The 47,599-nt window shown below is 57.1% G+C and carries 37 protein-coding genes; 25 read left to right on the forward strand and 12 right to left on the reverse strand.

Going from position 1 to position 47,599, the window contains the following annotated elements; genetic code table 11:
• Window positions 1–31: 31 nt before the first annotated feature.
• The gene (locus tag ABLV08_RS22950) at window positions 32–1,261 is read right to left on the reverse strand and encodes an amino acid permease (protein WP_015369902.1); all 1,230 of its coding nucleotides are present in this window, start codon (window positions 1,259–1,261) and stop codon (window positions 32–34) included.
• Between the two features lie 139 nt (window positions 1,262–1,400).
• Window positions 1,401–1,862, reverse strand: a complete 462-nt coding sequence (locus tag ABLV08_RS22955; protein WP_020078027.1) for a multidrug/biocide efflux PACE transporter — start codon at window positions 1,860–1,862, stop codon at window positions 1,401–1,403.
• 102 nt (window positions 1,863–1,964) lie between these two features.
• On the opposite strand from ABLV08_RS22955, the gene ABLV08_RS22960 reads away from it, so the two are divergent.
• From ABLV08_RS22960 to ABLV08_RS22975, 4 genes are all read left to right on the forward strand, one after another.
• Complete coding sequence (locus ABLV08_RS22960; protein WP_015369904.1) at window positions 1,965–2,840, forward strand: LysR family transcriptional regulator; 876 nt, start codon at window positions 1,965–1,967, stop codon at window positions 2,838–2,840.
• A gap of 111 nt (window positions 2,841–2,951) precedes the next feature.
• On the forward strand, window positions 2,952–4,130 hold the full coding sequence (locus ABLV08_RS22965) for an acetyl-CoA C-acetyltransferase (RefSeq protein WP_015369905.1): 1,179 nt from the start codon (window positions 2,952–2,954) through the stop codon (window positions 4,128–4,130).
• Between the two features lie 366 nt (window positions 4,131–4,496).
• Window positions 4,497–5,258 (forward strand): 2-dehydro-3-deoxy-D-gluconate 5-dehydrogenase KduD, encoded by a 762-nt coding sequence (gene kduD / locus ABLV08_RS22970; protein WP_015703339.1) that lies wholly within the window; start codon window positions 4,497–4,499, stop codon window positions 5,256–5,258.
• Between the two features lie 294 nt (window positions 5,259–5,552).
• Window positions 5,553–6,971 (forward strand): sugar porter family MFS transporter, encoded by a 1,419-nt coding sequence (locus ABLV08_RS22975; RefSeq protein WP_015369908.1) that lies wholly within the window; start codon window positions 5,553–5,555, stop codon window positions 6,969–6,971.
• Here ABLV08_RS22975 and ABLV08_RS22980 read toward each other — a convergent pair whose 3' ends face one another.
• The gene (locus ABLV08_RS22980; RefSeq protein ID WP_042897666.1) at window positions 6,972–7,967 is read right to left on the reverse strand and encodes a LacI family DNA-binding transcriptional regulator; all 996 of its coding nucleotides are present in this window, start codon (window positions 7,965–7,967) and stop codon (window positions 6,972–6,974) included.
• Window positions 7,968–8,190: 223 nt separating this feature from the next.
• On the opposite strand from ABLV08_RS22980, the gene ABLV08_RS22985 reads away from it, so the two are divergent.
• The 4 genes from ABLV08_RS22985 (at window position 8,191) to ABLV08_RS23000 (ending at window position 13,118) form a co-directional block, all read left to right on the forward strand.
• Window positions 8,191–9,432 carry an MFS transporter gene (locus ABLV08_RS22985; RefSeq protein ID WP_015703337.1) on the forward strand — a complete coding sequence of 414 codons (1,242 nt, stop codon included), beginning with the start codon at window positions 8,191–8,193 and terminating at the stop codon, window positions 9,430–9,432.
• 18 nt (window positions 9,433–9,450) lie between these two features.
• Window positions 9,451–10,881: a glycoside hydrolase family 32 protein gene (locus tag ABLV08_RS22990; protein ID WP_045387450.1), complete on the forward strand. Its 1,431-nt coding sequence runs from the start codon at window positions 9,451–9,453 to the stop codon at window positions 10,879–10,881.
• A 109-nt stretch (window positions 10,882–10,990) separates the two neighbouring features.
• Complete coding sequence (locus ABLV08_RS22995; RefSeq protein ID WP_020078031.1) at window positions 10,991–12,346, forward strand: carbohydrate porin; 1,356 nt, start codon at window positions 10,991–10,993, stop codon at window positions 12,344–12,346.
• Window positions 12,347–12,425: 79 nt separating this feature from the next.
• Window positions 12,426–13,118 (forward strand): aspartate/glutamate racemase, encoded by a 693-nt coding sequence (locus ABLV08_RS23000; RefSeq protein WP_348856292.1) that lies wholly within the window; start codon window positions 12,426–12,428, stop codon window positions 13,116–13,118.
• Here the strand turns inward: ABLV08_RS23000 and ABLV08_RS23005 are convergent.
• On the reverse strand, window positions 13,105–14,031 hold the full coding sequence (locus ABLV08_RS23005) for a LysR family transcriptional regulator (protein WP_015369914.1): 927 nt from the start codon (window positions 14,029–14,031) through the stop codon (window positions 13,105–13,107). The genes ABLV08_RS23000 and ABLV08_RS23005 overlap by 14 nt on opposite strands.
• Window positions 14,032–14,167: 136 nt before the next feature.
• On the opposite strand from ABLV08_RS23005, the gene lysA reads away from it, so the two are divergent.
• On the forward strand, window positions 14,168–15,430 hold the full coding sequence (gene lysA / locus ABLV08_RS23010; protein WP_015369915.1) for a diaminopimelate decarboxylase: 1,263 nt from the start codon (window positions 14,168–14,170) through the stop codon (window positions 15,428–15,430).
• On the opposite strand, the gene ABLV08_RS23015 is transcribed toward lysA, so the two are convergent.
• Window positions 15,423–16,424 (reverse strand): LacI family DNA-binding transcriptional regulator, encoded by a 1,002-nt coding sequence (locus ABLV08_RS23015; RefSeq protein ID WP_162870437.1) that lies wholly within the window; start codon window positions 16,422–16,424, stop codon window positions 15,423–15,425. The genes lysA and ABLV08_RS23015 overlap by 8 nt on opposite strands.
• 196 nt (window positions 16,425–16,620) lie before the next feature.
• Here ABLV08_RS23015 and ABLV08_RS23020 point away from each other — a divergent pair, with 196 nt between their 5' ends.
• Window positions 16,621–17,100: a GNAT family N-acetyltransferase gene (locus tag ABLV08_RS23020; protein WP_015703332.1), complete on the forward strand. Its 480-nt coding sequence runs from the start codon at window positions 16,621–16,623 to the stop codon at window positions 17,098–17,100.
• On the opposite strand, the gene galR is transcribed toward ABLV08_RS23020, so the two are convergent.
• Window positions 17,061–18,077 (reverse strand): HTH-type transcriptional regulator GalR, encoded by a 1,017-nt coding sequence (galR, locus tag ABLV08_RS23025; RefSeq protein WP_015703331.1) that lies wholly within the window; start codon window positions 18,075–18,077, stop codon window positions 17,061–17,063. The genes ABLV08_RS23020 and galR overlap by 40 nt on opposite strands.
• Window positions 18,078–18,697: 620 nt before the next feature.
• Here galR and aas point away from each other — a divergent pair.
• Both aas and lplT read left to right on the forward strand, forming a co-directional pair.
• On the forward strand, window positions 18,698–20,857 hold the full coding sequence (gene aas, locus ABLV08_RS23030) for a bifunctional acyl-ACP--phospholipid O-acyltransferase/long-chain-fatty-acid--ACP ligase (protein ID WP_015703330.1): 2,160 nt from the start codon (window positions 18,698–18,700) through the stop codon (window positions 20,855–20,857).
• Window positions 20,850–22,043: a lysophospholipid transporter LplT gene (gene lplT, locus ABLV08_RS23035; protein WP_020078036.1), complete on the forward strand. Its 1,194-nt coding sequence runs from the start codon at window positions 20,850–20,852 to the stop codon at window positions 22,041–22,043. Before aas ends, lplT begins: the two co-directional genes overlap by 8 nt.
• Before the next feature lie 85 nt (window positions 22,044–22,128).
• Here lplT and ABLV08_RS23040 read toward each other — a convergent pair whose 3' ends face one another.
• The 5 genes from ABLV08_RS23040 to ABLV08_RS23060 all read right to left on the reverse strand — a co-directional run bounded on the left by ABLV08_RS23040 (window position 22,129) and on the right by ABLV08_RS23060 (window position 25,465).
• Complete coding sequence (locus ABLV08_RS23040; RefSeq protein ID WP_015369921.1) at window positions 22,129–23,169, reverse strand: NADP(H)-dependent aldo-keto reductase; 1,041 nt, start codon at window positions 23,167–23,169, stop codon at window positions 22,129–22,131.
• Window positions 23,170–23,421: 252 nt separating this feature from the next.
• A complete protein-coding gene (locus tag ABLV08_RS23045) occupies window positions 23,422–23,640 on the reverse strand; it encodes a YgdI/YgdR family lipoprotein (protein WP_004867116.1) in 219 nt (72 codons plus the stop codon).
• A 123-nt stretch (window positions 23,641–23,763) separates the two neighbouring features.
• Complete coding sequence (locus ABLV08_RS23050; RefSeq protein ID WP_015369923.1) at window positions 23,764–24,477, reverse strand: TerC family protein; 714 nt, start codon at window positions 24,475–24,477, stop codon at window positions 23,764–23,766.
• 63 nt (window positions 24,478–24,540) lie between these two features.
• Window positions 24,541–25,236, reverse strand: coding sequence for a DNA mismatch repair endonuclease MutH (gene mutH, locus ABLV08_RS23055; protein WP_015369924.1), 696 nt, complete (start codon window positions 25,234–25,236; stop codon window positions 24,541–24,543).
• A 64-nt stretch (window positions 25,237–25,300) separates the two neighbouring features.
• Window positions 25,301–25,465 carry a hypothetical protein gene (locus ABLV08_RS23060; protein ID WP_348856294.1) on the reverse strand — a complete coding sequence of 55 codons (165 nt, stop codon included), beginning with the start codon at window positions 25,463–25,465 and terminating at the stop codon, window positions 25,301–25,303.
• 453 nt (window positions 25,466–25,918) lie between these two features.
• Here ABLV08_RS23060 and rppH point away from each other — a divergent pair, with 453 nt between their 5' ends.
• From rppH to recD, 12 genes are all read left to right on the forward strand, one after another.
• Window positions 25,919–26,449: an RNA pyrophosphohydrolase gene (gene rppH / locus ABLV08_RS23065; RefSeq protein ID WP_015703328.1), complete on the forward strand. Its 531-nt coding sequence runs from the start codon at window positions 25,919–25,921 to the stop codon at window positions 26,447–26,449.
• Window positions 26,450–26,461: 12 nt separating this feature from the next.
• Window positions 26,462–28,708, forward strand: coding sequence for a phosphoenolpyruvate--protein phosphotransferase (ptsP, locus tag ABLV08_RS23070; RefSeq protein WP_015369927.1), 2,247 nt, complete (start codon window positions 26,462–26,464; stop codon window positions 28,706–28,708).
• Window positions 28,709–29,136: 428 nt separating this feature from the next.
• Window positions 29,137–30,012 (forward strand): prolipoprotein diacylglyceryl transferase, encoded by an 876-nt coding sequence (gene lgt, locus ABLV08_RS23075; protein WP_015369928.1) that lies wholly within the window; start codon window positions 29,137–29,139, stop codon window positions 30,010–30,012.
• Between the two features lie 6 nt (window positions 30,013–30,018).
• A complete protein-coding gene (gene thyA / locus ABLV08_RS23080; RefSeq protein WP_348856296.1) occupies window positions 30,019–30,813 on the forward strand; it encodes a thymidylate synthase in 795 nt (264 codons plus the stop codon).
• A gap of 186 nt (window positions 30,814–30,999) precedes the next feature.
• The gene (locus ABLV08_RS23085; protein WP_348856298.1) at window positions 31,000–31,464 is read left to right on the forward strand and encodes a prepilin peptidase-dependent protein; all 465 of its coding nucleotides are present in this window, start codon (window positions 31,000–31,002) and stop codon (window positions 31,462–31,464) included.
• A complete protein-coding gene (locus tag ABLV08_RS23090; protein ID WP_015703326.1) occupies window positions 31,455–32,018 on the forward strand; it encodes a prepilin peptidase-dependent protein in 564 nt (187 codons plus the stop codon). The genes ABLV08_RS23085 and ABLV08_RS23090 overlap by 10 nt, the downstream gene beginning before the upstream one ends.
• Complete coding sequence (locus ABLV08_RS23095; protein ID WP_015703325.1) at window positions 32,015–32,422, forward strand: DUF2509 family protein; 408 nt, start codon at window positions 32,015–32,017, stop codon at window positions 32,420–32,422. Before ABLV08_RS23090 ends, ABLV08_RS23095 begins: the two co-directional genes overlap by 4 nt.
• Window positions 32,407–32,730: a prepilin-type N-terminal cleavage/methylation domain-containing protein gene (locus ABLV08_RS23100; RefSeq protein WP_348856300.1), complete on the forward strand. Its 324-nt coding sequence runs from the start codon at window positions 32,407–32,409 to the stop codon at window positions 32,728–32,730. The genes ABLV08_RS23095 and ABLV08_RS23100 overlap by 16 nt, the downstream gene beginning before the upstream one ends.
• Before the next feature lie 12 nt (window positions 32,731–32,742).
• Window positions 32,743–36,114: an exodeoxyribonuclease V subunit gamma gene (gene recC / locus ABLV08_RS23105; RefSeq protein WP_213191980.1), complete on the forward strand. Its 3,372-nt coding sequence runs from the start codon at window positions 32,743–32,745 to the stop codon at window positions 36,112–36,114.
• Between the two features lie 163 nt (window positions 36,115–36,277).
• Window positions 36,278–39,163 carry a pitrilysin gene (gene ptrA, locus ABLV08_RS23110; RefSeq protein ID WP_020078042.1) on the forward strand — a complete coding sequence of 962 codons (2,886 nt, stop codon included), beginning with the start codon at window positions 36,278–36,280 and terminating at the stop codon, window positions 39,161–39,163.
• Window positions 39,160–42,705 carry an exodeoxyribonuclease V subunit beta gene (recB, locus tag ABLV08_RS23115; protein ID WP_348856302.1) on the forward strand — a complete coding sequence of 1,182 codons (3,546 nt, stop codon included), beginning with the start codon at window positions 39,160–39,162 and terminating at the stop codon, window positions 42,703–42,705. The genes ptrA and recB overlap by 4 nt, the downstream gene beginning before the upstream one ends.
• Window positions 42,702–44,549 (forward strand): exodeoxyribonuclease V subunit alpha, encoded by a 1,848-nt coding sequence (recD, locus tag ABLV08_RS23120; protein WP_063444793.1) that lies wholly within the window; start codon window positions 42,702–42,704, stop codon window positions 44,547–44,549. Before recB ends, recD begins: the two co-directional genes overlap by 4 nt.
• Before the next feature lie 97 nt (window positions 44,550–44,646).
• Here the strand turns inward: recD and argA are convergent, their stop codons facing one another.
• Complete coding sequence (argA, locus tag ABLV08_RS23125; protein ID WP_015369939.1) at window positions 44,647–45,978, reverse strand: amino-acid N-acetyltransferase; 1,332 nt, start codon at window positions 45,976–45,978, stop codon at window positions 44,647–44,649.
• Window positions 45,979–46,204: 226 nt separating this feature from the next.
• Here argA and amiC point away from each other — a divergent pair, with 226 nt between their 5' ends.
• Window positions 46,205–47,458 (forward strand): N-acetylmuramoyl-L-alanine amidase AmiC, encoded by a 1,254-nt coding sequence (amiC, locus tag ABLV08_RS23130; protein WP_020078045.1) that lies wholly within the window; start codon window positions 46,205–46,207, stop codon window positions 47,456–47,458.
• Window positions 47,459–47,599 lie beyond the last annotated feature (141 nt).

Below are 47,599 nucleotides of genomic sequence, written 5' to 3' on the forward strand. Positions count from 1 at the left end.
GCGACGCTGAAGGCGTCGCCGCGAGAGCGATTTAACTGAAGAACATCACCGAGACGCAGAGCAGGCCGACGATTAAGGTAATGAGATTACCCAGCGAACGGTAGGGCTTGAGCGCCGGAATGATATACGTCGACAACGTCGGCATGATGAACAGAATCATGGCGATAAGCGGGCCGCTGATGGCGTAAATCATCGAGATGGCGTTCGGATTGATAAAGCAGACGATAAAGGTCAGCGCCGAGACCAGCATAATCGACATGGCGCGGTTAAAGGCGCGGCTCTTACGAATGCCGAGCTGGCCGAGCGAGGTTTTAACGATTTCGCTGGCGCCTTCGATCACCCCAAAATAGGTGCCGAGGAACGATTTCGACATCGCGACCACCGCGACGATAATGCCGGTCACTGCAAGCCAGCCCGGCGCGCCCGGCGCCATGGAGAGCGCAGAGAGAATCGTCACCCCTTCATTACGCGCGGCTTCGATGTACGGCAGCGGAATGGACAGCAGGCAACTGAAGACAAAAAACAGCACGCTGGCGCAGATGATGGTGTAGGCCACCTTCATGATTTTTTTGCATTTACCCATGGCCAGCTCACCATATTTCTCCTGCTGATCGATAGCGAAGGTCGAAATAATCGGCGTATGGCTAAAAGCGAAAACCATCACGGGAATCGAGATCCAGATTTGGTGCCAGGTCTTTGCGTTCAGCTGCATCTGACTGGTGAGGTGTTCCGGTTGCCAACTGCCAATCAGGTAGATGGAGAGGAACAGGAAACAGCCAATCAGCGGGAAGACGAGGAATCCCATCACTTTGATGGTCATATGACGCCCCATCAGGAAGATCAGATTCAGTACCAGCACCACGGCGAGGCTCAGCAGAGCGCGTACGCCAGGAGTCATCGCCACGTGTCTCGCCAGTTGTTCAGCCAGCGAATTAGTGATTGCCACGGCGTAGATCAGGATCACTACGAAGAAGGCGAGAAAGTACAGGCTGGTGATCAGATTGCCGACTTTTTTGCCGTAGTAATGATTGACCGCGCCGGTGATCCCTTCACCGGCCGCCACTTTGGCCGACAGGATGAATTGACACAGCGCTTTGTGCGGCCAGTAGGTTAACGGCCAGGCAACCAAAGCGGTAAGGAACAGCACGATGGCGCCGGCCGAACCGAGTTGAATCGGCAGGAATAGGGTGCCGGCGCCTACGGCAGTGCCATATAGAGCAAAACTCCATAGAGTTTCTTCTTTAGACCAAATTTTAGACATTATGCGAATTTATCAACCGTATAACCCAAAAAAAGGAGTGCAATTTACCACATTTATGAATCGTTTGCGGTGATAGTTTTCGGCGATAAATAAACCTGCGGATCGCCAAAGGGTTAGGCGATCCGCGCGATCGAGAACGTTAACTATTCGGCAGACTCTGCGGCTGGCGATACTTCAGGACGCGCACGCGCAGCGTATCCCACGCCCAGTTAAAGAACATGGTGTAGGGCAGGAAGAACAGCATAAAGCCGATTTCCAGCATAAATGCCTGCACCAGCGACACGCCAAGCACCAGCGCGACGACGGTGACGCCGATGATGATAAAGCCGCACTCAAAGCCGATGGCGTGCAGCGCGCGCACCCGCAGCGTGCGCGCCAGGCGTGAAACTGGCCACAGACGGTCGAAGGCGGCGTTATAGATCAGGTTCCAGACCATCGCCATGGTGGCGAGCAGAATGCTCAAGCCGCCCATTTCGACCACCGATCGCTGCATTAACCAGGCGGCGGTGGGGGCCAGAATTAACGTGGCGAGACCTTCAAAGCTCACCGCGTGGAGTACGCGTTCCAGCAGTGTCTTACGCTGCAGGTGATTGGTTTTCATTTTGGGATACCTCTTGTCAGTTCTGTCATCCAGATTTACCCGGCATTTTATGGAAAAATGTGATAAACAAAAGATAGATTCCATCGATAAAGTAGATAGGTTATGCACTATTCTCCCGAAGCTCTCACCGCCTTTGTAGAAGCCGCCGCCAGCGGTTCGTTCTCCGCCGCCGCCCGGCGGATGCGTAAAAGCCAGTCCACCATCAGTACCGCGATTTCGAATCTTGAAACCGACCTGGGGTTGACTCTCTTCGATCGTTCCACTCGCCAGCCGACGCTAACCGCGCAGGGCGAGCAGGTGCTGGGCTATGTGAAAGCAATACTGGCCGCCAGTTCGCGGCTGGATGAGCTCGCCAGTTCGTTATCCGGCAATACCGAACCGCGGCTGACCTTCGTCTTGTCGGATACCCTGCACCCGGATGTACTGGAGGATTTGCTGGAACAGTTCGATCGGCGTTTTCCGCATACCGAGTTTGAATGTCTGATTGGCGAAGATGAAGACGTGGTGGATCTGCTGCAAAAAGAGCGCGCTCAGGTGGGGCTTATCGAAGCCCGGGACAGCTATCCGATGGAGATCGGCAGCATGCGCCTGCCGTTGCAAACGGCGATGGGGATTTATGTTGCGCCGGGGCATCCGCTGGCCGGTCAGGGGCGGGTTTTCTGGGATGATCTGCACGGCTGGCGTGAACTGCGGCTTAGCACTTATCTTGAGAGCGCGCCGGACCCCTCGCGCGGCCAGGTATGGTCGGCGCCCAACTATTTGCTGCTGCTGAGTATGGCGGTGCAGGGCTTTGGCTGGTGTATTTTGCCCTGCGCGCTGGTGGAAGAGTTCGCCGGTAGCGGCAAGCTTAAAGCGTTGAATATCGCCGGCTGGCCGCGGTCGATCTCGGTGGATCTGCTATGGAACAAGCGTACGCCGCTGGGGGAAGCGGGCAGCTGGCTGCGCCAACACCTTGAAGGGCAAGGCCGCGAGTCGTGACGGCGAACTTTGTGAACCGCCTCACTTTTTTTAAACAATTGCGAAATTTTTTGATAACAATTCTCTACTATAACGGCATCTATTGATGGTTCTTTGCGCAGAAGGTAAAGGATGAAAGATGTCGTGATCGTCGGCGCGTTGCGTACGCCTATCGGCTGTTTTCAGGGAACGCTGGCGCGTCACTCGGCGGTGGAATTGGGCAGCGTGGTGGTGAAGGCGTTAGTCGAGCGGAGCGGAATCGATCCGCAGTGCATTGATGAAGTGATCCTCGGTCAGGTGCTGACTGCGGGCACCGGGCAGAATCCGGCGCGTCAGTCGGCGATCCGCGGCGGGCTGCCGAATACCGTCTCGGCGATCACCATCAACGACGTTTGTGGCTCCGGGCTGAAAGCGCTGCACCTGGCGACTCAGGCCATCCAATGCGGCGAAGCGGATGTAGTGATCGCCGGCGGTCAGGAAAACATGAGCCGCGCGCCGCATGTGCTTACCGACAGCCGAACCGGCGCGCAGCTGGGCAATAGCCAGCTTATCGACAGCCTGGTGCATGATGGGCTGTGGGACGCTTTCAATGACTACCATATGGGCGTAACGGCGGAAAATCTGGCGCGGGAGTATGGGATCAGCCGTGAACTACAGGACGCCTGGGCGCTTAGCTCGCAGCAAAAAGCGCGGCGGGCGATAGACTCCGGGCGGTTTCGCGATGAAATCGTGCCGGTCGCCACCGAGCATAACGGCAGTCAACGGCTGGTGGATACCGACGAGCAGCCGCGGATGGATGCCAGCGCTGAAGGGTTAGCCAGCCTGATGCCCACCTTCGACCAGCTTGGGTCGGTGACCGCGGGTAATGCATCGAGTATTAACGATGGCGCGGCGGCGGTAATGATGATGAGCGAATCAAAGGCCCAGGAGCTGGGGCTGCCGATTCTGGCGCGCATTCGCGCCTTCGCCAGCGTCGGCGTCGATCCGGCGCTAATGGGTATCGCGCCGGTACATGCCACCCGGCGCTGCCTTGAGCGCGCGGGCTGGCAGCTGGATGAGGTTGACTTAATCGAAGCTAATGAAGCTTTTGCCGCCCAGGCGATCTCCGTTGGCAGAGTGCTGGAGTGGGATGAACGGCGGGTTAACGTTAACGGCGGGGCTATCGCCCTGGGCCATCCGATTGGCGCGTCCGGTTGCCGTATTCTGGTGTCGCTGGTACATGAAATGATCAAGCGCGATGCGCGTAAAGGGCTCGCGACGCTGTGTATCGGCGGCGGTCAGGGCGTTGCGCTGGCGGTGGAGCGCGCATAATACGATCTCGCGCCGTCTTCGGCGCGATGTCCAACTTCCTCGCCGATCTTCTTTTCTTCGTTTTTCTCTCCGATTTTCTCTCTTCGCGGTTATTTTTCAAAGATAACCTAACTCACTGGATTTATAGCTTTTGTACAGGTTGCTAGCTCCTGGCGATGTGATCCGTTTTGCGTTTTTATCATTTTTAATCATAAAAAATGAAACGTTGTTTTAATTGTCGTTGAAAATGATTTTTCAGCGGTCTACTATGTGACCATCAGCAAAACGGAACTCTGTTTTATTTTTATGATGGGGATGCCCCAGGAGTTCTTCTTAGCCTCAGAACCTTGCCTGTGGTGAGCAGGCCGTGAAAGAAAGGAACCAGATATGATTCTTGATGCATTCTCTCTTCAGGGGAAAGTCGCGGTAGTGACCGGCTGCGACACCGGTTTAGGCCAGGGCATGGCGGTTGGGCTGGCGGAAGCGGGCTGCGATATCGTCGGTATTAATATCGTTGAGCCGACGGAAACCATCGAGCGCGTTACCGCGCTGGGGCGTCGTTTTTTGAGCCTCACCGCTGACCTGCGGCAGATAGATGGTATTCCGCAGTTGCTTGAGCGCGCGGTGGCGGAATTTGGCCACATCGATATTCTGGTCAATAACGCGGGGCTAATCCGCCGTCAGGATGCTATCGAATTCAGCGAGAAGGACTGGGATGACGTGATGAACCTGAACATCAAAAGCGTCTTTTTCATGTCTCAGGCCGCGGCGAAGCACTTCATCGCTCAGGGTAACGGCGGCAAGATCATCAATATTGCCTCCATGCTGTCGTTCCAGGGCGGGATCCGCGTGCCGTCCTACACCGCCTCGAAAAGCGGCGTCATGGGCGTAACTCGCCTGCTGGCCAATGAATGGGCAAAGCATAATATCAATGTTAACGCCATTGCCCCCGGCTACATGGCAACCAACAATACCCAGCAGTTACGCGCCGATGAACAGCGCAGCGCGGAAATTCTCGACCGTATCCCGGCCGGCCGCTGGGGCCTGCCGAGCGATTTAATGGGGCCGGTGGTGTTTCTCGCCTCCAGCGCATCCGATTACATCAACGGCTACACCGTGGCGGTAGATGGCGGTTGGCTGGCGCGCTAACAGACATAGTCGAACAACCCGCCAACCGGCGGGTTGTTTTCTGAACAATGATCGTCCATATCATGAGGTTTAAATAATCCATACTCGTTAGTAATGGAAAATAAAATACTCGCCATTCATCAGGGTTGTTTTGACGATCGGACAGCATTTTTTGCATAAGATAAAGTTTAATGTCCATCACAAAAACAATGCTGCCAGCCGTTTTATCCATATCTTCGCCATCTCCCGCCTGACACCTTAGCCCTGCGATCCCGTACTTTCACTGCACGCATACTCTGTTGAGGCAGGAAAAAAATGACTTCATTGACCACCGATCCGGGTTTACTCCCCAATGCGCAGCGCAACACCCGGCGCATGAACCAGTTTGTCTCCATTGCCGCCGCGGTGGCGGGTTTGTTATTCGGCCTTGATATCGGCGTGATTGCCGGGGCGCTACCTTTCATCACCGATCATTTCGTTTTATCCAGCCGTCTGCAGGAGTGGGTGGTCAGCAGTATGATGCTTGGCGCGGCGATCGGCGCGCTGTTCAACGGCTGGCTCTCTTTCCGTCTTGGCCGTAAATACAGTTTGATGGTTGGCGCGGTGCTATTTGTGGCGGGCTCTATCGGCTCGGCATTCGCCACCAGCGTCGAGATGCTGCTGGCTGCGCGTATTGTCCTTGGCGTCGCCGTCGGTATCGCCTCTTATACCGCGCCGCTCTATCTTTCTGAAATGGCAAGCGAAAACGTTCGCGGCAAGATGATCAGCATGTATCAGTTGATGGTCACGCTTGGCATCGTGCTGGCCTTCTTATCCGATACCGCCTTCAGCTACAGCGGCAACTGGCGGGCGATGCTTGGCGTGCTGGCGCTGCCGGCGGTATTGCTGATTATCCTGGTGGTGTTTCTGCCTAACAGTCCGCGCTGGCTGGCGGAAAAAGGCCGCCATATCGAGGCCGAAGAAGTGCTGCGCATGCTGCGCGATACCTCGGAAAAGGCGCGCGATGAGCTGAATGAAATCCGCGAAAGCCTGAAGCTCAAGCAGGGCGGCTGGGCGCTGTTCAAAGTGAACCGCAACGTGCGTCGGGCGGTATTCCTTGGCATGTTATTGCAGGCGATGCAGCAGTTTACCGGCATGAATATCATCATGTATTACGCGCCGCGGATCTTCAAAATGGCCGGCTTTACCACCACCGAGCAGCAGATGATCGCCACGCTGGTGGTCGGCCTGACCTTCATGTTCGCCACCTTTATCGCGGTGTTTACCGTTGATAAGGCCGGGCGTAAACCGGCATTGAAAATCGGCTTTAGCGTGATGGCGTTGGGCACCCTGGTGCTGGGCTACTGCCTGATGCAGTTTGATAACGGTACCGCCGGCAGCGGCCTCTCCTGGCTATCGGTGGGAATGACCATGATGTGTATTGCCGGATACGCGATGAGCGCCGCGCCGGTGGTGTGGATCCTCTGCTCTGAGATCCAGCCGCTAAAATGCCGCGACTTCGGCATCACCTGTTCGACCACCACCAACTGGGTGTCGAACATGATTATTGGCGCGACCTTCCTGACGCTGCTGGACGCGATTGGCGCGGCAGGCACGTTCTGGCTCTATACCGCGCTGAACGTGGCGTTTATCGGCGTGACCTTCTGGCTGATCCCGGAAACCAAAAACGTGACGCTTGAACATATCGAACGCAAGCTGATGTCCGGGGAAAAGCTGCGTAACATCGGCAACTGATCACACGGATTCGCGCGGCAGCCACGGGCTGGGAACCTTAATGGTATCCCGATGGCTGTCGCTGTTAATAATATGCAGGGCGCTCAGGCGGCCAATTTCATAATGCGGTAACTGCACCGTTGACAGCGGCGGCAGGAACAGATCGCCAATCCCCACCATGTTGTCATAACCCACCACCGCCACATCTTCAGGGATTCGCAAGCCCTGCGCCAGCAACGTCTGGTAGACCATAAAAGCGATACGATCGTTACCGCACACTACGGAATCAAACCGCGGTTTACCCTGATCAATATGGGCCAGCAGCTGGCCGGGAATATCGCGATAGTGTTCGTCACCGTAGGTCATATAGCAGTGATCGAGCGTATCCGGATCGACCTGCGCCTCGCGGCAGGCGCGTTCCATCCCCTGTCGGCGGCGTATCGTCGCCAGATGCCTGGCCGGAAGATGCAAACAGAGCGGGCGGCGATAGCCGGCGGCCAGCAGCGCTTTCACCGCGTCGTACTGGCCTTGCTCATCGTCCGGAATATAGCTGGCGACGTTCTCGTTCAGGCTTTCGCAGTTGGCCAGCACGCAGGGCAGCGTCAACAATTTCGCCGGTAGCGGAACCTGGCGTAGCCCCATGGTGGTGTAAATGATGCCGTCCGGGCGGTGGGAAAGCAGCAGGTCAAGGATGGCATCTGGATTGTCATCCGAGAACATGTTAACCACAAAGCTGTTCCAGCCGTGGGCCCGCGCCGTCTCTTCGATAGAGAGCGTTATCTCTACCGAGAATGGGGTGGTCACCGTGTCCAGCGCCAGTACGCCGATGGTGCTTGGGGTTGCCCGGGCGCCGCGAATTTTCTTCGCCGACAGGTCGGGGACGTAATTGGTCTGTTCGATAGCCGCCTGTACGCGGGCAAGCGTTTCCGCCTTCAGGCGCTCCGGGCTGTTCAGCGCGCGGGATACCGTCATCAGTGAGACGTTGGCTAGCTTCGCTACATCTTTCAGGGATGCCATGGTGATTACTCCGGTATACAACTAAGTCGCTGATGTAAAAGGATCATACGATAGTCTATCCCAGCCTGATGGTGAAGCATGGCGAGGAATAGTTGATCGCGATCTCATCTCCATTATGTTAACGTTAACTTTTGTGATTAACATCATGAATCGTCACAAAACCAGATGAGAGTTGTTTTTTGTTAACGTTACCATTTGCGCATTACTCCAACACGAGAATGTCATGATGAAGATGCATCACTCTCACAGCTACCCCTTACTCAGTGCCTTACTGTTTTTCTTTTTTGTTACCTGGTCTTCTTCCGGCTCGCTGCTTTCCATCTGGCTACATCAGGAAGTGGGGCTGAAAGCCGGGGATACCGGCATTATCTACGCGGTGCTGTCGGTCTCGGCGCTATTCGCCCAGATTTGCTACGGCTTTATCCAGGATAAACTGGGGCTGCGCAAAAATTTACTCTGGTATATCACCGTCTTACTGATCCTTTCCGGCCCGGCCTATCTGCTGTTTGGCTATCTGCTGAAAATCAACGTGCTGCTCGGCAGTATTTTTGGCGGCATCTATATCGGCCTGACCTTTAACGGCGGCATTGGCGTGCTGGAGTCCTATACCGAGCGCGTAGCGCGGCAAAGCCAGTTTGAATTCGGCAAAGCGCGGATGTGGGGATCGCTGGGCTGGGCGGTGGCGACCTTTTTCGCTGGGCTGCTGTTCAACATTAACCCACAACTGAACTTCGCCGTCGCCAGCTGTTCTGGTCTGGTTTTCTTCATGCTGCTGGCGCGGCTTAAGGTCTCTTCAGCGCCGCACGCCATGCAGGAGGCGGTCAGTGGCGGTAAAGTCACGTTGGAAGACGCGCTGCGCCTGCTGACGCTGCCGCGCTTTTGGGCGCTGGTGTTTTTCGTCGTTGGCACCTGTATTTACGGCGTTTACGACCAGCAGTTTCCGGTCTACTTCTCCTCGCAGTTCGCCACGCTCCATGAAGGGAACGCCATGTATGGCTATCTCAACTCCTTCCAGGTGTTCCTCGAAGCGGCGGGAATGTTCTGCGCCCCGTGGCTGGTCAATCGCATCGGCGCGAAAAACGGCCTGATCTTCGCCGGCATGGTGATGGCGATGCGCATGGTGGCCTCCGGGCTGGTGGAAGGCCCTGTACTGATCTCGATTACGAAACTGCTGCACGCCGTGGAATTGCCGGTGCTGCTGGTGTCCATCTTCAAATACAACAGCCTGAACTTTGATAAACGCCTTTCTTCCACCCTGTACCTGGTTGGTTTCGCCTGCACCAGTTCGGTCATCGCCACCGTACTGTCGCCGCTGGCGGGCTATAGCTACGAAAAATACGGCTTCGCCGACTCCTATTTGATCATGGGACTGCTGGTGTTCTGCACCACCTTCATCTCCATCTTCCTGCTGCGATCCAATAAGGCCTCTTCGGATTCGCTCATGTCGCAGCCATCCACTATCTGACTGAAAAGAGAAATGAATATGATCTATTCCATTAGTAACGCGGAGCGGGAACTGCAGGCGAAAAGCGTGGATCTCAACCCGCGCTGGTATCCGCGTTATCACCTGGCGGCCCGTGCCGGTTGGATCAACGACCCCAACGGGCTGGTATGGTTCGACGGCTGGTACCACGCGTTTTATCAGCACCACCCGTATTCAAACCAGTGGGGGCCGATGCACTGGGGCCACGCGCGCAGCAAGGACCTTGTGCAGTGGGAACACCTGCCGGTGGCGCTGGCGCCGGAAGGGCCGGAAGATAAAGACGGCTGTTTCTCCGGCTCGGCGGTGGTTGATGGCGATACGCTGGCACTCATCTACACCGGCCATAAATTTCATGGCGATCCCGCGGATGAAAATAACCTGTACCAGGTGCAGTGCCTGGCGACCAGCCGCGACGGCATCCATTTTGAGCGCCAGGGGATGATCATTGATACCCCGCCGGGGATGCACCATTTTCGTGACCCGAAAGTATGGCGTGAAGGTGAAAGCTGGTACATGGTGGTCGGCGCGCGGGTAGACGACGTCGGCCAGGTGCGGTTGTACCGTTCTGACGACCTGCGCCATTGGCAGGACGCCGGTATTCTTGCCCAGGCCGAAGCGGGGATGGGCTACATGTGGGAGTGCCCGGATTTCTTTGAACTCGATGGCAAGCGGGTGCTGATGTTCTCGCCGCAGGGGATGGCCGCGGACGGCTTTGTCCGGCGCAATTTATTCCAGAGCGGCTATCTGCTGGGGGACTGGCAGCCGGGGCAACCTTTTGTCCGCGAAGAGGCGTTTGTCGAACTCGACAGCGGTCACGATTTCTATGCGCCGCAAAGCTTCCTCACCCCCGATGGCCGACGAATCGTGATCGGCTGGCTGGATATGTGGGAGTCGCCGCTGCCGGAGCAGCAGGACGGTTGGGCCGGTATGCTCTCGCTGCCGCGCGAGTTAAGCCTCGGCGCGAATAATCGGTTACTGATGCGTCCGGCAAAAGAGGTGGAAGGCCTGCGCCGCGACTGGTTCCCGTGGCCGGTCAGTTCGTTGAAGAATCAGCAGCTGACGATGGTAGAGCGCTGCGAAACCATGGAGGTCAACCTGCATTGGGATATGGCCAATAGCGGCGCCGAGCAGTACGGTTTGAGCTTTGGCGAAGGGTTGAAGGTATATGTCGACAATCAGATGCAGCGGCTGGTACTGGAGCGCCGCTATCCGCAATATGGTTTGTGCGGCACCCGCAGCGTTCCGTTACCAGCCGGTTCGGCGCTGAAGCTGAGGTTATTTTTCGATAGCTCATCCGTTGAGGTTTTCGTCAATGACGGCGAAGCCTGCCTCAGCAGCCGTATTTATCCTGACGCGCAGCACAGAGAATTAGTTTTATTTTCCTGGAGCGGTAGCGCGGCATTAATTGATGGCGGAGCATGGAACCTCTAATTAAATAATCATTAACCTGAATAACCCGTAAGCAAACGCTGGCGGGTTATTTAATATTCACCAAAATAATAAAACAATACCTTTAATATATAATAAGCAGGGTCTAACGATGAATAAAATCTGGGTTGGATGTCTTATCTCGTCTTTATTTATTCCCGCTGCCGGCGCGCAGCAAACGCTTTCGCTTGAGGAGCGTCTGGCGCAGATGGAGCAGCGCTTAAAAGCCACCGAGCAGCGGGCGCAAAACGCCGAGGCGGAAATCCGCGAACTGAAGCAGCAGGAGCGCGCGACGGCTAAAAGCAGTGCACCTGCGCCCGCGACGGTTGCCGCGCCCGCGCTGGCGGTGAATAAAGATGTCGATTTAAAATTTTACGGTGATGTTGAATTTAATATGGATGGCGCCAGCCGAACCGGCAGCCTGACCTCGGTAAAAACCAGCGCGAATAAGAACTGGGCGCCGGGGGATAAAGAGCGCTGGGATATTAATGGGCGTATTTTGTTAGGGTTTGATGGCTTACGCAAAGGCGCTAATGGGAAATACTCCGGCTTTAGCGTACAACCGCTGGCGGATATGACCGGAAAAATGAATCTTGATGATGCCGTATTTTTCTTTGGTCAGGAAAATGACTGGAAAATAAAAATCGGGCGCTTTGAAGCTTACGATATGTTCCCGCTGAATCAGGATACGTTTATTGAATATTCTGGTAATACCGCCAACGATCTCTATAGCGACGGTTACGGTTATATCTACATGATGAAAGAGGGGCGCGGGCGTAGCAGCAGCGGCGGTAATTTCCTGCTGAGCAAATACCTCGATAACTGGTACTTTGAGCTCAACACGCTGGTGGAAGACGGTAGCTCGCTGTTTGTCGATCAAAACTACCACGGCAACGCGCTCGAAAATCATAAAAACGTGGTCTATGTGCGGCCGGTGGCGGCCTGGCAGTCCGGGCCGTGGTCAGTGGCGGCGGCGGTAGAGAGCAACCTGGTGAATAATGCCTATGGTTATCAAAACCAGAACGGACGCTGGGTCGATCAGTCCAGCCGTACCGGCTACGGTCTGACCATGAGCTGGAATACGCTGAAAACCGATGCCGAGGATGGCATGGTGGTGAATCTCAGCACCGCTTATCTGGACGCGGCGGATGAAGAGGATTTCAGCGCCGGTATCAACGCGCTGTGGCATCGCGTCGAGCTGGGATATATCTACGCGCACAACAAAATCGACCAGTTCAACATGGCGGGGGTCAGCGGCGAGTGCGATGGCGACTGCGCGATTCTGACGCCGGGCCGCTATGACATCCACACGATCCATGCCTCCTGGCAACTGCCGAATATCATGGATATGCCGAACTTTAATATTTATCTCGGCGCCTATGCCTCATGGCTGGATTCGTCGGCCCAGCAGAGCGGGAACGACGACGAACGCTACGGCGCGCGCGTGCGCTTTAAATATTTCTTCTGATGAGGTCGCCGCCCAACAGCAACAGTGGAAAGTTATCGGCAGGTTTGCTTCACTGGAGCAAACCATAAAGGAGCAGATAATGAAAACCATCGGCCTGCTGGGCGGCATGAGCTGGGAATCCACCATTCCCTATTACCGGTTAATTAATGAAGGCATTAAAGCGCGGCTCGGCGGCCTGCATTCCGCCAGCCTGTTGCTACATAGCGTTGATTTTCATGAGATTGAAGCCTGCCAGTCGGCAGGGGAGTGGGATCGCGCCGGCGAGATCCTCGCCGCGGCGGCGCTGGGGTTACAGCAGGCCGGCGCCGAGGGCATCGTGCTGTGCACCAACACCATGCATAAGGTGGCTGATGCGATTGAAGCCCGCTGCGAGGTGCCGTTCCTGCATATCGCCGACGCCACCGGGCGGGCTATCAGCGCTAAAGGCCAGCGTCGGGTCGCGCTATTGGGCACCCGCTACACCATGGAGCAGGATTTTTATCGCGGCCGTCTACAGCAGCAGTTTGCCATTGAGACGCTGATCCCGCAGGCCGAAGATCGGGCGCGCATCAATCAGATTATCTTTGATGAGCTCTGCCTCGGCACCTTTAGCGACGCCTCGCGCGACTATTATCTGCAGGTCATCGAGGCGCTGGTGGCACAGGGGGCGGAAGGCGTTATCTTCGGCTGCACCGAAATCGGCCTGCTGGTACCGGAAACGAGTAGTCCGCTGCCGGTATTTGATACCGCGGCGATCCATGCCGCCGACGCGGTGGAATTTATGCTCTCTTAAGTACCGCCGCCAGCGGCTGTTCGATACGCGGCAGGCTGGTTTGCAGATGCTGGACAAAGGCGTCGACCAGCGCGGAACCGGGGCGATGTAGCGGGCGGATTAGGCTGACGGTAAAGGGCACATCGACGCTGAAGCGCCGCACCACCACGCCGCTCTCAGCGTAGTCGAGGGCGGTGAGCGGGTTAACCACCGAAATGCCCGCTCCGGCGCGCACCAGCGCGCAGATCGACGCCGCGCTGTGGGTTTCAACCACCATCCGTCTTTTCACCTGGTGCTCCATAAATAGCGCATCAAGCAGCTGACGATAGCTGTCGGTGCGCGACAGGCTGATATAGTTTTCGCCGTGAAAGTCGGCGGGGGTGAGTTCGGTTTTCGCGGCCAGCGGGTGATTTTGTGGCAGCACGCAGACTTCATTTAAGGTCAGCAGCGGCGTGCGCTCGGTGCCGGCCGGCGTATGCAGCGTTTCCGTTAACCCCAAATCATGGCGCTGGGCGGACAGCCACTCCTCCAGCAGCGGCGACTCCTGCGGCACGATCTGCAGGCTGACGTCCGGATAGCGCGCCAGGAACGGCTGCAGCAGCAGCGGCAGAAATGACTGCGAAAAGACCGGCAGACAGGCTACCGACAGCTCCCCCTGGCGGAATTCGCGCAGGCTCTCCGCGGCGCTAACGATGCGATCCAACCCGTACCACGAGCGCTGTACTTCTTCAAACAGTCGCAGCCCCTGCACCGTCGGCTGCAGACGGCCGCGGGCGCGCTCAAACAGCTTTAAGCCCAGCACTTTCTCAAAACGCGCCAGTTCACGGCTGACCGTCGGCTGCGAGGTATGCAGCATCCGCGCCGCTTCGGTTAGGTTGCCGGTGGTCATCACCGCGTGGAAAATCTCAATATGGCGTAAGTTGACGGCAGGCATGGGCGGCTCCCGGTTAGCATCAGATAGCCATATCATTTTTGCATAGACTCGCGATAAAACGATATTTTTTATTCTCTTCCCGCTGTGGCGTAATCGGAAAAAACATCGACAAACACACGTACGCACCGGAGTCCTTATGCCACGCTCGCTGAACGCCACCGATACCGATCTGACCGCCGACAATCTACTGCGCCTGCCCGCTGAGTTCGGCTGCCCGGTATGGGTCTATGACGCGCAGATTATCCGCCGCCAGATTGCCCAACTTAGCCAGTTTGACGTGGTGCGTTTTGCGCAGAAGGCCTGCTCCAATATTCATATTCTGCGTCTGATGCGCGAGCAGGGCGTGAAGGTGGATTCGGTGTCGCTTGGCGAGATCGAACGCGCGCTGGCGGCAGGTTACGATCCCGTGCAGCACCCGGACGATATCGTCTTTACCGCCGATCTGATCGATCGTGCGACCCTTGAGCGGGTGAAAGCATTACAGATCCCAGTGAATGCCGGATCCGTGGATATGCTTAGCCAACTGGGCGAAGTCTCGCCGGGTCACCGCGTCTGGCTACGGGTCAACCCGGGATTTGGTCATGGCCACAGCCAGAAGACCAATACCGGCGGCGAAAACAGCAAACACGGTATCTGGTTCAGCCAGCTGCCGCAGGCGCTGGAGGTGATTCGCCGCCATTCGCTGCAGCTGGTCGGCATCCATATGCATATCGGCTCCGGCGTTGATTACGGTCATCTTGAGCAAGTATGCGGCGCGATGGTGCGCCAGGTGGTGGAGTTTGGTCAGGATCTGCAGGCGATCTCCGCCGGCGGCGGTTTATCGATCCCATATCACGAAGGCGAAGAGGCGATCGATACCGATCACTACTTTGGCCTGTGGAATGCGGCGCGCGAGCAGATCGCCAAACATCTGGGGCATCCGGTGAAGCTGGAGATTGAACCGGGGCGTTTCCTGGTGGCGGAGTCCGGCGTGCTGGTATCGCAGGTGCGTAGCGTGAAAGAGATGGGCAGCCGCCACTTCGTGCTGATCGACGCCGGCTTTAACGATCTGATGCGCCCGGCCATGTACGGCAGCTATCATCATATTACCGCGCTGGCGGCGGACGGGCGCGACCTGAGCGGCGAGCCGCAGCTGGAAACCGTGGTCGCGGGGCCGCTGTGCGAATCCGGCGACGTCTTTACCCAGCAGGAGGGCGGCAAAGTGGAAACTCGCCTGCTGCCGGCGGTGGCGCCGGGCGATTACCTGGTGCTGCACGACACCGGCGCCTACGGCGCATCGATGTCTTCAAACTACAACAGCCGCCCGCTACTACCGGAAGTGCTGTTTGATAACGGCAGCGCGCGCCTGATTCGCCGTCGCCAGACCATTGAAGAACTGCTGGCGCTGGAGCTTATTTAAAGAATGGCCCCGTCGTCACCGATTCACGCAGTACCAGCGTACCGGTGAACGGCGGGATGGTTTCGATCGGCTGTTCGTTGGCGAGCTTAATCGCCTGGTCGATGGCGGTGGTGATCATATTGTCGATCGGCAGGTAGACCGTTGATAATCCGGGCTCCAGCCACTTCGCGCTAGGAGCGTCGTCAAAGCCGAAGAGCGATACGTCCTGCGGAATGCGCAGCCCCGCCTGATGCAGCGCTTTCGAGGCGCCCAACGCCATATCATCGTTACAGGAGAACAGCGCGCTAAACGGCGTTTTCTCTTCTAATAATTCCCGACACAGCTCATAACCGCGGGTCATCGTTGAATCGCCGTACTTGACCCGCGTCGGTTCCCACGCAATTCCGTGCTTTTCCAGGGCGCTGCGGTAGCCCGCCAGGCGCGCTTTACCCGTTGGGGTATGCATTGGTACGGTCAGGCAGGCGATATCGCGATGCCCCTGGGAGATCAGATAGTCGACGGCCTGAAACGCCGCCTCCTGCTGTTCAAAGAACACGCAGCGTTCCCGCGCCTGGCTAACGTCGCGGTTAATCACCACCAGCGGCGTTTCAATGGTTTCGATAAGCGACATAATTTTCTGTTCGCTCATATGGCGGGTGTAGAGCACGATGGCGTCACACTGACGGTCGGCCAACATTTGTACCGCTTCTTCTTCCCGTTCGGGCGCATCGTGGCCGTCGGTGACGATAAGCTGTTTGCCCCAGGCTTCCGTTTGGCGCGACGCCTGTTGCAGCAAGCGGCCAAAGTAAAAACCGTCGAATGTCGATACCACCAGTCCAATGCTGTTGCTGGTGCGATTCGCCAGCGAGCGGGCGAGAAAATTAGGCCGGTAGCCCAGCTCTTCCATCGCTTTGAATACCTGTTGGCGGGTACTCTCTTTTACCTGACCTGTGCCGTTCAACACGCGGGAAACCGTCGCTTTCGAGACGCCTGCGCGTATTGAGACATCCAGCATTGTTGCCATTCGTCGATTCCTGATAACCCGTGATTTGGCGCAGTTTACCACAGTCATTCAGAGGGATATGAGCCTGACGACGGCAAAGACTATCGCGATCACGCTTTTTGCGGAAATCCTGTTGAAGGCATTTTCCGACCCCTGATGCGCGGGCGCGAGCGGCGCGCTAGAATTCATCGATTCACAGGGGGAAAAAATGCAGATTCAACCGTTGTACGCCGCGCCGCAGCATGGGCCGCAGGTGGCGGAGTGGTTATGGCAGGCTTTTGCCGGCGATGCCTTACCGCAGGCGTTTTTTAGCAGTATTGTTGAACATAGCCAAACGCCGGGGGCGCTGCCGCTGACCTTTATCGCCACCGATGGCGAGGCGCTGCTGGGTACCGTGGGGCTGTGGCGTTGCGATTTGATAAGCCGTCAGGATCTGTTTCCATGGATGGCGGCGCTCTTTGTCGCCGAAACGGCGCGCGGGCAGGGGCTGGCCGGGAAGCTGCAGCGGCACGTCATCGACTATGCCCGCCAGTGCGGTTATCCGCAGCTTTATCTCTATTCCGCCTGCCGCGATTTTTATGAGCGCTTTGGCTGGCGATATATCGGCGAGGGCCTGGATTACCCGGCCACCGCCGTGAGTCTGTACCGCTATGACTTGTCACTTTCCGCGGGCGTTATCACCGAGTGACGGCGCACCAGCGTCGGGCTGAAGAGGTGAGTGATTTCCGGCGCCGGACGCTGTTCTGCTAGTGCCAGGGCCAGCTCCGCCGCCTGGGTCGCCATGGTGACGATCGGATAACGTACGGTGGTCAGGCGGGGGCGCACGTAGCGCGAGATCAGCACATCATCGAAGCCAATCAGCGAAATTTCCTGCGGCACCTCGATACCGTTATCGTTGAGCACCCCCATCGCGCCGGCGGCCATTGAATCGTTGTAACAGGCGACGGCGGTAAAGTTTCTGCCGCGGCCTAATAGCTCGGTCATCGCCAGCTCGCCGCCGCTTTCGTCGGGTTCGGCGAAGGTGACCAGCCGGTCGTTGACGGCCAGGCCGCTCTCCTTCAGGGCATCGTAATAACCCTGCAGCCGGTCTTCAGCATCGGAAATCGCGTGGTTGGAGCAGATATAGCCAATGCGGCTGTGGCCCTGCTGAATCAGATGGCGCGTCGCCAGCCAGGCGCCGTAGCGGTCATCGAGCGCCACGCTGCGTTGCTCGAAACCCGGCACGATGCGGTTAATTAACACCATGCCGGGGATCTGTTTCATCAGCCCCGCCAGCTCGTCGTCGGGGATCATTTTGGCGTGCACCACCAGCGCCGCGCAGCGGTGACGGATTAGCTGTTCAATCGCCTGACGTTCTTTTTGCACGTTGTGGTAGCCGTTGCCGATAAGCAAAAAATTACCGGTGCTGTAGGCCACCTGCTCGACGGCTTTGACCATCGCGCCGAAGAAGGGATCGGAAACGTCGCCCACCACCAGGCCGATGGTTTCCGTTGACTGCTGCGCCAGCGCGCGGGCGTTGGCGTTGGGGTGGTAGTTCAGGGTTTCCATCGCCGCCGTCACCGACTGACGAGAGGCTTCACTCGCTTTTGGCGAGTTGTTGATAACGCGTGAGACGGTAGCGACGGACACTCCTGCGAGTCGGGCTACATCCTTAATTGTCGCCATACCGGACCTTTTTTAGGGTAAGCGTTTACATAATAGTTATGTTACGGGAAAGCGCAGCGGATTCAAGGCTACCGCTATTCTGGTTGATACAAATGTGACGCAGACAGAGATTAGCAGTGACAAAGTTACACAGCACAATGCGTGGGATGCAACGGTGAAAAGAGAATTCTCATCTTTGCTTACACTTTGCGATTAGCTGTTGCGAATGTTCGCTGGTTTCGTTGAGTGATGCATTGATACTCTGGCTATCCCAGAGGTATTGATAGGTGGAGTCAACGTCATGTTGACCACTTAATTACACCAACCTGCGCAGATGCGCAGGTTTTTTTTTGCCTGTTATTCATGCTGTTACAGATAGCGAGAATCGTAATACCTGGTTGCACTTAGGCTCATTCCCTTGCGTTTTCGCGCTGGCGCGATCGCGGGGGAAAACGCGACAATCAGGGTCCCAGAGGTATTGATTGGTGAGTTTCTTAAGTACGCACTTCGTACTGATTATCTTGCACCGGCCTGCGCGGATGCGCAGGTTTTTTTTATTCTGAATTTTATCCCCCACACTGCTTTTCCCCGCCTTCTCATGTAACCTGCTTGGATTACTAAATCAGCCACGCGGAGTCGTTATGCTGTTGGGATTTTTTCGATTACTGTTCAAAGGATTGTACCGGGTGCGATTGACCGGAGACACTCAGGCGCTTTATCAGGAAAAAGTATTAATAACGCCCAATCATGTCTCATTTCTCGACGGTATTTTACTGGCGCTCTTTCTGCCTGTGCGGCCGGTGTTTGCGGTCTATACGTCGATTAGCCAGCGCTGGTTTATGCGGGCGCTGACGCCGCTTATCGACTTTGTTCCGCTGGACCCCACCAAACCGATGTCAATTAAGCATCTGGTGCGCTTGATTGAGCAGGGACGCCCGGTGGTTATCTTCCCGGAAGGGCGTATTTCGGTCAGCGGTTCGCTGATGAAAATCTATGACGGCGCGGCGTTCGTGGCGGCGAAGTCGAAAGCGACCATTGTGCCGCTGCGAATTGAAGGCGCCGAACTTACGCCATTCAGCCGCCTGAAGGGGCTGGTAAAACGCCGCCTGTTCCCGCGTATTCAGCTCCATTTACTGCCGCCGACGCATCTGCCGATGCCGGAGGCGCCGCGCGCCCGCGATCGGCGAAAAATCGCCGGCGAAATGCTGCACCAGATCATGATGGAAGCGCGAATGGCGGTGCGCCCGCGTGAAACGTTATATGAGTCGCTACTGGCGGCGCAGGACCGCTTTGGCGCGCGCAAAAACTGCGTGGAAGATATTAATTTCCAGCCGGATACCTACCGTAAACTGTTGACCAAAACGCTGTTCGTCGCGCGTATTCTGGAAAAATACAGCGCGCAGGGCGAGAAAATCGGCCTGATGCTGCCTAACGCCGGTATCAGCGCGGCGGTGATCTTCGGCGCGATTGCCCGCGGGCGAATCCCGGCAATGATGAACTATACCGCCGGCGTCAAAGGACTCAGCAGCGCGATTACCGCCGCGGAAATCAAAACCATTTTTACCTCCCGTACCTTCCTCGATAAGGGCAAACTCTGGCACCTGCCTGAGCAGTTGACTCAGGTGCGCTGGGTGTTTCTGGAAGATCTGAAAGGCGATGTCACTACTGCCGACAAGCTGTGGATATTTGGCCATCTGCTGGCGCCGCGTCTGGCGCAGGTCAAGCAGCAGCCGGAAGATGCGGCGATGATCCTCTTTACCTCCGGCTCGGAGGGGAATCCAAAAGGGGTGGTGCATAGCCATAAAAGCCTGCTGGCTAACGTCGAACAGATTAAAACCATCGCCGATTTTACCGCCAACGACCGCTTTATGTCGGCGCTGCCGCTTTTCCACTCCTTCGGCCTGACGGTCGGCCTGCTGACGCCGCTATTCACCGGCGCGGAAGTATTCCTCTATCCAAGCCCGCTGCACTATCGGGTGGTGCCGGAGCTGGTTTACGATCGTAACTGTACCGTTTTGTTCGGCACCTCAACCTTCCTCGCCAACTATGCCCGCTTTGCCAACCCGTATGATTTTTATCGCCTGCGCTATGTGGTGGCAGGGGCGGAAAAACTGCAGGACAGCACCAAGCAGCTGTGGCAGGACAAATTTGGTCTGCGCATCCTTGAAGGCTACGGCGTGACCGAATGCGCGCCGGTGGTCTCCATCAACGTCCCGATGGCGGCGAAAGTCGGCACCGTCGGGCGCATTCTTCCGGGGATGGATGCCCGATTGCTGGCGATGCCGGGCATCGAACAGGGAGGCCGACTGCAGTTAAAAGGGCCTAACATCATGAAAGGCTATCTGCGGGTAGAAAACCCCGGCGTGCTGGAAGCGCCGACGGCGGAAAACCAGTACGGTGAAGTGGAGAGCGGCTGGTACGACACCGGCGATATCGTCGTCTTTGACGAGCAGGGCTACGTTCGTATTCAGGGCCGCGCCAAGCGCTTCGCCAAAATCGCCGGCGAGATGGTCTCGCTGGAGATGGTCGAGCAGGTCGCTTTGGCGGTCTCGCCAGACAAAATGCACGCCACGGCCATTAAGCAGGACGCCAGCAAAGGCGAGGCGCTGGTGCTGTTTACCACCGATAATGAACTCAATCGTGAAAAGCTGTTGCGCTACGCACGTGAACATGGCGTACCGGAACTGGCGGTGCCGCGCGATATTCGTTGGCTGAAACAGCTGCCGGTACTGGGCAGCGGCAAGCCGGACTTTGTCACCCTGAAAGGCATGGTAGAAGAGGCGGAGCATTCAAATGAGTGAGTCAGTGCACACTAACGCTTCACTGTACTCGAAAGGGATGATGGCGGTGATCTGCGCCCAGTTCCTGTCGGCCTTCGGCGATAATGCGCTGCTGTTCGCCACCCTGGCGCTGATGAAACAGCTCTACTATCCGGAGTGGAGCCAGCCGGTGTTGCAGATGTTGTTTGTGGGCGCTTACATTCTCTTTGCGCCGTTTGTCGGTCAGTTTGCCGATAGCTTCGCCAAAGGCCGGGTGATGATGGTCGCTAACGGCCTGAAGCTGCTCGGCGCCGGGTGTATTTGCTTTGGCGTCAATCCGTTTATCGGTTATACGCTGGTGGGTGTTGGCGCGGCGGCCTATTCGCCGGCGAAATACGGTATTCTGGGCGAACTGACCACCGGCGATAAGTTAGTGAAGGCTAACGGACTGATGGAGTCGTCGACCATCGCGGCGATCCTGCTAGGGTCGATGGCGGGCGGCATTCTTGCGGACTGGCACGTGCTGGCGGCGCTTATCGTTTGTGCGCTGGTTTATGGCGGCGCGGTGGTCGCTAACCTGTGGATCCCGAAACTACCGGCGGCTCGTCCTGGGCAGTCGTGGCGTTTCAGGCCGATGACCCATAGCTTCTTCAGCGCCTGTAAAACGCTGTGGCGTAATAGCGAAACGCGTTTCTCGTTGATGGGCACCAGCTTGTTTTGGGGCGCGGGGGTGACGCTGCGCTTCCTGCTGGTGATTTGGGTGCCCGTAGCGCTTGGGATCACCAGCAACGCGATGCCGACCTACCTCAATGCGATGGTCGCCGTCGGGATTGTGGTTGGTGCTGGCGCGGCGGCGAAGCTGGTAACGCTGGAAACCGTCTCGCGCTGTATGCCCGCCGGGATATTGATTGGCGTCGCGGTGATTGCCTTCGCGGTGCAGCAGTCGCTATTGCCAGCATTTGGCCTGCTGCTACTGCTCGGTGTGTGCGGCGGCTTCTTTATTGTGCCGCTGAACGCGCTGCTGCAGGAGCGCGGGAAACATACCGTTGGCGCAGGTAACGCCATTGCGGTACAGAACCTCGGCGAAAACGTGGCGATGCTGCTTATGCTGGGGCTGTACTCGCTGGCGGTCAGCGTTGGGATCCCGCCGGTTGGCGTGGGGATAGGGTTTGGCGCGGTCTTTGCGCTAGCCATCGCCGCATTGTGGTGGTGGGGACGGCGTAAATAACGCCCCGGAGGGGGACGGACTCACAAATGTCTGCTCTCCAGTAGCCCGGGTAAGGCGTTTACGCCGCTACCCGGGTTTTATCCTCTTAAGGCGCTGGGTAGGTATATACCTTATGCACCGCTTCAATCTCCGCTAACACCTCTTCGCTCAGCTCAAGATGCAAACTTTCGACGTTGGTCTTGAGCTGCTCCATGGTCGTGGCCCCGAGCAGGGTACTGGCGACAAATGGCTGGCGACGCACAAAGGCCAACGCCATTTGCGCCGGATCGAGATTGTGGCGTTTGGCAATGTCCACATAAGCGGCCACCGCTTTCTGCGCCTGCTCGCCGCTGTAGCGGGTAAAGCGGCTGAATAGCGTATTGCGTGCGCCAGCCGGCTGCGCGCCGTTGAGGTACTTACCGGTCAGCGTACCGAACGCCAGGCATGAATACGCCAGCAGCTCAACGCCCTCATATTGGCTCACTTCCGCCAGCCCCACTTCGTAGCTGCGGTTAAGCAGGCTGTACGGGTTTTGAATCGTGACGATGCGTGGTAGGTCGTGCTTATCGGCCAGATGCAGATAGCGCATGACGCCAAAAGCGGTTTCGTTAGAGACGCCGATATAGCGAATTTTCCCGGCGCGCTGGAATTCGGTGAGGGCTTCCAGCGTATCGAGCAGGGTGACCACCGGCGCGGAGTCGCTCCAGGTATAGCCCAGCTTGCCGAAACAGTTGGTCTGGCGCTGTGGCCAGTGGACCTGATAGAGGTCGAGATAATCGGTTTGCAGACGCTTCAGGCTGTCGTGCAGCGCGTCGCGAATGTTTTTGCGATCCAGCGCGTGGTTCGGGCGAATGCTGCTGTCGTTATTGCGCGCCGGGCCGCTGACTTTAGAGGCGATAACCAGCTTTTCGCGGTTGCCGCGTTTCGCCAGCCAGTTGCCGACGTAGGTTTCGGTCAGACCCTGGGTTTCCGGGCGCGGCGGGACAGGATACATTTCGGCGACATCAATCAGGTTAATTCCCTGACTTACGGCGTAGTCGAGCTGTTCATGAGCGTCGGCCTCGCTATTTTGTTCACCAAACGTCATTGTGCCCAGCCCTAGCGTGCTGATTTCAAGAGAACTGTGTGGGATACGGTGATACTGCATAGCCGGCTTCCTTATTTTTATCAACAAGGTCAGGAGTTTCCCGACAAAACTATCTCCCCACAAACTTCAAAGCGCTTGCAGGCTGATGGGAATAACAACATGGCAGAGGGAGAGAAAAAGAGAAAGGGAAAATATCAAAAAAGCCGGGTCTGGAGATCCTGAAGGGGGTTGCCCTGGGATATAGCAGGGGGATCCCGACTCTTTTCTGTTGCTGTGGTTGTCGGAAATTATGCTTTTAACCGACGAAAAAGCTTAACGCTTAATAATTTGTGACACGTCGTCGCGGTTGATCTGCATTTTATTGCCTTGCTGATCTTCGTAGCTTATCAAACCGGTGTCATCGTCAACCGCCGGTTTACCGTCGGTAAGAATCATACGTCCGTCTTTTGTCGCCATGACATAATCGCTGCTGCAACCGGAAACCGAGAACGCCAGTCCTACGGCGGAAATCAATACTGCCCATTTTTTCATCGTCATTACCTCACTTATGGCCGCACCTCGTACCAGTATATTAATAGCCTGATTTGTGAGACATAAAAAGCAGTAAAGTCTTAAAAAGAATTGCAGCCCGCTTCCGGACTGCAATTTTGTGGCTTACAGCGGGTTTTTCTTATTGCGCATCAGGTTGAGAGTTTCGACCGCAATGGAGAAGAACATCGCGAAGTAGATGTAACCTTTCGGCACATGCACATCGAAGCTCTCCAGCATCAGGGTGAAACCGACCAGGATCAGAAACGACAACGCCAACATTTTGACCGACGGGTGACGGTCAACGAAGTCGCCGATCGGACGTGCGGCAAACATCATCACCCCAACCGCAATCACCACCGCGGCCATCATAATGAACAGATGATCGGAGAGGCCGACGGCGGTGATGACTGAATCAAGACTGAAGATGATATCCAGCAGCATGATCTGCACGATGGCGCCAAAGAAGGAGTGGACGTTGCTTTTAAGACCTTCTTCCTCGCCTTCAATCGATTCGTGGATCTCTTTACTCGCTTTCCAGATCAGGAACAGGCCACCGAGCAGCAGGATCAGATCGCGAAACGAGATCTCCTGACCGAATACGGTGAAGAGTGGATTGGTGAGCTTAACGACCCAGGCGATAGACGCCAGCAGGCCGAGACGCATCAGCATGGCTCCCATTAACCCGATACGCCGCGCATGGGCGCGTTGGGCGGTGGGCAACTTAGCGACAACCAGAGAGAGAAAAATAATATTATCGATCCCGAGAACGATCTCCAGCAGCGTCAGCGTGCCGAGCGCCAGCCAGGCGTTAGGATCGGTTATCCATGCAAATAACATTGTTCAAAGTCCTGCAAAAAATAAAGTCGTAATTATATGCAGGCGTTGCGGCAGAACAAAAAATTATTCATGCCCTAATAGAAAATGACGCGCCAGCAGTGCGGCGGTAAAGTTCTTTTTCAGATAAAAGCCGCGCGGCAAAGTGAGGATTGGCTCGCCGTGGGCGCCGATCGCTTCCGTTAGCGCCTTGCTGTTGGCCGCTTTAGGGCGCAGTTGCAATACCTCGCCGTGGCGGGCGGTGATGCGTTCAACCTGGCCGAGTACGATCAAATCCATCAACTCTTCCCAGTCCATGCGCAGCTGGCGATCTTCTTCCTCGTCTGGCGTCCATAATAGCGGCGCGCCGACGCGGCGTTGCGCGAGCGGGATCTCGCGTTCGCCTTCTACCGGGATCCACAATACGCGCTGTAGCTTATGCCGCACGTGGCTGCTTTCCCAGGTCACGCCGCTATTGCCGGTTAGCGGCGCCACGCAAACAAATGTGGTCTCCAGAGGACGGCCCTGACGGTCAATGGGGATGGTTTTCAGCTCCACGCCTAAGGCGGCGAAATCCTGCTCCGGTTTGCTCCCGGCGCTGGCGCCCAGCCAAATTTCCAGCAGAATGCCAATCCAGCCTTTATCGCGTTTCAAATCGCGGGGAATGGGGACCCCCGCCAGCGCCGCCAGTTCACCCAGCGAATAACCCGCCAGCCGCTGGGCCTGAGCAAGAAGTTGCTCCTGACTTTGCGGCGGAGCGGTAAGTGGAGCAATGGCTGGCATGATGGAAAACCTCTGGTTAAAAAGTGAGCGCTATTTTTATGCGTTGTGGATAGAGTTTACCTTTTTATGGGTAACTATACCAATGTGATGATTTATATATCTTTTTTGTCCCGTTTCTTCGCTTGTGAAAACAGTGAAAACGGGTTTTCCAGAACTGGTCACTGACAATGAACAGGATCTTACACCATGTTATCCACAGAAAAATGGGATAACTGGGGAAAAGCCCCACTACTGGTTCGATTTACAGCCTTGACGTGCGACGAAAATCGAATTTTTAGACAAAATGTGCCCGACGAGTGTGCTTTATCTGTGGATAAAAGCGGCATTGTTCGATCTTTCATCAGTTGCCGGATCGCATATGTGATGATCATCACGTTATGCTGTAATTTGTCGGTGTGAACTATGATAACTTAATGAATAGTATGTCATTATTAAGAAGCCCTATCTCTACGTCGTTCGGACTACTCTGGGTTTTCCCTGGTTAATTCCGTACTTCTTCACAACTCTATCCACAGAAAAAGTGAATAAAATGGCCCGGGGATGGCGTTCACTGTTTATAACTCGGGTGATTACTGTGAGTTATTCAAATGTTATTCGTTATCACGCCACACAGAGAGTGGTTTACCGTTTCCAATGAGTGTGAAACAATCATTCACATTGAAGCTTATTTTGAGGTAGTCCGGTGATTGATGACGATGGCTACCGCCCAAATGTCGGCATTGTAATCTGTAACCGCCAGGGCCAGGTGATGTGGGCCCGGCGCTATGGTCAGCACTCGTGGCAGTTCCCGCAAGGGGGCATTAATCCAGGCGAGTCCGCCGAGCAGGCAATGTATCGGGAATTGTTCGAAGAGGTTGGGTTAAGCCGCAAAGATGTGCGGATCCTGGCCTCAACCCGTAACTGGCTGCGTTACAAGCTGCCTAAACGTTTGGTGCGTTGGGACACAAAGCCGGTTTGTATCGGTCAGAAGCAGAAGTGGTTTCTTCTACAACTGGTCGGCAGCGATACGGCTATTAATATGCAAACCAGCAGTACACCTGAGTTTGATGGCTGGCGATGGGTAAGTTACTGGTACCCGGTTCGTCAGGTGGTGTCGTTTAAGCGCGACGTTTACCGCCGGGTGATGAAAGAGTTCGCGGGTGTGACAATGTCGCTCGCTGAAACCACACCGAAGCCACAAAGCGCGCCTGCTTATCGACGTAAAAGAGGTTAAGCCACGCACATTATGCTCACTCGGTTGCGAGAAATAGTCGAGAAGGTCGCCAGCGCGCCGCGTTTAAACGAGGCGCTGGATATCCTGGTGACGGATGTCTGTAAAGCGATGGAAACGGAAGTTTGTTCGGTTTATCTGGCTGACAACGATCGACGCTGCTATTACCTGATGGCCACGCGCGGGCTGAAAAAACCCCGTGGGCGCACAGTCGCACTCGCATTTGATGAAGGTCTTGTCGGCCTGGTGGGGCGGCTGGCCGAACCTATCAACCTCGCCGATGCGCAGAAGCATCCCAGCTTTAAATATATACCGGCTGTTAAGGAGGAGCGTTTTCGCGCCTTCCTTGGCGTGCCGATCATCCAGCGGCGTCAGCTGCTGGGTGTGCTGGTAGTCCAGCAGCGTGAGCTGCGCCAGTTCGATGAAAGCGAAGAGTCCTTCCTTGTCACCCTCGCCACCCAGATGGCGGCGATTCTCTCCCAATCACAGTTAAATGCGCTGTTTGGGCAGTATCGTCAGACCCGCATCCGCGCGCTGCCGGCATCATCCGGGGTGGCGATTGCCGAAGGCTGGATGGATGCCAGCCTGCCGTTGATGGAGCAGGTCTACGAGGCCTCGACGCTGGACACCGCTTCCGAGCGCGAACGTCTCACCGGCGCGCTGGAAGAGGCGGCGAATGAGTTTCGTCGCTACAGCAAGCGCTACGCCGCCGGGGCGCAAAAAGAGACGGCGGCTATTTTTGACCTCTATTCGCACCTGCTATCCGATGCGCGCCTGCGCCGTGAGCTATTCGACGAAGTCGACAAAGGCTCCGTCGCCGAATGGGCGGTGAAAAAGGTCATTGAAAAATTTGCCGAGCAGTTTGCCGCCCTCAGCGATGGCTATCTGAAAGAGCGGGCGGGGGATTTACGTACTCTCGGACAGCGGCTGTTGTTCCATCTCGACGACACCACCCAGGGGCCTAACACCTGGCCTGAGCGCATTATTCTGGTGGCCGACGAACTGTCGGCTACCACGCTTGCGGAAGTGCCGCAGGACCGTTTAGTCGGGGTGGTGGTGCGCGACGGCGCGGCCAACTCCCACGCGGCGATCATGGTGCGCGCGCTGGGCATCCCGACGGTAATGGGCGCCGATATTCAGCCGTCGCTGCTGCATGGCCATATGCTGATCGTTGATGGTTATCGCGGCGATCTATTGGTCGATCCCGAACCGGTGCTGCTGCAGGAATATCAGCGGTTAATCAGCGAAGAGAACGAACTGAGCCGGCTGGCGGAAGACGATCTCGAACGCGCTTCCGAACTGAAAAGCGGCGAACGGGTAAAAGTGATGCTCAACGCCGGCCTGAGCCCGGAGCATGAAGAGAAGCTCGGCAGCTTTATCGATGGTATCGGGCTTTACCGCACCGAAATTCCGTTTATGTTACAGAGCGGCTTCCCCTCCGAAGAGGAGCAGGTCGCTCAGTATCAGGGCATGCTGCAGATGTTTAACAGCAAACCCGTGACCCTGCGTACGCTGGATATTGGCGCCGATAAGCAACTGCCGTATATGCCGATTAGCGAAGAGAATCCGTGCCTTGGCTGGCGCGGGATCCGTATTACGCTCGATCAGCCGGAGATCTTCTTGATCCAGGTGCGCGCCATGCTACGGGCCAATGCCGCCACCGGCAATCTCAGCATTCTGCTGCCGATGGTCACCAGCCTCGAAGAGGTTGACGAAGCCCGCCGCCTGATTGAGCGCGCCAGCCGTGAAGTCGAAGAGATGATTGGTTACGCTATTCCGCGCCCGCGCCTTGGGGTGATGCTGGAAGTGCCGTCTATGGTCTTTATGCTGCCGCAGTTGGCGAACCGCATCGACTTTATCTCGGTCGGCACCAATGACCTGACGCAATACATCCTCGCGGTCGACCGCAATAATACCCGCGTCGCCAATATGTACGACTGCCTGCATCCTGCGGTATTGCGGGCGCTGGCAATGATCGCTCATGACGCCGAGCGTTTTGGTATTGATCTGCGCCTGTGCGGCGAAATGGCGGGCGACCCGATGTGCGTCACTATCCTGGTAGGACTCGGCTATCGCCATTTGTCGATGAACGGCCGTTCGGTCGCGCGCGTGAAATATCTGCTGCGCCGTATTGATATCGAAGAAGCGCAGGAGCTGTCACGGCGCAGTCTGGAAGCGCAGATGACCACCGAAGTGCGCCACCAGGTGGCGGCGTTTATGGAGCGCCGCGGTCTCGGCGGCCTGATCCGCGGCGGACGGTAACGTAGTTAACGTAGGTCGGGTAAGGCGTTAGCCGCCACCCGACAAAAAACGGCACCGCGAGTAGTGCTGTAGCCCCGGTAAGCGGCAGCGCCACCGGGGGATTTTGAGATCGCCATCACCAGTAGTGTCAGCCATCATGGTGAATAAATTAAAGGCAGGTCGCACGGACCGTAGGTCGGGTAAGGCGTTAGCCGCCACCCGACAAAAAAACGGCACCGCGAGTAGCGAGCCCGGGTAAGGCGTAAGCCGCAGCCCGGGGAAAAAACCGCACGCTGTTAGCATCCGTATACATATCTTTTACACGTTCGGCGCGGATCGCACTACATGCTTATGCTATCATTCGCCTCCTTCGGAGTGCCCGTTTTAAGCGGGCACGGATCATCACCGCTGTCCACTTTCGGCGGAATAACAAGTCTTTATGGTGACAGATGAATAGTGGCTACCTGCATTTTCCGGAGTTCGATCCGGTAATATTTTCCATTGGACCGGTCTCTCTCCACTGGTACGGCTTAATGTACCTGGTTGGTTTCGTCTTTGCGATGTGGCTGGCCACCCGTCGGGCCAATCGTCCGGGCAGCGGCTGGACGAAAAATGAAGTGGAAAACCTGCTCTACGCGGGCTTCCTCGGCGTATTCCTCGGCGGCCGTATCGGCTATGTGATGTTCTACAACCTGCCGGTCTTCCTTAGCGACCCGCTATATCTGTTCCGCGTCTGGGATGGCGGCATGTCGTTCCACGGCGGCCTGATCGGCGTGATTCTGGTGATGATTATCTTCGCCAAACGCACCAAACGCACCTTCTTCCAGGTCTCCGATTTCATCGCGCCGCTGATCCCGTTTGGCCTCGGCGCCGGGCGTCTGGGCAACTTTATCAACGGTGAACTGTGGGGCCGCGTTGACCCGAACTTCCATTACGCGATGATTTTCCCGGGCTCGCGCGCTGAGGATCTGGCGCTGCTGCCGTCGCACCCGGAGTGGCAATCATTATTCGATACCTACGGCGCGCTGCCGCGTCACGCCTCGCAGCTTTATGAGCTGGCGCTGGAAGGCGTGGTGCTGTTCCTGATCCTGAACCTGTTTATCCGTAAACCGCGCCCGACCGGTTCGGTTTCCGGCCTGTTCCTGATTGGCTACGGCCTGTTCCGCATTATCGTGGAATTCTTCCGTCAGCCGGACGCGCAGTTTACCGGCGGCTGGGTACAGTACATCAGTATGGGGCAGATTCTTTCGATCCCGATGGTGCTTGCGGGTATCATTATGATGGTTTGGGCTTATCGTCATCGTCCGCAGCAACAAAACTCTTGAGGAACCATGAAACAGTATCTTGATTTGATGAAGAAAGTGCTCGCCGAGGGCACGCCAAAAAATGACCGCACCGGCACTGGCACCATCTCTATCTTCGGCCACCAGATGCGTTTTAACTTGCAGGAAGGCTTCCCGCTAGTGACCACCAAGCGCTGTCATTTACGCTCCATCATCCATGAACTGCTGTGGTTCCTGCAGGGCGACACCAACATTGCCTATCTGCACGAAAATAACGTCACAATCTGGGATGAGTGGGCGGATGAGAATGGCGATCTCGGGCCGGTCTACGGCAAACAGTGGCGCTCCTGGCCTGCGCCGGACGGCCGCCATATCGACCAGATCAGCACGGTCATGGAACAGCTGAAAAATGACCCCGACTCTCGCCGTATCATCGTGTCGGCATGGAACGTCGGCGAGCTGGATAAAATGGCGCTGGCGCCGTGCCACGCGTTCTTCCAGTTCTACGTCGCGGACGGCAAGCTCTCCTGCCAGCTGTATCAGCGCTCCTGCGACGTGTTCCTCGGCCTGCCGTTCAACATCGCCAGCTATGCGCTGCTGGTGCATATGGTGGCGCAGCAGTGCGATCTGCAAGTGGGCGATTTTGTCTGGACCGGCGGCGACACTCACCTGTACAGCAATCACCTGGAGCAGACCAACCTGCAGCTGAGCCGCGAACCGCGTCCGCTGCCGAAGCTGGTCATTAAGCGCAAACCGGCGTCGATTTTCGACTACCGTTTTGAAGACTTCGAAATTGAAGGTTATGACCCGCATCCGGGTATTAAAGCGCCTGTGGCGATTTAACCTCTATGTAGTGATGACAAACCGGCGCCAGCAGCGCCGGTTTTTTTATGCCCTTTGCAGAATTTTGCGAGCCTGATTCCTGACGCCGCTCAACATCCTGCAACTGGCGAATTTTTTCCCGAGCCGCGACGCGAACCGTAGATTTACCATTCGAATGGATGGTCAGAGCAACGCATACTCGGCGCCATGAACAGACAGCATGGCTACACCCTAATTGAAATGCTGATCACCATGATGCTGGTGGTCATCCTCAGCGCCAGCGGTATGTACGGCTGGCAGCGCTGGCAACAGCAACAGCGCCTGTGGCAGGTCGCCTGCCAGGTGCGCGATTATCTCGTGCTGCTGCGCGATGACGCTAACTGGCACAACCGCGAGCGCGTCATTCGCGTCGGACAATCGCCCACCGGCTGGTGTCTGAGCGCAAGCGGCGTGGAGGCTGATTGTCACGCGAAAACACCTTTCACCCTGCAGCCGCTATGGCCGGGGATTACGCTGCAACATTTGACGGCGGGCATTGGTTTTTACGGCCTGCGCAACAGCGCCTGGGCCGGCCATATCCTGCTGCAAAGCGATGGCGGAGCGTGGCGGATTGTTGTCTCTAACTGGGGGCGCATACGCCTGTGTCGGGAAGAGGAGGAATTATGCCAGTAGCGGCGCGTGGTTTTTCGCTCATTGAAACGCTGATTGCCATGGCGATTGGCGCGGTATTACTGCTCGGAGCCGCTCGTTTCCTTCCGGCGCTACAGCGCCAGGTTCTTCGCCAAACGCAGCAACAGGCGCTGGAAAATGAGCTATGGCAGCGGGTCTATGCGTTAGCCAAACATTTGCAGCGCGCCGGATATTGCGCAGGTCAATGTCATGGTCAGGCGCTGGTGATTGCCAGCGGCGGGCAGTGCGTAATCGTTCGCTGGGATGGCAACAGCAACGGCATTTGGGATCTGGCGCCGGAGGCCGATGCCGATTCTACCGGTTTTCGCCTGCGCGACGGAGCGCTGGAAACGCGGCGCGGCGTTACTGACTGCGGCGGAAAAAATTGGGAGAAAATGACTAATCCCGCCGCTATCACGGTCACGCGCTTTCACGTTGAGCGGCAGGCGGTAAGCGGGTTCTCTCCTGAACTTATCGTTACCCTGGCGGCGCAGGCGCAATCGGACTCGCGTATTTCCGCCGAGGCGCAATATCAGGTAACGGGGTTCAACCTGTGAAACGCCAGCGCGGAGTTTCATCACTGCTGATGGTGCTGCTGCTACTGGCGCTGGGCAGCTTGCTATTGCAGGGGCTGAATCAGCAGCAGCGATCGCTGCTGGCGCAGGTGAGCGCCGAAACCCAGGCGATTCGCGATACGGCCGCCGCGCAGTCGGCGCTGCAATGGGGCAAAGGGGTGAACTGGCCGCTGCAGAGCGCAGTTGCGTGTCAACAGGAAAACAGCCAACGCTGGCGCGCGTGTCTGCGGCTTTTTAATGATGACCGCGCGCTGCTTATCGCCGGCAGCGGCACGATACAGCTGTGGCAGTCAGCGTCGATTGAACAGGGCAAGCTGCGGTATTTAGCGCATGGATGGAGCGATTTTTGCCCGTTAAAGGAGAGTGCGTTATGCCTGATGCCGTAGCGCGCCAGCGCGGTTTTAGCCTGGCGGAGACATTATTAGCGATGGCGCTGTTAATCATGACCATCGCGGCGCTTGGCGGTTATCACCGCGGGCTGGCCAGCGGCGCCGCTCAATTGAACGCCTACCGCCAGCAGTGGCGGGAGGCGTGGCGCTTTAGCCAGCTCATTCCCCCGGCACAGCCCTCGCAAGGGCAAATAAGCCGCTTGCAGACATCCAGGCAAAGTTGTGTCAGCATCACGGTAACGATCACCATGCCCGCCGCTAAGCGGGTGCAGATGAACCGGCTACATTGTCCGGTAAATCAGTAGTCAGGAGCGAATATGTTAAGGGTGTACCACTCAAACCGTCTGGATGTGCTTGAAGCGTTGATGGAGTTTATCGTCGAGCGCCAGCGGCTGGATGACCCTTTCATGCCGGAAATGGTGCTGGTGCAAAGTACCGGTATGGCGCAATGGCTACAAATGACGCTGGCAAAGCGCTTCGGCATTGCGGCGAATATCGAGTTTCCGCTGCCGGCCAGCTTTATCTGGGATATGTTCGTTCGCGTGCTAGACGATATTCCCGGCGAGAGCGCCTTCAGTAAACAGAGCATGAGCTGGAAGCTGATGACCCTGCTGCCGCAGTATCTCGACGATGACGCCTTCACATTGCTGCGCCACTATCTGAGCGATGACAGCGACAAGCGTAAGCTATTCCAGCTAGCCGCGCGGGTAGCCGATCTGTATGACCAATATCTGGTCTATCGCCCGGAGTGGCTGATGCGCTGGGAGGCCGATGAACGGGTTGACGGGCTGGGCGACGCTCAGCAGTGGCAGGCTCCGCTGTGGAAAGCGTTAGTCGAATACACCGCGGAGCTTGGGCAACCGCTGTGGCACCGCGCTAATCTGTACCAGCGCTTTATCAGCGCGCTGGAAAATGCTGACCAGCCGCCAGCCGGGCTGCCGTCGCGGGTCTTTATCTGTGGCATCTCCGCGCTGCCGCCGGTGTATTTGCAGGCCCTGCAGGCGCTGGGCAAGCACGTCGATGTCTATGTACTCTTCACTAACCCCTGTCGCTACTACTGGGGCGATATTAAAGATCCGGCGTTTCTTGCCAAACTGATGTCGCGCCAGCGCCGCCACCACCGCGAGGCGCGCGAGCTGCCGCTGTTCCGCGACACCGAACAGGCGCCGGGGTTGTTTAATGATGATGGCGAGCAGGATGTTGGCAACCCGCTGCTGGCCTCGTGGGGCAAGCTCGGGCGCGATTATATCTATCTGCTGGCCGGGCTGGAGCGCTATGAAGAGCTGGACGCCTTTGTCGATATCGCCCCCGATAACCTGCTGCATAACCTTCAGGCCGATATTCTGGATCTGCGCAACGCCGCGGTGGCAGGGCGCACCGCGCAAGAGTTCGCCAGCAGTAAGAGCAAGCGTCCGCTGGCGACTGACGACCGCAGCCTGGCTATCCACGTCTGCCATAGCCCGCAACGCGAAGTGGAAGTGCTGCATGACCGGCTGCTGGCGATGCTGGAAGAAGACCCGGAGCTGACGCCGCGCGATATTATCGTGATGGTCGCCGATATCGACAGCTACAGTCCCTATATTCAGGCGGTATTCGGCGCAGCGCGCGGCGAACGCTGGCTGCCGTGGGCGATTTCCGACCGTCGGGCGCGGGAATCGCACCCGGCGCTACAGGCGTTTATCACGTTGCTTTCTCTGCCGGATAGCCGTTTCGCCAGTGAAGATGTGCTGGCGCTGCTGGATGTGCCAGTGCTGGCGGCGCGCTTCAATATCAATGAAGAGGGGCTACGCTATCTGCGCCAGTGGGTCAATGAATCCGGCGTACGATGGGGTATGGATGACGACAACGTGCGCGAAATGGATCTCCCGGCGACCGGTCAGCACACCTGGCGTTTCGGTTTAACACGTATGCTGCTGGGATATGCGATGGACAGCAGCCAGGGCGAGTGGCAGTCGGTGCTGCCCTATGATGAATCCAGCGGGCTGATTGCCGAACTGGTGGGGAATCTCGCTTCGCTGCTGATGCAGCTCAATCTGTGGCGCCGCGGTCTGGCACAGGATCGCCCGCTGACAGAGTGGCTGCCGGTGTGCCGCGATCTGCTCACGGATTTCTTCCTGCCAGACAGTGAAACCGAAGCGGCGCTGGCGCTGATTGAACAGCAATGGCAAGCCATCATCGATGGCGGGTTGGATGCGCAGTACGGGGCTGCCGTGCCGCTATCGCTGCTGCGCGATGAGCTGGCGCAGCGCCTCGATCAGCAGCGCATCAGCCAGCGTTTCCTGGCCGGGCCGGTGAATATCTGCACCCTGATGCCGATGCGTTCTATTCCCTTCAAAGTTGTCTGCCTGCTGGGGATGAACGACGGCGTCTACCCACGCACCCTCGCGCCGCTGGGTTTTGATTTAATGAGCCAAAAACCGCAGCGCGGCGACCGTAGCCGTCGCGACGACGACCGCTATCTGTTCCTGGAAGCGCTGATGTCGGCCGAACAGAAGCTATACATCAGCTATATCGGCCGCTCTATTCAGGATAATAGCGAGCGCTATCCTTCGGTGCTGGTACAGGAACTGGCGGACTATATCGGTCAGAGCCACTGCCTTGAAGGCGATGAAGCGCTGGACTGCGATGCCAGCGAACGCCGCGTTAAAGAGCACATTACCCATCTGCATACGCGCATGCCTTTTGATGCCGCCAATTACCTGCCGGATGAAGATCAGAGCTATGCAAGAGAGTGGCTGGCCGCCGCCAGCCAGCAGGGAGAGGCGCATAGTGAATTTATCCAGCCGCTTGCGCCGCTCGATATCGACACGCTGCCGTTCGAACAGCTGTTACGCTTTTGGCAGCATCCAGTGCGCGCTTTCTTCCAGCAGCGTCTGCGGGTGAATTTTCGCTCTGAAGAGAGCGAGATCCCCGAAGATGAGCCTTTCGTGCTTGAAGGGCTAAGCCGTTACCAGTTGAACCAACAGTTGCTGAATACGCTGATTGAACAACAGGATGCGTCAGCGATGTATCGTCGTTTTCGTGCGGCGGGTGAGCTACCTTATGGCGCGTTTGGCGAACTGGCGTGGGAGGCGCAGCGTCAGGAAATGCAGAACCTGGCTGAGCGGGTTATCGCCAGTCGTCAACCCGCGCAAAGTATGGAGATTGACCTACAGTGCAACGGTATCAATCTCACCGGCTGGCTACAGCAGGTACAGCCGGATGGGCTATTGCGCTGGCGTCCGTCGCTGCTGAGCGTCTCTCAGGGCGTGCAACTTTGGCTGGAACATCTTGTCTATTGTGCTAGCGGCGGTCTCGGCGAAAGTCGCTTGTTCGTGCGCAAGGAAGGCGAATGGCGTTTCCCGCCGCTGGCGGCTGAGCAGGCGCAGGCGTATCTAAATGAGCTGGTAGAAGGCTACCTGCAGGGGATGTCAAAACCGCTACTGCTGTTGCCGGAAAGCGGCGGCGCGTGGCTAAAAGCCTGTTACGACGCGGAAAAGGATGTCATGTTAATGGATGACGAAACGCAACAAAAAGCGCGTAGCAAGTTCCTTCAGGCCTACGAAGGTAATATGGTGGTGAGCGGCGAAGGTGCCGATATCTGGTACCAGCGCCTGTGGCGCACCCTTGAGCCTGCGTACTATGAAGAGATTATCGCGCAGGCGCAGCGTTATCTGTTGCCGATATTTCGTTTCCATCAGTCCGAATAAAATTGTAATAGTATAAAAATTGCGCAAAAGAAGGTTGTTCATTTATTATGCGCAGCGAATCACGGACTGATGTTTTAAATACCCGGAAGATGGCCCGAGCCTGATGATGGGTATCCACGCTGACGCTATGCAGCGCGAAGTTTGTTAATGATGAGGTCCGTGAATGCCCCGCAGTTTATGGTTCAAAGTTCTTGTTGTAGTGGTCGCCCTTTGGGCGCCGTTAAGTCAGGCAGACACCGGATGGCAACCGATTCAGGAAACCATCCGTAAAAGCGAAAAAGATCCCCGTCACTATCAGGCTATTCGCCTGCAAAACGGCATGGTCGTGCTGCTGGTATCCGATCCGCAGGCGGTAAAATCGTTGTCGGCGCTGGTGGTGCCGGTGGGTTCATTACAGGATCCGGCCGACCATCAAGGGCTGGCGCACTATCTCGAGCATATGACCTTAATGGGCTCGCAGAAGTACCCGCAGCCTGACAGCCTTGCTGAATTCCTCAAAATGCACGGCGGCAGTCATAATGCCAGCACGGCGCCGTATCGCACCGCGTTCTACCTTGAAGTGGAAAACGATGCTCTCAACGGCGCCGTCGATCGGCTGGCCGATGCCATTGCCGCGCCGCTGCTGGATAAAAAATATGCCGAACGCGAACGTAACGCGGTCAACGCCGAATTGACTATGGCGCGTACCCGGGACGGGATGCGCATGGCGCAGGTGAGCGCCGAAACCATCAACCCTGCGCATCCGGCTTCACAATTCTCCGGCGGTAACCTCGATACACTGAGCGATAAGCCTGGCAGCCCGGTGCTTGATGCGCTACACGCTTTCCGCGACCGCTGGTACTCGGCAAACCTGATGAAGGCAGTTATCTACAGCAATAAGCCGCTGCCTGAGTTGGCAAGCATTGCCGCCGCGACCTACGGGCGGGTGCCTAATCATGACATCAGCAAGCCGGAGATTACCGTACCGGTCGTGACCGATGCGCAGAAGGGCATTGTGATTCACTACGTGCCGGCGATGCCGCGTAAGGTGCTGCGCGTTGAATTCCGCATCGATAACAACAGCGCTCAGTTCCGCAGCAAGACCGATGAGCTGGTGACCTATATGATTGGCAACCGCAGCCCCGGCACTTTATCCGACTGGCTGCAGAAGCAGGGGCTGGCGGAAGGGATTCGCGCGGATTCCGATCCGGCGGTCAACGGTAATAGCGGCGTGCTGGCGATCTCCGCTACCCTCACCGATAAAGGCCTGGCGCACCGCGATGAAGTTACCGCCGCTATTTTCAGCTACCTGAATTTGCTGCGTACACAGGGTATTGATAAGCGCTACTTTGATGAATTAGCCCACGTGCTGGAGCTCGATTTCCGTTATCCGTCGATTAACCGCGATATGGATTATGTGGAGTGGTTGGCCGATACCATGATTCGCGTGCCGGTAGAGCACGTACTGGACGTGGTTAATATCGCCGACCGCTATGATGCCCAGGCGATCAAAGACCGTCTGGCGATGATGACCCCGCAAAATGCGCGTATCTGGTACATCAGCCCGAATGAGCCGCACAACAAAACCGCTTATTTCGTCAACGCGCCGTACCAGGTCGATAAAATTAGCGCCCGGACCTTCACCGACTGGCAGCAAAAATCTGCGGCCATCAAGCTGCAGCTGCCGACGCTGAACCCGTATATTCCGGATGATTTCACGCTGATTAAGAGCGATAAGGCCTACCCGCATCCGGAGCTTATCGTCGATGAGCCGACGCTGCGCGTGGTGTATGCCCCCAGCCAGTACTTTGCCAGTGAACCGAAGGCCGACGTCTCGCTGGTGCTACGTAACCCGCAGGCGATGGACAGCGCGCGCCGTCAGGTGATGTTCGCGTTGAATGATTACCTGGCCGGTATCGCCCTCGATCAGCTTAGCAATCAGGCCGCGGTAGGCGGGATAAGCTTCTCGACCGGCGCCAACAACGGTCTGATGGTTAATGCCAACGGCTATACCCAGCGTCTGCCGCAGCTCTTTACCGCGCTGCTGGACGGCTACTTTAGCTATACGCCGACCGAAGAGCAGCTTGAGCAAGCGAAGTCCTGGTATGCCCAGATGATGGATTCGGCGGACAAAGGCAAAGCCTATGACCAGGCGATTATGCCGATTCAGATGCTGTCGCAGGTACCCTATTTTGAGCGTAAAACACGTCGCGATTTACTACCGTCAATCACTCTGAAAGAGGTGATCAACTACCGCGATAACCTGAAAGCAAGAGGGCGGCCGGAGCTGCTGGTCATCGGTAACATGAGCGCCAGACAGTCCACCGATCTGGCCCGCCAGATCCAAAAACAGCTTGGCGCCGATGGCAACGAGTGGTGTCGCAACAAAGACGTGCTGATCGACAGCAAACAGCTGGCGATGTTTGAGAAAGCAGGCAGCAGCACCGACTCCGCGCTGGCGGCGGTTTTCGCGCCGCCAAATGTCGATGAATACAGCAGCATGGCCGCCAGTTCGCTGTTAGGGCAGATTATTCAGCCCTGGTTCTACAACCAGTTACGTACTGAAGAACAACTCGGCTATGCGGTATTCGCCTTCTCAATGAATGTGGGCCGCCAGTGGGGGATGGGCTTCCTGCTACAGAGCAGCGATAAACAGCCGGCCTTCCTCTGGCAGCGCTTCCAGGCCTTCTTCCCGACGGCGGAAGCCAAACTGCGGGCGATGAAACCGGAAGAGTTTGCCCAGATCCAGCAGGCGGCGATTAGCCAGATGCTGCAGGCGCCGCAAACGTTGAGCGAAGAAGCATCAAAGCTGAGCAAAGATTTCGATCGCGGTAATATGCGCTTCGATTCACGTGATAAAGTAGTGGCTCAGATGAAACTGCTGACGCCGCAAAAACTTGCCGACTTCTTCCATCAGACGGTGGTGGATCCGCAAGGCATGGCACTGTTATCCCAGGTTTCCGGCAGCCAGAACGGCAAGACGGAATACGCCGCCCCTGAAGGCGGTAAGGTATGGGAAAGCGTCAGCGCATTGCAAAAATCCTTACCCCTGATGCGAGAGAATGAATGACCGAAACCGCTGAGTCTCTTGACCCACTCCGCTTGCCCCTGACGGGCGAGCGGCTGATAGAAGCCTCCGCGGGCACCGGAAAAACCTTTACCATCGCCGCGCTATATCTACGGCTGCTGCTGGGGCTGGGGGGGGAATCTGCTTTCCCCCGGCCGGTCAGCGTGGAAGAGCTGCTGGTGGTTACCTTTACCGAAGCGGCGACGGAAGAGCTGCGTGGGCGCATCCGCAGCAATATTCATGAACTGCGGATCGCCTGTTTGCGTGAGAGTTCCAGTAATCCTCTGTATGCCTCTCTGCTCGCGGAAATCGCCGATAAAAACCAGGCGGCGCAAACGTTGATGCTGGCGGAGCGGCAGATGGACGAGGCGGCAGTCTTTACCATCCACGGCTTCTGTCAGCGGATGCTAAGCCTCAACGCCTTCGAATCCGGCATGCTGTTTGAACAGCAATTGATCGAAGACGAATCCCGCCTGCGTTATCAGGCCTGCGCCGACTTCTGGCGTCGCCACTGTTATCCGCTGCCGCGCGATATCGCCGCGGTGATCCATGAACAGTGGAAAGGACCACGCGATCTGCTCAAGGCGATCGACCGCTGGCTGCAGGGCGAAGCGCCGCAGCTAAAATCGCCGCCGCCCGCGGAAGAGACGCTGGCAAGCCGCCATCAGCAAATCCTGGAACGTATCAATGCGCTGAAGCAGCAGTGGCGGGAGCAGGTTAGCGAAATTGAAAACGTGCTGGAAAACTCAGGGCTCGATCGCCGCAAGTTCAACCGCGGCAACCAGGGCAAGTGGATCGAAAAGGTCAGCGCCTGGGCGCAGGAAGAAACGCTGAGTTATCAGTTGCCTGATGCGCTGGAAAAATTCTCGCAACCGTTCCTCATTGAGCGCACCAAAGACGGCGGCGAACCACCGTTGCATCCGTTATTCAGCGCGGTAGAGGCGCTGCTCGCCTCACCGCTTACCTTAAACGATCTGGTTATCGCCAGGGCGATGGTGGAGATCCGTGAAGCGGTCGCCCGCGAAAAGCGGCGTCGAGGCGAACTGGGCTTTGACGACATGCTCAGCCGCCTTGACGACGCGCTGCGCGGCGACAGCGGCGAAGCGTTGGCCAGCGCTATTCGTCAGCGTTTCCCGGTGGCGATGATCGATGAGTTCCAGGATACCGATCCGCAACAGTATCGTATCTTCCGCCGCATCTGGCGTCGCCAGCCGGATACGGCCCTGCTGCTGATTGGCGACCCGAAACAGGCGATTTACGCCTTTCGCGGCGCCGATATTTTCACCTATATGAAAGCGCGTGGCGATGTCGCTGCCCACTATACGCTGGATACCAACTGGCGTTCGGCGCCGGGCATGGTACAGAGCGTAAATCGTCTGTTCGGCCTGAGTGATAATCCATTCATGTTCCGCGAGATCCCATTCTTGCCGGTGAAGCCAGCCGCTAAAAATCAGACGTTGCGCTTTACCATTGATGAGAAGCCGATCCCGGCGATGAACATGTGGTTAATGCCTGGCGAAGCCGTCGGTTCTGGCGATTATCAGTCTTTTATGGCGCAATTGTGTGCGACGCAGATCCGCGACTGGCTCAGCGCCGGCCAGCAGGGGCGCGCGCTGCTGTGGCGCGGCGAAAAAGCCGAGCCGGTGCGCGCCTCCGATATCACCGTGCTGGTGCGTAACCGTCTCGAAGCGGCGCTCATTCGCGATGCGCTGCAGCTTTTGTCGATCCCGTCGGTCTATCTCTCAAACCGCGACAGCGTTTTTGAAACCCCGGAAGCGCAGGAATTACTGTGGGTTCTACAGGCGGTACTGGCGCCAGAGCGTGAAAACACGCTACGCAGCGCGCTGGCGACGTCGATGTTTGGCCTTAATGCGCAGGATATCGAAAACCTCAATCAGGATGAACGTGCCTGGGATGCGCTGGTAGAGGAGTTCAGTGAATACCGGCAGATCTGGCGCCAGCGCGGCGTGATGCCAATGCTGCGCGCGCTGATGGGCGCGCGTCATATTGCCGAAAACCTGCTGGCGACCCACGGCGGCGAACGCCGTTTGACCGATATTTTGCATATCAGCGAATTGTTACAAGAGGCGGCTAATCAGTTGGAGAGCGAGCACGCGCTGGTGCGCTGGCTGACGCAACATATCGCCGAACCGGACAGCAATGCTTCCAGCCAGCAGATGCGTCTGGAGAGCGATAAGCATCTGGTGCAAATCGTCACTATCCACAAATCAAAAGGACTGGAATATTCGCTGGTCTGGCTGCCCTTTATCGCGCGCTTTCGCAAACAGGATCAGGCGTTCTATCACGACCGCGATTCCTTTGCTGCGGTACTCGACCTCGGAGAGGGTGAGAATAGCCTTGAGCTGGCGGAAGCCGAGCGTCTGGCGGAGGATTTACGCCTGTTGTACGTCGCGCTAACCCGCGCGGTGTGGCACTGCAGTCTCGGGGTCGCGCCGTTAAGTACCCGCCGAAGCGATAAACCTGGCAACAGCGATTTTCATCACAGCGCCCTCGGCCGTCTGCTGCAGGACGGCGAGCCGATGGACGCGGCGGGATTGACCGCGCGGCTACAGGCATTATGCCACGATGATATTGCGCTATGTATTCCCGATACCATGGACCAGACGCCGTGGCAGGCGCCGGAAAACGCGCTACCGTCCCTTTCGGCGCGAACGGTTGAACGCCAGGTGAGTGACGACTGGCGGGTGACCAGTTATTCCGGCCTGCAGCAACATGGTTCCAGCGCCGATCAGGAGCTGCTACCGCGTCTCGATATCGACGCCGCGGGCGTTGGCGAGGTGGCGGAAGAGCCGCAGCTCACGCCTCATCAGTTCCCACGCGGCGCGTCGCCAGGGACTTTCCTGCATAGCCTGTTTGAGGATCTCGATTTCAGCCAGCCGGTACCGGTTGACTGGATGGCGCAAAAACTACAGTTGCACGGTTTTGGCGAAGAGTGGGCGCCGGTGTTGAGCGAATGGCTGGACGGCGTGCTGCGAACACGCCTGCCGGGGGCTGAAATCGCCCTGAATCAGCTGGGCGTGCGGGATAAACAGGTGGAAATGGCCTTCTATCTACCGATTGAACAACCGCTGGATCCGCTGCAGCTGGACGCGCTGATCCGCCGCTATGATCCGCTGTCGGCTGATACCCCGGCGCTCGATTTCCGCCAGGTCCGCGGCATGCTGAAAGGGTTTATCGATCTGGTATTTCGTCATGATGGTCGTTATTACCTGCTGGACTACAAATCTAACTGGCTGGGCGAAGATCGCGAAGCCTATACCCAGCAGGCGATGATCCAGGCGATGCGCCTGCATCGTTATGATCTGCAGTACCAGCTGTATAGCCTGGCGCTGCACCGTTATCTGCGTCACCGTATTGCCGATTATCACTACGAGCGGCACTTTGGCGGCGTCATTTATCTCTTTTTACGCGGCATGGACGGGCAGGAAGGCGGGCAGGGGATCTTCACCACCCGCCCGGCGCAGCCGCTGATTGACGGCCTCGACGCGCTATTTGCCGGTGTTGCCCAGGAGGTGGACTCATGACCATGGATGAACTGCTGCTGGCCGCCGCCGAGCAGCGTTTGCTGCGACCGCTGGACGTACAGTTTGCGCTGATGGTGGCGCAGGATGCCCCTCCGGCAGTGAAGCTGGCCGCCGCGCTGCTGAGCCGGGATGCCGGAGAAGGTCATGTCTGTCTGCCGCTGTCGCGCCTCAACGCTGAAGAAGCGCTAAGCGGCAAGGCCGGCGAGATCCGCGACCAGTTGCTGGCGATGGCCGGAGAGCCGCAGGACTGGCCTCAATTGTTGCTTTCTTCGTCAGCGGTGAGCCGCGGCGACGAACCGACGCCGATGATTTTATGTGGCGACAGGCTGTACCTGAACCGCATGTGGCGTAATGAACTCACCGTCGCCCGCTTTTTTAATGAGACGAACCGGGTACTGGAGGTTGATGAAGGGCGGTTAACGGCAACCCTGAATGAACTCTTTCCTGCGACCGACGATATCGACTGGCAAAAAGTCGCTGCGGCGGTGGCGCTGACCCGGCGCATTTCGGTGATCTCCGGCGGTCCCGGCACCGGCAAGACCACTACCGTCGCGAAGCTGCTGGCGGCGCTGATTCAGATCAACGACACGCCGCGCTGTCGAATTCGGCTGGCGGCGCCGACTGGCAAAGCCGCAGCGCGCCTGACGGAGTCCCTTGGGGCGGCGTTAAGAAAACTTCCGCTTAGCGATGAGCAAAAAGCGCTGGTTCCCGCCGATGCCAGTACCCTGCATCGCCTGCTGGGGGCGCAGCCCGGCAGCCAACGCATGCGCTACCACGCCGGGAACCCGCTGCATCTGGATGTGCTGGTGGTCGATGAAGCTTCAATGATCGACTTACCGATGATGTCGCGCCTGATTGATGCTTTGCCGGAACATGGGCGGGTGATTTTTCTCGGCGACCGTGACCAGCTTGCCTCCGTGGAAGCCGGGGCGGTGCTTGGCGACATCTGCGCCTGGGCGACATCCGGTTATACCGCGGCGCGAGCGCAAGAACTGTCGCGTTTGACCGGCGCAACGGTGCCGGCGGGGGAGGGGCAGATCGCCGGGGCGTTGCGCGATAGCCTGTGCCTGTTGCAAAAAAGCTACCGCTTTGGCAGCCATTCCGGTATTGGCAGCCTGGCGCGGGCGGTCAATGCCGGTGCGCGCGCAGAAGTGAAAGCAACGTTACGCCAGCAGTTTGAGGATATCGTTCTGCAGCCGCTCAGCACCACCGAGGAGTATGAAGCGATGCTGATGGCGGCGCAGGAGGGCTACGGCCGTTATCTGCAACTGCGCCGCGAGCAGGCCGCGCCGGAACAGATGATTGCCGCCTTCGGCGAATTTCAGCTGCTGTGCGCGCTGCGTGAAGGGCCTTATGGAGTAAGCGGCGTGAATGAACAGCTGGAGCAGATGCTTCATCGTAAGCGGGCGATTACGCTACCGCGCCATTCACGCTGGTACGATGGTCGCCCGGTGATGATTTCCCGTAACGATAGCGCGCTGGGGCTGTTTAACGGTGATATCGGTATTGCGCTGGAAAGGGACGGCGAACTTCGCGTGTGGTTCCCGATGCCGGATGGCAGCATTAAATCGGTGCAGCCAAGCCGCCTGCCGGAACATGATACCGCCTGGGCAATGACGGTGCATAAGTCGCAAGGGTCGGAGTTCGATCATGCGGCGCTGATCTTGCCTTCTCGTAGCGTACCGCTGGTGACCCGCGAGCTGGTTTATACCGCGATTACCCGCGCCAAACGGCGCCTGTCGCTTTACGCCGACGAGCAGGTACTGGCGCAAGCCATCGTGACGCGCACCGAACGGCGCAGCGGCCTGGCGGAGATTTTCGCGCATGGCGGAAAGCCCGGATAAGGCGCAGCCGCCATCCGGGGGAGCCCTGCTGGCGCTACGTTGCGATGTCGTCGGGTAGCCCGGATAAGGCGCAAGCCGCTATCCGGGGAGTTATCCGTCAGCCCAGGTCTGCCATCAATACCTTCGAACGGCGCTGATAGTTGTACATCTGTTTTTTACTCTCCGGCAGCAAATCAATATCCACCGGGGTGAAGCCGCGTTCCTGGAACCAGTGGATACTGCGGGTGGTCAACACGAATAGCTTGCTGAGCCCCATCTGCTTCGCCTGGGCGGCGATACGGCTCAGCAGTACCTCGCCGCGTGACGAACTACGGTAATCCGGGTGCACCGCTACGCAGGCCATTTCGCCGATTTTCTCTTCCGGGAACGGATAGAGCGCGGCGCAGGCGATGGTGGTGTTATCGCGCTGGATGATGGTGAATTTATCAATCTCCATTTCCAGCTGTTCGCGCGAGCGGCGCACCAGAATGCCTTGCTGCTCCAGCGGGCTGATAAGATCGAGGATGCCGCCGATATCGTTAATGGTTGCCCGGCGGATCTGCTCGGCGCTTTCCATGACGATCTGCGTACCGATACCGTCACGTGAGAATAGCTCCTGCAGCAGCGCGCCATCTTCCTGATAGCTAATTAAATGGCAGCGACGCACGCCGCTGCGGCAGGCTTTCACCGCCCCGCGCAGGAAGCGTACGGTACCGGAATTATAATCTTCTTCCGCTTCCAGCTCCTCTACCCGCGCCTGCGCCTCGTTAGGGAACAGCTCGGAAACGATCTCGCCATGCTGGTCGTAGACCCCCTGCGACGAGCAGAAGCCGATCATCTTTTCAGCTTTCAGCTTTACCGCCAGTTGGGTGGCTATCTCTTCAGAAGTGAGGTTGAAGCTCTCGCCGGTGACGGATACCGCGACCGGGCCCATGAGCACGATTGCGCCGCTGTCCAGTTGGCGATGAATGGCTTCTTCATCGATGCGGCGAATACGGCCGCTGTGGCAGTAATCGACGCCATCATCGACGCCAAGAGGTTGAGCAATAATAAAATTGCCGCTCACCACGTTGATATGTGCCCCCTGCAGGGGCGTATTGCCGAGGCTCATCGACAGGCGGGCGGTAATTTCTAACTGCAGCATACCGGCGGCCTGCTTCACCAGCTCAAGGGTTTTGGCGTCGGTGACGCGGGTCTGCTTGTGATAAACCGGCTCGTGGTGATGTTCCGCGAGGTTGGCGTCAATTTGCGGGCGCGCGCCATAGACCACCACCAGGCGAATACCGAGGCTATGCAATAAGCCAATGTCATTGACTATGCTGGAAAAGTTATCGTGCTCGATGGCTTCTCCGCCCAGCATGATGACAAACGTTTTTCCCCGGTGCGCGTTTATATAGGGAACAGAATGGCGGAATCCCTCGACCAGTTCAGTGCGACGCTCCTTCACCATGACAAACCCTCAATGCATGATTATTCGTAATAAATGTATTTTTATTCTGTTTTGCTTCGTGGCGCAACCCCTAATTTGTCACTAATTTGCGAAAACATTGTGACAAAACCTTGGGTGTCAAAGTTTGTTTACCCTTTTATAGATGACAGGTTATGCGGCTTTGGTTAAAGTTTCTGGTCAATCTGTTCATTTTGGCTTCAAACACGTTTTTTTGCTTGGGAGTGGCATGTCGGGATACAAGTCGGGATTAAGCCGCCGTCGTTTTTTACAAGGGGCTGGCGCCATGTGGTTAATGAGTGTGAGTCCGGTCGGTTTGGCCGCCGCCGCGCAGGTAGTCGCGGTGCGTATCTGGCCGTCGTCGACTTACACCCGCGTCACGGTGGAATCCAATCATGTACTGAAATATCGGCAGTTTGCGTTAAGCAATCCTGAGCGAGTGGTGGTTGATATTGAAGGCGTTAACCTGAATTCGGTTCTGAAAGGGATGGGCGGGCAAATCCGCGACGACGACCCGTATATCAAATCCGCGCGCGTGGGCCAGTTCGACCCACAGACCGTGCGGATGGTGTTTGAACTGAAACAAAACGTCAAACCGCAGCTGTTTGCGCTGGCGCCGGTCGCCGGCTTTAAAGAGCGTCTGGTGATGGATCTTTATCCCTCTACGGCCACCGATGTGCAGGATCCGCTGCTGGCGCTGCTGGAAGATTACAACAAAGGCGATCTGGAACGTCAGGTACCGCCGGCAGAAAGCGGGCCGCAGCCGGGGAAAGCCGGGCGCGATCGTCCTATCGTTATCATGCTCGATCCCGGCCACGGTGGTGAAGACTCCGGCGCGATTGGTAAATACCGAACTCGTGAGAAAGACGTGGTGCTGCAGATTGCCCGTCGATTGCGCGCGCTCATTGAGCGTGAAGGTAATATGAAGGTCTATATGACCCGTAACGAAGACGTGTTTATTCCGTTGAAGGTGCGTGTCGCCAAGGCGCAGAAGCAGCGTGCCGACCTGTTCGTTTCGATTCACGCCGACGCCTTTACCAGCCGTCAGCCGAGCGGCTCTTCGGTGTTCGCGCTCTCGACCAAGGGCGCTACCAGTACCGCCGCGAAATACCTCGCGCAAACGCAGAACGCCTCGGATTTAATCGGCGGCGTCAGCAAGAGCGGCGATCGTTACGTCGACCACACCATGTTCGATATGGTGCAGTCATTGACCATCGCCGACAGCCTGAAATTTGGTAAAGCGGTGTTGCAAAAAATGGGCAATATCAACAAGCTGCATAAAAATCAGGTGGAGCAGGCGGGCTTTGCGGTACTGAAGGCGCCGGATATTCCTTCGATTCTGGTCGAAACGGCCTTTATCAGTAACGTCGAAGAAGAGCGTAAACTGAAGACCGCGAAATTCCAGCAGGAAGTGGCGGAGTCGATTCTGGCGGGGATCAAAGCCTACTTTGCCGATGGGGCGACGTTGGCCAGACGTGGATAAAAAAATAGCGCCTTCGGGCGCTTTTTTTTATAACGGTATTTACGGACGGCAGAAACAAAAAAACACCCTTAAGGGTGTTCATTGTGTTGGTTGCGGGGGCCGGATTTGAACCGACGACCTTCGGGTTATGAGCCCGACGAG

It is taken from the genome of Klebsiella sp. CN_Kp088 (assembly GCF_040064335.1).
Classification (GTDB): domain Bacteria; phylum Pseudomonadota; class Gammaproteobacteria; order Enterobacterales; family Enterobacteriaceae; genus Klebsiella; species Klebsiella aerogenes.

Bases quoted from the DNA above. Each gene is read 5' to 3' on its own strand.
- ABLV08_RS22950 (WP_015369902.1), bottom strand. From the start codon at position 1,261: ATGTCTAAAATTTGGTCTAAAGAAGAAACTCTATGGAGTTTTGCTCTA.
- ABLV08_RS22955 (WP_020078027.1), bottom strand. From the start codon at position 1,862: ATGAAAACCAATCACCTGCAGCGTAAGACACTGCTGGAACGCGTACTC.
- ABLV08_RS22960 (WP_015369904.1), top strand. From the start codon at position 1,965: ATGCACTATTCTCCCGAAGCTCTCACCGCCTTTGTAGAAGCCGCCGCC.
- ABLV08_RS22965 (WP_015369905.1), top strand. From the start codon at position 2,952: ATGAAAGATGTCGTGATCGTCGGCGCGTTGCGTACGCCTATCGGCTGT.
- kduD (WP_015703339.1), top strand. From the start codon at position 4,497: ATGATTCTTGATGCATTCTCTCTTCAGGGGAAAGTCGCGGTAGTGACC.
- ABLV08_RS22975 (WP_015369908.1), top strand. From the start codon at position 5,553: ATGACTTCATTGACCACCGATCCGGGTTTACTCCCCAATGCGCAGCGC.
- ABLV08_RS22980 (WP_042897666.1), bottom strand. From the start codon at position 7,967: ATGGCATCCCTGAAAGATGTAGCGAAGCTAGCCAACGTCTCACTGATG.
- ABLV08_RS22985 (WP_015703337.1), top strand. From the start codon at position 8,191: ATGATGAAGATGCATCACTCTCACAGCTACCCCTTACTCAGTGCCTTA.
- ABLV08_RS22990 (WP_045387450.1), top strand. From the start codon at position 9,451: ATGATCTATTCCATTAGTAACGCGGAGCGGGAACTGCAGGCGAAAAGC.
- ABLV08_RS22995 (WP_020078031.1), top strand. From the start codon at position 10,991: ATGAATAAAATCTGGGTTGGATGTCTTATCTCGTCTTTATTTATTCCC.
- ABLV08_RS23000 (WP_348856292.1), top strand. From the start codon at position 12,426: ATGAAAACCATCGGCCTGCTGGGCGGCATGAGCTGGGAATCCACCATT.
- ABLV08_RS23005 (WP_015369914.1), bottom strand. From the start codon at position 14,031: ATGCCTGCCGTCAACTTACGCCATATTGAGATTTTCCACGCGGTGATG.
- lysA (WP_015369915.1), top strand. From the start codon at position 14,168: ATGCCACGCTCGCTGAACGCCACCGATACCGATCTGACCGCCGACAAT.
- ABLV08_RS23015 (WP_162870437.1), bottom strand. From the start codon at position 16,424: ATGCTGGATGTCTCAATACGCGCAGGCGTCTCGAAAGCGACGGTTTCC.
- ABLV08_RS23020 (WP_015703332.1), top strand. From the start codon at position 16,621: ATGCAGATTCAACCGTTGTACGCCGCGCCGCAGCATGGGCCGCAGGTG.
- galR (WP_015703331.1), bottom strand. From the start codon at position 18,077: ATGGCGACAATTAAGGATGTAGCCCGACTCGCAGGAGTGTCCGTCGCT.
- aas (WP_015703330.1), top strand. From the start codon at position 18,698: ATGCTGTTGGGATTTTTTCGATTACTGTTCAAAGGATTGTACCGGGTG.
- lplT (WP_020078036.1), top strand. From the start codon at position 20,850: ATGAGTGAGTCAGTGCACACTAACGCTTCACTGTACTCGAAAGGGATG.
- ABLV08_RS23040 (WP_015369921.1), bottom strand. From the start codon at position 23,169: ATGCAGTATCACCGTATCCCACACAGTTCTCTTGAAATCAGCACGCTA.
- ABLV08_RS23045 (WP_004867116.1), bottom strand. From the start codon at position 23,640: ATGAAAAAATGGGCAGTATTGATTTCCGCCGTAGGACTGGCGTTCTCG.
- ABLV08_RS23050 (WP_015369923.1), bottom strand. From the start codon at position 24,477: ATGTTATTTGCATGGATAACCGATCCTAACGCCTGGCTGGCGCTCGGC.
- mutH (WP_015369924.1), bottom strand. From the start codon at position 25,236: ATGCCAGCCATTGCTCCACTTACCGCTCCGCCGCAAAGTCAGGAGCAA.
- ptsP (WP_015369927.1), top strand. From the start codon at position 26,462: ATGCTCACTCGGTTGCGAGAAATAGTCGAGAAGGTCGCCAGCGCGCCG.
- lgt (WP_015369928.1), top strand. From the start codon at position 29,137: ATGAATAGTGGCTACCTGCATTTTCCGGAGTTCGATCCGGTAATATTT.
- thyA (WP_348856296.1), top strand. From the start codon at position 30,019: ATGAAACAGTATCTTGATTTGATGAAGAAAGTGCTCGCCGAGGGCACG.
- ABLV08_RS23085 (WP_348856298.1), top strand. From the start codon at position 31,000: ATGAACAGACAGCATGGCTACACCCTAATTGAAATGCTGATCACCATG.
- ABLV08_RS23090 (WP_015703326.1), top strand. From the start codon at position 31,455: ATGCCAGTAGCGGCGCGTGGTTTTTCGCTCATTGAAACGCTGATTGCC.
- ABLV08_RS23100 (WP_348856300.1), top strand. From the start codon at position 32,407: ATGCCTGATGCCGTAGCGCGCCAGCGCGGTTTTAGCCTGGCGGAGACA.
- recC (WP_213191980.1), top strand. From the start codon at position 32,743: ATGTTAAGGGTGTACCACTCAAACCGTCTGGATGTGCTTGAAGCGTTG.
- ptrA (WP_020078042.1), top strand. From the start codon at position 36,278: ATGCCCCGCAGTTTATGGTTCAAAGTTCTTGTTGTAGTGGTCGCCCTT.
- recB (WP_348856302.1), top strand. From the start codon at position 39,160: ATGACCGAAACCGCTGAGTCTCTTGACCCACTCCGCTTGCCCCTGACG.
- recD (WP_063444793.1), top strand. From the start codon at position 42,702: ATGACCATGGATGAACTGCTGCTGGCCGCCGCCGAGCAGCGTTTGCTG.
- argA (WP_015369939.1), bottom strand. From the start codon at position 45,978: ATGGTGAAGGAGCGTCGCACTGAACTGGTCGAGGGATTCCGCCATTCT.
- amiC (WP_020078045.1), top strand. From the start codon at position 46,205: ATGTCGGGATACAAGTCGGGATTAAGCCGCCGTCGTTTTTTACAAGGG.